Annotated in this window: 51 protein-coding genes (1 of these 51 running past the window's edge); 24 read left to right on the top strand and 27 right to left on the bottom strand. The window is 61.3% G+C overall.

Going from position 1 to position 57,671, the window contains the following annotated elements; translation table 11 throughout:
* A protein-coding gene (gene gyrB, locus HGP16_RS20745; RefSeq protein ID WP_168841897.1) for a DNA topoisomerase (ATP-hydrolyzing) subunit B crosses the window boundary here: on the top strand, positions 1–135 show its end. It extends 2,301 nt beyond the left edge of the window; only the last 135 of its 2,436 coding nucleotides appear in the window; its start codon lies off the left edge, out of view; its stop codon occupies positions 133–135.
* A 65-nt stretch (positions 136–200) separates the two neighbouring features.
* On the opposite strand, the gene HGP16_RS20740 is transcribed toward gyrB, so the two are convergent.
* Positions 201–800, bottom strand: a complete 600-nt coding sequence (locus tag HGP16_RS20740; protein ID WP_168841896.1) for a nitroreductase family protein — start codon at positions 798–800, stop codon at positions 201–203.
* Between the two features lie 82 nt (positions 801–882).
* Complete coding sequence (locus HGP16_RS20735) at positions 883–1,182, bottom strand: DUF2218 domain-containing protein (RefSeq protein ID WP_168841895.1); 300 nt, start codon at positions 1,180–1,182, stop codon at positions 883–885.
* Between the two features lie 176 nt (positions 1,183–1,358).
* Between HGP16_RS20735 and HGP16_RS20730 the strand changes: the two genes are divergently transcribed.
* The 6 genes from HGP16_RS20730 to HGP16_RS20705 all read left to right on the top strand — a co-directional run bounded on the left by HGP16_RS20730 (position 1,359) and on the right by HGP16_RS20705 (position 8,052).
* Entirely contained in the window at positions 1,359–2,312 is a 954-nt protein-coding gene (locus tag HGP16_RS20730) for a glutathione S-transferase family protein (RefSeq protein ID WP_168841894.1), read from the top strand.
* A gap of 63 nt (positions 2,313–2,375) precedes the next feature.
* Positions 2,376–3,794, top strand: a complete 1,419-nt coding sequence (locus HGP16_RS20725) for a pyridoxal-dependent decarboxylase (RefSeq protein ID WP_168841893.1) — start codon at positions 2,376–2,378, stop codon at positions 3,792–3,794.
* A gap of 131 nt (positions 3,795–3,925) precedes the next feature.
* Positions 3,926–4,768, top strand: a complete 843-nt coding sequence (locus HGP16_RS20720; protein ID WP_168841892.1) for a fumarylacetoacetate hydrolase family protein — start codon at positions 3,926–3,928, stop codon at positions 4,766–4,768.
* Between the two features lie 294 nt (positions 4,769–5,062).
* A complete protein-coding gene (locus tag HGP16_RS20715) occupies positions 5,063–6,340 on the top strand; it encodes a polyhydroxyalkanoate depolymerase (RefSeq protein ID WP_168841891.1) in 1,278 nt (425 codons plus the stop codon).
* A 321-nt stretch (positions 6,341–6,661) separates the two neighbouring features.
* Positions 6,662–7,099 carry a DUF2852 domain-containing protein gene (locus HGP16_RS20710; protein ID WP_168841890.1) on the top strand — a complete coding sequence of 146 codons (438 nt, stop codon included), beginning with the start codon at positions 6,662–6,664 and terminating at the stop codon, positions 7,097–7,099.
* Between the two features lie 191 nt (positions 7,100–7,290).
* Positions 7,291–8,052: a M48 family metallopeptidase gene (locus tag HGP16_RS20705; RefSeq protein ID WP_168841889.1), complete on the top strand. Its 762-nt coding sequence runs from the start codon at positions 7,291–7,293 to the stop codon at positions 8,050–8,052.
* A gap of 69 nt (positions 8,053–8,121) precedes the next feature.
* Here the strand turns inward: HGP16_RS20705 and HGP16_RS20700 are convergent, their stop codons facing one another.
* Entirely contained in the window at positions 8,122–8,553 is a 432-nt protein-coding gene (locus HGP16_RS20700) for a helix-turn-helix domain-containing protein (RefSeq protein ID WP_168841888.1), read from the bottom strand.
* Positions 8,554–8,642: 89 nt separating this feature from the next.
* Here HGP16_RS20700 and HGP16_RS20695 point away from each other — a divergent pair, with 89 nt between their 5' ends.
* The 7 genes from HGP16_RS20695 (at position 8,643) to HGP16_RS20665 (ending at position 15,751) form a co-directional block, all read left to right on the top strand.
* Positions 8,643–9,458, top strand: a complete 816-nt coding sequence (locus HGP16_RS20695) for an oxidoreductase (RefSeq protein WP_168841887.1) — start codon at positions 8,643–8,645, stop codon at positions 9,456–9,458.
* Between the two features lie 40 nt (positions 9,459–9,498).
* On the top strand, positions 9,499–10,500 hold the full coding sequence (locus HGP16_RS20690; protein WP_168841886.1) for an NADP-dependent oxidoreductase: 1,002 nt from the start codon (positions 9,499–9,501) through the stop codon (positions 10,498–10,500).
* Positions 10,501–10,610: 110 nt separating this feature from the next.
* Complete coding sequence (locus HGP16_RS20685) at positions 10,611–11,285, top strand: phosphoribosylanthranilate isomerase (RefSeq protein WP_168841885.1); 675 nt, start codon at positions 10,611–10,613, stop codon at positions 11,283–11,285.
* On the top strand, positions 11,282–12,496 hold the full coding sequence (gene trpB / locus HGP16_RS20680; RefSeq protein ID WP_168841884.1) for a tryptophan synthase subunit beta: 1,215 nt from the start codon (positions 11,282–11,284) through the stop codon (positions 12,494–12,496). Before HGP16_RS20685 ends, trpB begins: the two co-directional genes overlap by 4 nt.
* Before the next feature lie 10 nt (positions 12,497–12,506).
* Positions 12,507–13,346 carry a tryptophan synthase subunit alpha gene (trpA, locus tag HGP16_RS20675; RefSeq protein WP_168841883.1) on the top strand — a complete coding sequence of 280 codons (840 nt, stop codon included), beginning with the start codon at positions 12,507–12,509 and terminating at the stop codon, positions 13,344–13,346.
* 108 nt (positions 13,347–13,454) lie between these two features.
* Positions 13,455–14,366: an acetyl-CoA carboxylase, carboxyltransferase subunit beta gene (gene accD, locus HGP16_RS20670; RefSeq protein ID WP_168841882.1), complete on the top strand. Its 912-nt coding sequence runs from the start codon at positions 13,455–13,457 to the stop codon at positions 14,364–14,366.
* A 56-nt stretch (positions 14,367–14,422) separates the two neighbouring features.
* Positions 14,423–15,751 carry a bifunctional folylpolyglutamate synthase/dihydrofolate synthase gene (locus HGP16_RS20665; protein WP_205926648.1) on the top strand — a complete coding sequence of 443 codons (1,329 nt, stop codon included), beginning with the start codon at positions 14,423–14,425 and terminating at the stop codon, positions 15,749–15,751.
* Between the two features lie 260 nt (positions 15,752–16,011).
* Here the strand turns inward: HGP16_RS20665 and trxA are convergent, their stop codons facing one another.
* From trxA to HGP16_RS20605, 12 genes are all read right to left on the bottom strand, one after another.
* On the bottom strand, positions 16,012–16,332 hold the full coding sequence (gene trxA / locus HGP16_RS20660; RefSeq protein ID WP_004127513.1) for a thioredoxin: 321 nt from the start codon (positions 16,330–16,332) through the stop codon (positions 16,012–16,014).
* Positions 16,333–16,407: 75 nt separating this feature from the next.
* On the bottom strand, positions 16,408–19,974 hold the full coding sequence (addA, locus tag HGP16_RS20655) for a double-strand break repair helicase AddA (protein WP_168841881.1): 3,567 nt from the start codon (positions 19,972–19,974) through the stop codon (positions 16,408–16,410).
* Complete coding sequence (gene addB, locus HGP16_RS20650; protein WP_168841880.1) at positions 19,967–23,158, bottom strand: double-strand break repair protein AddB; 3,192 nt, start codon at positions 23,156–23,158, stop codon at positions 19,967–19,969. The genes addA and addB overlap by 8 nt, the downstream gene beginning before the upstream one ends.
* Positions 23,159–23,162: 4 nt before the next feature.
* Positions 23,163–23,894 (bottom strand): nucleotidyltransferase family protein, encoded by a 732-nt coding sequence (locus tag HGP16_RS20645; RefSeq protein WP_168841879.1) that lies wholly within the window; start codon positions 23,892–23,894, stop codon positions 23,163–23,165.
* Between the two features lie 75 nt (positions 23,895–23,969).
* Positions 23,970–25,481 carry a tRNA (adenosine(37)-N6)-threonylcarbamoyltransferase complex ATPase subunit type 1 TsaE gene (gene tsaE, locus HGP16_RS20640; RefSeq protein ID WP_168841878.1) on the bottom strand — a complete coding sequence of 504 codons (1,512 nt, stop codon included), beginning with the start codon at positions 25,479–25,481 and terminating at the stop codon, positions 23,970–23,972.
* Positions 25,478–28,057, bottom strand: coding sequence for a PAS domain-containing sensor histidine kinase (locus HGP16_RS20635; protein WP_168841877.1), 2,580 nt, complete (start codon positions 28,055–28,057; stop codon positions 25,478–25,480). The genes tsaE and HGP16_RS20635 overlap by 4 nt, the downstream gene beginning before the upstream one ends.
* 205 nt (positions 28,058–28,262) lie before the next feature.
* The gene (ahcY, locus tag HGP16_RS20630) at positions 28,263–29,663 is read right to left on the bottom strand and encodes an adenosylhomocysteinase (RefSeq protein WP_168841876.1); all 1,401 of its coding nucleotides are present in this window, start codon (positions 29,661–29,663) and stop codon (positions 28,263–28,265) included.
* A 179-nt stretch (positions 29,664–29,842) separates the two neighbouring features.
* Positions 29,843–30,118, bottom strand: a complete 276-nt coding sequence (locus HGP16_RS20625; protein WP_168841875.1) for an HPr family phosphocarrier protein — start codon at positions 30,116–30,118, stop codon at positions 29,843–29,845.
* 19 nt (positions 30,119–30,137) lie between these two features.
* A complete protein-coding gene (locus HGP16_RS20620; RefSeq protein ID WP_015338202.1) occupies positions 30,138–30,539 on the bottom strand; it encodes a PTS sugar transporter subunit IIA in 402 nt (133 codons plus the stop codon).
* A gap of 152 nt (positions 30,540–30,691) precedes the next feature.
* Complete coding sequence (locus HGP16_RS20615) at positions 30,692–31,144, bottom strand: HPr kinase/phosphorylase (RefSeq protein WP_168841874.1); 453 nt, start codon at positions 31,142–31,144, stop codon at positions 30,692–30,694.
* A gap of 8 nt (positions 31,145–31,152) precedes the next feature.
* Positions 31,153–32,946 (bottom strand): sensor histidine kinase, encoded by a 1,794-nt coding sequence (locus HGP16_RS20610; protein WP_205926649.1) that lies wholly within the window; start codon positions 32,944–32,946, stop codon positions 31,153–31,155.
* Positions 32,947–33,037: 91 nt separating this feature from the next.
* On the bottom strand, positions 33,038–33,769 hold the full coding sequence (locus tag HGP16_RS20605) for a response regulator transcription factor (RefSeq protein ID WP_205926650.1): 732 nt from the start codon (positions 33,767–33,769) through the stop codon (positions 33,038–33,040).
* A gap of 351 nt (positions 33,770–34,120) precedes the next feature.
* Between HGP16_RS20605 and HGP16_RS20600 the strand changes: the two genes are divergently transcribed.
* The 3 genes from HGP16_RS20600 to HGP16_RS20590 all read left to right on the top strand — a co-directional run bounded on the left by HGP16_RS20600 (position 34,121) and on the right by HGP16_RS20590 (position 37,184).
* Positions 34,121–35,731 carry a phosphoenolpyruvate carboxykinase gene (locus HGP16_RS20600; RefSeq protein ID WP_168841871.1) on the top strand — a complete coding sequence of 537 codons (1,611 nt, stop codon included), beginning with the start codon at positions 34,121–34,123 and terminating at the stop codon, positions 35,729–35,731.
* Positions 35,732–35,849: 118 nt separating this feature from the next.
* Complete coding sequence (arfB, locus tag HGP16_RS20595; protein ID WP_168841870.1) at positions 35,850–36,284, top strand: alternative ribosome rescue aminoacyl-tRNA hydrolase ArfB; 435 nt, start codon at positions 35,850–35,852, stop codon at positions 36,282–36,284.
* A gap of 291 nt (positions 36,285–36,575) precedes the next feature.
* Complete coding sequence (locus HGP16_RS20590; protein WP_168841869.1) at positions 36,576–37,184, top strand: alpha-ketoglutarate-dependent dioxygenase AlkB; 609 nt, start codon at positions 36,576–36,578, stop codon at positions 37,182–37,184.
* A gap of 3 nt (positions 37,185–37,187) precedes the next feature.
* Here HGP16_RS20590 and coaA read toward each other — a convergent pair whose 3' ends face one another.
* From coaA to hisB, 7 genes are read right to left on the bottom strand one after another with little or no spacing between them, the layout of a single operon-like run.
* The gene (gene coaA / locus HGP16_RS20585) at positions 37,188–38,183 is read right to left on the bottom strand and encodes a type I pantothenate kinase (RefSeq protein WP_168841868.1); all 996 of its coding nucleotides are present in this window, start codon (positions 38,181–38,183) and stop codon (positions 37,188–37,190) included.
* Positions 38,184–38,189: 6 nt separating this feature from the next.
* On the bottom strand, positions 38,190–38,504 hold the full coding sequence (locus tag HGP16_RS20580) for a phosphoribosyl-ATP diphosphatase (protein WP_168841867.1): 315 nt from the start codon (positions 38,502–38,504) through the stop codon (positions 38,190–38,192).
* A gap of 13 nt (positions 38,505–38,517) precedes the next feature.
* Positions 38,518–39,306: an imidazole glycerol phosphate synthase subunit HisF gene (gene hisF, locus HGP16_RS20575; protein WP_168841866.1), complete on the bottom strand. Its 789-nt coding sequence runs from the start codon at positions 39,304–39,306 to the stop codon at positions 38,518–38,520.
* Positions 39,303–40,046 carry a 1-(5-phosphoribosyl)-5-[(5-phosphoribosylamino)methylideneamino]imidazole-4-carboxamide isomerase gene (hisA, locus tag HGP16_RS20570; RefSeq protein ID WP_168841865.1) on the bottom strand — a complete coding sequence of 248 codons (744 nt, stop codon included), beginning with the start codon at positions 40,044–40,046 and terminating at the stop codon, positions 39,303–39,305. The genes hisF and hisA overlap by 4 nt, the downstream gene beginning before the upstream one ends.
* A 27-nt stretch (positions 40,047–40,073) precedes the next feature.
* Positions 40,074–40,724 (bottom strand): imidazole glycerol phosphate synthase subunit HisH, encoded by a 651-nt coding sequence (gene hisH, locus HGP16_RS20565; protein WP_168841864.1) that lies wholly within the window; start codon positions 40,722–40,724, stop codon positions 40,074–40,076.
* Positions 40,725–40,726: 2 nt separating this feature from the next.
* Positions 40,727–41,224, bottom strand: coding sequence for a DUF2628 domain-containing protein (locus HGP16_RS20560; RefSeq protein ID WP_168841863.1), 498 nt, complete (start codon positions 41,222–41,224; stop codon positions 40,727–40,729).
* Positions 41,225–41,249: 25 nt separating this feature from the next.
* Positions 41,250–41,858 carry an imidazoleglycerol-phosphate dehydratase HisB gene (gene hisB / locus HGP16_RS20555; RefSeq protein ID WP_015338215.1) on the bottom strand — a complete coding sequence of 203 codons (609 nt, stop codon included), beginning with the start codon at positions 41,856–41,858 and terminating at the stop codon, positions 41,250–41,252.
* Positions 41,859–42,072: 214 nt separating this feature from the next.
* On the opposite strand from hisB, the gene hslV reads away from it, so the two are divergent.
* The 6 genes from hslV to HGP16_RS20525 all read left to right on the top strand — a co-directional run bounded on the left by hslV (position 42,073) and on the right by HGP16_RS20525 (position 50,945).
* On the top strand, positions 42,073–42,600 hold the full coding sequence (hslV, locus tag HGP16_RS20550; RefSeq protein ID WP_168841862.1) for an ATP-dependent protease subunit HslV: 528 nt from the start codon (positions 42,073–42,075) through the stop codon (positions 42,598–42,600).
* A 44-nt stretch (positions 42,601–42,644) separates the two neighbouring features.
* Positions 42,645–43,955 (top strand): ATP-dependent protease ATPase subunit HslU, encoded by a 1,311-nt coding sequence (hslU, locus tag HGP16_RS20545; RefSeq protein ID WP_168841861.1) that lies wholly within the window; start codon positions 42,645–42,647, stop codon positions 43,953–43,955.
* A 163-nt stretch (positions 43,956–44,118) separates the two neighbouring features.
* Positions 44,119–45,072 (top strand): DUF1402 family protein, encoded by a 954-nt coding sequence (locus HGP16_RS20540; RefSeq protein ID WP_168841860.1) that lies wholly within the window; start codon positions 44,119–44,121, stop codon positions 45,070–45,072.
* A gap of 118 nt (positions 45,073–45,190) precedes the next feature.
* Positions 45,191–46,585, top strand: coding sequence for a cytochrome P450 (locus HGP16_RS20535; RefSeq protein WP_168841859.1), 1,395 nt, complete (start codon positions 45,191–45,193; stop codon positions 46,583–46,585).
* 69 nt (positions 46,586–46,654) lie between these two features.
* Positions 46,655–48,658, top strand: coding sequence for a hydantoinase/oxoprolinase N-terminal domain-containing protein (locus HGP16_RS20530; RefSeq protein WP_168841858.1), 2,004 nt, complete (start codon positions 46,655–46,657; stop codon positions 48,656–48,658).
* A 118-nt stretch (positions 48,659–48,776) separates the two neighbouring features.
* Positions 48,777–50,945, top strand: coding sequence for a malate synthase G (locus HGP16_RS20525; RefSeq protein ID WP_168841857.1), 2,169 nt, complete (start codon positions 48,777–48,779; stop codon positions 50,943–50,945).
* Positions 50,946–51,311: 366 nt separating this feature from the next.
* On the opposite strand, the gene HGP16_RS20520 is transcribed toward HGP16_RS20525, so the two are convergent.
* Positions 51,312–52,004, bottom strand: a complete 693-nt coding sequence (locus tag HGP16_RS20520; protein ID WP_168841856.1) for a L,D-transpeptidase — start codon at positions 52,002–52,004, stop codon at positions 51,312–51,314.
* 181 nt (positions 52,005–52,185) lie between these two features.
* Between HGP16_RS20520 and HGP16_RS20515 the strand changes: the two genes are divergently transcribed.
* The gene (locus HGP16_RS20515; protein ID WP_113233570.1) at positions 52,186–52,674 is read left to right on the top strand and encodes an MmcB family DNA repair protein; all 489 of its coding nucleotides are present in this window, start codon (positions 52,186–52,188) and stop codon (positions 52,672–52,674) included.
* Position 52,675: 1 nt separating this feature from the next.
* On the opposite strand, the gene HGP16_RS20510 is transcribed toward HGP16_RS20515, so the two are convergent.
* The 4 genes from HGP16_RS20510 to HGP16_RS34435 form a co-directional block, all read right to left on the bottom strand.
* A complete protein-coding gene (locus HGP16_RS20510; protein WP_168841855.1) occupies positions 52,676–53,263 on the bottom strand; it encodes an ActR/PrrA/RegA family redox response regulator transcription factor in 588 nt (195 codons plus the stop codon).
* 75 nt (positions 53,264–53,338) lie between these two features.
* Positions 53,339–54,631 carry an ActS/PrrB/RegB family redox-sensitive histidine kinase gene (locus HGP16_RS20505; protein WP_205926652.1) on the bottom strand — a complete coding sequence of 431 codons (1,293 nt, stop codon included), beginning with the start codon at positions 54,629–54,631 and terminating at the stop codon, positions 53,339–53,341.
* Between the two features lie 47 nt (positions 54,632–54,678).
* Positions 54,679–57,156, bottom strand: coding sequence for an ATP-dependent helicase HrpB (hrpB, locus tag HGP16_RS20500; protein WP_168841853.1), 2,478 nt, complete (start codon positions 57,154–57,156; stop codon positions 54,679–54,681).
* Positions 57,153–57,275 (bottom strand): hypothetical protein, encoded by a 123-nt coding sequence (locus HGP16_RS34435; RefSeq protein ID WP_281408238.1) that lies wholly within the window; start codon positions 57,273–57,275, stop codon positions 57,153–57,155. Before HGP16_RS34435 ends, hrpB begins: the two co-directional genes overlap by 4 nt.
* Positions 57,276–57,671: the final 396 nt, after the last annotated feature.

The following is a 57,671-nucleotide window of genomic DNA, read 5'->3' as shown; positions in this document are numbered from 1 at the left end:
ACGTTGCTGCAGGTGAAGGTCACGGATGCCACCGATGCTGACGGGCTGTTTGCCCGGCTCATGGGCGACGAAGTCGAGCCGCGGCGCGAGTTCATTCAGGATAACGCACTGAACGTCGCCAATCTCGACATCTGATCAGTTGCCGAACATCATGAAAAAGGCCCGCCGGCTGTCTGGTGGGCCTTTTCCATTTTTATCAATTACTTGGCGATAAAGGTGCCGTTGAAGGCGAGCCCCGAAAGCGGATTGCGCTGGCTCGGCACTTCGCGCTCGCGCAGCTTTTCCGGAAGCTGGTTTTTGTCGCCGACCTTACCGATCGCGACGGCGGCTTCGACGCGAAAGCCTTCGGGAATGCCGAGGACCTCATAGGATTTTTCGACATGGAAGCCGGTCATGCCATGGGCTTCATAGCCGGCTAGATGCGCCTGGATTGCCAGGAAGCCCCATGCGGTTCCTGCATCGAAGGAATGGCTGTAGCTGGGCTTCTGCTCGGCCGAACCAAGCTCGCCGTTATGAGTGCGCGAGATGACGAAAAGCAGGGCGGCCGCGGATTTCACCCAGCCCTGATTGAAGTCGATCAGGACGCTCAGGAACCTGTCCCAGTGTTCCGAGCCACGCAGCGCATAAAGAAAGCGCCAGGGCTGCAGGTTCGAGGCGGAGGGTGCCCAGTGCGCCGCTTCCAGAATGGTCAGCAGGTCGGCTTCCGGCATGGTTTCATTGGAATAGGCGCGGGGAGACCAGCGATCGAGAAAGAGCTTGTCGATCGGGTATTGGGATTCGCGGCTGTTGCTGGATGTCATGGGAGCTTCTTTCGTCAGGGAGGGCTAGCCCGCGGGCCGCTGGAAGCGGTCCGTTGGCTGGCTATGAACACGGGATGGGAACCTATACTCTGGCCGCACCGGCAGTCCAGGCCACGTCGAGCTCTTCGCGAAAAGCAAAGCGCTTGAGATGATCGGCGACGACGTTCTGCATGCGCTCGAGATCTTCAGGCTTCTCGACCGTCAGCGTCATGACCAAGAGGCCGGGCTTGGCCGCCAGATCGAGGGAGTTTTCCGGGCTGAAGGGCACCTTGCCGGCCGCCGCATCGAATTCCACGCTGAAGCGATGGCTCCAGTGCTTGCAGAGCTGTTGGAGATAGCGGCTGGCATGATCGGTTTTAACGTTGGAAACGGATGTCGCCATGGGATGATGCTCCAATAAGCCTGATCGCAAAACCTGATCTCAGTCAGCACTTTTCATACATAGAGCCATCCGCATCCTCCAGGTAGACAGTCTGTTTCAAGTTTGCGTTATTCCGGTGAAATTCTGTTCCGCTATGGTGTCCTTATGAAGGAACAGGTGCGAGTGGAGATGCAGCCTTGCTGGTAAATGGAAAATGGACCGAGGATTGGCAGCCGGTCCAGGCCAAGGATGAGAAGGGCGGCTTCGTCCGCCAGACCTCGAGCTTTCGGAATTGGGTAACGCCCGATGGCCGAACGGGGCAGACGGGCGAGAGCGGTTTCAAAGCGGAGGCCGGCCGCTATCACCTCTATGTCGCGCTGATCTGCCCCTGGGCGTCGCGCACCCTGATCGGCCGCAAGCTGAAGGGGCTGGAGGACGTTATTTCCGTTTCGGTCGTCGAACCGGTGCTTTCCAAGCAGGGTTGGCGTTTTGGCGATTATCCCGGTGCCACGAATGACGCCGTCCATGGCGTCACCTACATGCACGAGATCTACACGAAGGCCGATCCTCATTTCACCGGCCGCGCCACCGTCCCGGTGCTGTGGGACAAGCGAACCGGCACGATCGTCAACAATGAGTCGGCTGACATCCTGCGCATGTTGAACGACGGTTTTGGTGATCTGGCTCGCAACGACATCGATCTTTATCCGGCCGGCAAGCGGGAAGAGATCGACCGTCTCAATGCCCGGATCTATCCCGCTCTCAACAATGGCGTCTATCGCGCCGGCTTTGCCACGACGCAGGTCGCCTATGAAGATGCCTTCAACGAAGTATTCGCCTGTCTCGATCGGGTGGAGGCGGAACTGGAGGGCAAGACATTCCTCTTTGCCGACAATCCCACGGAAAGCGATATCAGGCTGTTCGTCACCCTCGTCCGCTTCGATGTCGCCTATTACGGCCTGTTCAAATGCAATCTCCGCCGCCTGTCCGACTATGCCAATCTCCAATCCTTCTGCCGTCGCATGCTTGATTGGCCGGGGATTGCGGAAACGGTCAGCTTCGATCATATCAAGCGCGGCTACTACTCGATAGCGACGCTCAATCCCACAGGCATCGTGCCGCTGGGGCCTGCCCTCGACGAGCTGTTCTGATACTCGACCGGGTACCAAAACCGGTCTAAGGTCCGCCCGTTCGATGGAGCAGGGAGGACCGTCATGGATTGGGAGCAGTTCCGGCAGTGGTCGGAGAAGGCGGCGCATTGGGGCGCGGATTATCGCGCATCGCTTCGCGACAGGCCGGTCCGGGCGAAGATAGCGCCGGGAGAAATCGCCGCCCGCATCGCGGACTCCCCGCCGGTAACAGGCGAAGCCATGGAGGATATCTTCAAGGATTTTGAGGATATCCTCGTCCCCGGCATGACGCATTGGCAGCATCCACGCTTCTTCGCCTATTTTCCCGCCAATGCTGCTCCCGTCTCGGTGATCGCCGAATATCTGGTCAGCGCCATCGCTGCCCAATGCATGCTGTGGCAGACATCGCCCTCGGCGACCGAGCTGGAAACCAAGGTGGTCGACTGGCTGCGCCAGGCCCTTGGCCTCCCCAGCCGCTTCACCGGCGTCATCCAGGATTCCGCCTCGACGGCAACGCTTGCAGCCGTTCTGGTCATGCGGGAAAGGGCGCTCGATTGGCGGGGCAACAGCCAAGGCCTCGCGGCGAACAAGGCGGTGCGAATCTATTCCACCGATCAGGTCCACACCTCGATCGATCGAGCCATCTGGATATCCGGCGTCGGCGCGGAGAACCTTGTCCGCATTCCCTCTGGCGGCCCCAATAGCGCCATGGATACGCAGGCGCTCGCGACCGCGATCGAGCGAGATCGCGCAGCGGGCCTGCTGCCGGCCGGCGTGATCGCCTGTGTCGGCGGCACCAGCATCGGTGCTTGCGACGATATCGCCGCAGTTGTCGAAGTCGCGCACCGTTATGGACTTTATGTGCATGTCGACGCTGCCTGGGCAGGCTCCGCAATGATCTGCCCGGAATTCCGGACGCTATGGCAAGGCGTCGAGAAGGCTGATTCCATCGTCTTCAATCCGCATAAATGGCTTGGCGCTCAGTTCGATTGTTCGGTCCAGTTCATCTGCGAGCCGGAATCCCTGGTGCGCACGCTGGCAATCCATCCGGAATTTCTGCGTACCCACGGCCATGATGGCATTACCAATTATTCCGAATGGTCGGTGCCGCTCGGCCGCCGCTTCCGTGCGCTGAAGCTGTGGTTCCTACTGCGCTATCACGGGCTCGAAGGCTTGCGGACGATGATCCGCAACCATGTCGGCTGGTCCGAGACCCTGGCAAGGCGTCTGGCCGCCGAGCCGGATTTCGAGATCGTCACCCAGCCGTTCCTGTCGCTCTTCTCTTTCGACCACAAAGCGCCCGCCGGCGCTGATCAGGAAAATCATACTCAGCGTCTGATCGCCGCCATCAACAATGATGGGCGCATTTATCTGACGCAGACGCGGGTGGGCGGTCGATTAGTCATTCGCTTTCAGGCCGGACAGTTCGAGACGACGGCGGAAGATGTCGATATGGCCTTCGTCACGATCGTTGAAATCGCACGATCTTTGCCGTCCGCATAGGAAAAGTTGTTGTTCCGCCGCGGGCAGACAAGACGTGTTATGCTCCGAAATCGATTGATGACACTGGTGAATAATTCGTTCATATATGATGTTATCAATTTCGTCTTTGAAAATGCAGGGAAGGAAAATCCATGAAATTGTTGCGTGTTGGCGAAGTCGGCAAGGAAAAGCCGGCGCTTCTGGATAGCGACGGCAAGATCCGCGATCTCTCCGCCCATGTCGCCGATATCGGCGGCGAGGCCATTTCGCCCGCCGGTCTGGCAAAGATTGCAGCCCTCGATCCGAAGAGCCTGCCCGAACTGACGGAAGGCCGCCTTGGCGCCTGCGTTGCCGGCACGGGCAAGTTCATCTGCATCGGCCTAAATTTCTCCGACCATGCTGCCGAAACCGGCGCCACCGTGCCGCCCGAGCCGATCATCTTCATGAAGGCAAGCTCGGCCATTGTCGGCCCGAACGACAACGTGCTGATCCCACGCGGCTCGGAAAAGACCGATTGGGAGGTCGAGCTCGGCGTCGTCATCGGCAAGAAGGCGAAATATGTCAGCGAAGCCGATGCGCTGGAGTATGTCGCCGGTTACTGCGTCTCGCACGACGTATCCGAACGCGCCTTCCAGACCGAGCGCTCGGGGCAATGGACCAAGGGCAAGTCCTGCGACACCTTCGGCCCGATCGGCCCCTGGCTCGTCACCAAGGACGAGATTGCCGATCCGCAGAATCTCGGCATGTGGCTCAAGGTCAACGGCAAGATGATGCAGAACGGTTCGACCAGGACCATGGTCTATGGCGTAGCCTACCTCGTATCCTATCTCAGCCAGTTCATGTCGCTGCACCCGGGCGATGTCATTTCCACCGGCACGCCACCCGGCGTCGGCATGGGCATGAAGCCGCCGCAATATCTCAAGCCGGGCGATGTCGTCGAACTCGGCATGGAAGGCCTGGGCTCCCAGCGGCAGACCTTCCTGGCTGACGCATGACGCGTAAAGCTCGGGAACTTTAACTTTTTGAGATCATTGTTGATGCCGGAGAAGCGATTCTCCGGCGTTTTTTACAGGAAGAATCGGCAGCCGTTATGTTGCTCTGCAGCAAAAGCTGCTAGGTTGGATAGTAAGAGCTTAAAGGATGAGGCGCAGAGGAGCCGCGATCATCCTGCTGCGCAGGGCGACTGGAGAAGCGCCACAGCGAAGATAGCGACACGCAAGGCGCGTGCGTTTTAATGATTTAGGTGATTTGCGTGGTCGCATACCCGCATCACGAAAGGTAAAGCCCCCATGTTTTATCAGTTTTACGAACTCAATCATGCCGCTCTCGCCCCTTTTCGCGCTGCTGCGGACATGATGCGCCTGGCCTATGCCAATCCGCTTAATCCTCTTTCGCACACCGTCTTCGGCCGCACCTTAACGGCCAGCCTCGAGGTTTTCGAGCGCACGACCAGGCGCTACGGCAAGCCGCAATTCGGGCTGCATGAGACGACGATTGAGGACAAGCCGGTCTCGGTGCATGAGAAGATCGTCTGGAAGAAGCCGTTCTGCAATCTCATCCATTTCGAGCGCAGCCTGCCCGCCGGCCATGGGGCGGATCCCCGCATCCTGATCGTCGCGCCGATGTCGGGCCATTATGCCACGCTGCTGCGCGGCACGGTGGAAGCCCTGCTGCCGGGCGCCGATATCTACATCACTGACTGGATCGATGCCCGCATGGTGCCGATGACCGATGGCACTTTCGATCTGGAGGACTATATCGATTACGTCATCGAAATATTGCATCATCTCGGGCCGGATACGCATGTGGTCGCCGTCTGTCAGCCCTCGGTGCCTGTCCTGGCGGCCGCCGCCGTGATGGAAGCGGCGGGCGACCGCCTGGCGCCTTCGTCGATGACGCTGATGGGAGGCCCGATCGACACCCGCATCAACCCGACCGCCGTCAACCAGCTCGCCAAGGAAAAGCCGCTGGAATGGTTTGCCGACAATGTCGTCATGAACGTGCCCTGGCCGCAGCCGGGCTTTATGCGGCCAGTCTATCCCGGCTTCCTGCAGCTTTCCGGCTTCATGTCGATGAACCTCGATCGCCATATGATCGCCCACAAGGACTTTTTCGTCCATCTCGTCAAGAATGACGGCGAGCCGGCTGAGAAGCACCGCGATTTCTATGACGAATATCTGGCCGTCATGGATCTGACGGCGGAATTCTATCTGCAGACCGTCGATCAGGTGTTCATCAAGCATGCGCTGCCCAAGGGCGAACTCATGCATCATGGCGAGCGCGTCGATCCCTCCGCCATCCGCAACATCGCGTTGCTGACCGTCGAAGGCGAGAACGACGATATTTCCGGCGTCGGCCAGACCCATGCGGCGCAGACAATCTGCACCAACATCCCAGAGCACATGCGCATGCACTATCTGCAGCCGGATGTCGGCCATTACGGGGTCTTCAACGGCTCGCGCTTCCGCCGCGAAATCGCGCCGCGCATTCTGGCCTTCACGCGCGAGCATGCCCGCACCGGCAGGCCAATCGTCAAGAGGGTCATCAAGGGCGGAAAATCTGCCTGAGAGCACATAAAATCAAATAGATAGCGCGACCGGACTGCGGATGGGAAGCCAAGCCGCCCCGGCAGCGCAAACTATTAGCTTTTGTTGAATTAATCTGGCGGATTCAAACACTTGTCCGATTCCGCCTGGCGATGCCATTGAAGCCTCACGAAGAGGTTACCATCTCGATTCCAGCGGTACCGCAGAGATGTCGGGCCGTTTACCGCGCCGCGCGTCCTTGGAACGCGCTGAGATGCAGGTAGAGCTTTAAAAACCGCGCAGAAGCCTTTCCATCGATCGCTGTCGGTCGAGGGGCAATGCGCCGTGCGAGGATACCTGACAATGAACCAATCTGCATTGCTTCGCCCGGATTGGACTCCGGCTACTATTGCCCTGATGGTGCTCGGCTTCGTGGTCTTCTGGCCGCTGGGCTTCGCCATGCTCGCCTATATTCTCTTCGGAGAACGTTTGCGGGATTTCAAACGGGACGTGAATGAAAGAACCGACGGCATGTTCGCCGGCTGCGGCCGTCATCGCGGCCGTCACCGCCATTCCTTCTCCACCGGTAACGTCGCCTTCGACGATTGGCGCAAGGCTGAACTCGAGCGCCTCGAAGAGGAGCGCCGCAAGCTCGACGAGATGCGTGCCGAGTTCGACACCTATGCCCGCGAGCTGCGCCGTGCCAAGGACCAGGAAGAGTTCGACCGCTTCATGCGCGAGCGCAACAGCGTCAAGCGCAATGACAATGGCGGCTCGCCGACTGAATTCCAGACGCCGTGACGGAAGTTCCGTCACGAGGTCAAAACCGGCATCGTTCGATGCCGGTTTTTCTTTGGCAGAAACCGCAAAGCAAGTCGCGCAAAAATGCGCAGCGGTTTTGCGATAACGACATGCGTAAATCAAAGACCAAAGCGCACGGAGCGAATCTGAAAGATTGCGACGCGCTTTGGCGAATCATATAAAACTGCCTCATGTTTCCGCTGCTCTCCAGATCCCGCAAACCGCCGGCCAAGCCGCCCGCGCCGGAAACGCGCACCCTCGATGTCGCCGGCCGGCTGATGCCGCTGACGATCCGCCAGCATGAGCGGGCGACGCGCATAACGCTTAGGATCGAGCCCGGCGGGCGATCGCTGAAGATGACCATTCCGCGCGGCCTTGCCGCCCGCGAGGTCAACGCCTTTCTCGACCGGCACCAGGGTTGGCTTCTGACCAAGCTGGCGAGGTTTACTGTCGACAACGGCCTGCGCAGCGGCAGCGAAATCCTCCTGCGTGGCGTGCGTCACCGCATCGAGCATACGGGCAGCCTGCGCGGCCTGACCGAAGCTATCGTCGTCGAGGGCGTTCCGGTGCTGCGCGTCAGCGGAATGCCGGAACATGCCGGCCGCCGCATCGCGACCTTCCTGAAGAAGGAGGCCCGCGCCGATCTGGAAAAACTCGTGGCGGTGCATGCCAAGTCCATCCGCGCCACGGTCACCTCCATCGCCATGAAGGATACCCGCAGCCGCTGGGGTTCCTGTTCCTCTCAGGGAAATCTGAGCTTTTCCTGGCGCATCGTCATGGCGCCGCCGCTGGTCATCGATTACCTCGCCGCCCACGAGGTCGCGCATTTGCGCGAAATGAACCACGGCCCGCGCTTCTGGGCGCTCTGTCGCAAGCTCTGCCCCGACATGGACGAGGCCAAGGCCTGGCTGAAGCGCCATGGCAGCCAGCTGCACGCGATCGATTTCGATTGAGAAGGCTACTTGGGCCGACAGAGACATGTTACCCCGCCTAAGGCCTTTGCCCCTCGCACACGGAACGGTTCATTCAGGTGCGACAATGCGGATGGGACGTGTTCCGATCGGGGCGCCGGTCGCACGATCAATGGTAATGGGGTCGATCTCACTACCAGTTTCAGCGTCAAAGAACCGGGTCACCCCGTCGCTTGAGCGATGCTTTCGCCCCCATGCGCCAATCGCAAACAAGACCGGCAGAAAGTCCTGTCCGGCCGCAGTCAGCACGTATTCATCGCGCGGAGGCCGCTCGGAGTAGCGGCGTTTCTCCAGCAGACCGTCTCCCGTAAGCGCGGCTAGTCGAGCGGTCAGCATCGTCGGCGCGATGCCAAGGCTCTTGCGAAACTCGTCGAAGCGAGTGAGCCCCGCATGGGCGTCTCGCATGATCAGCATGCTCCACGCGTCTCCCACCAGTGCAAGGCTGCGGGCAATCAGGCAAGGCTGGTTTGAAAGATTCTTCATGTCGATATCTTTTTGATAGTGACTTACTACGGATTTGATAGTAACAGAATGTCCATCGATGTTCCATGTCAAAATGAAAGCTGAAACCGATGAGCAAGACAGAACGCGGCGTCGCCCTGGTCACGGGCGCTTCTTCCGGCATTGGGCTGGTGACCGCACTGGCGTTGCAGCGCGATGGATATAGGGTATTTGGAACCAGCCGGAAGCCGATGGTCGCCGCTCCTGCAGGCGTGACAATGCTGGTCTGCGACGTCACTGACGACGAATCCGTGCAGCAAGCAGTTGATGAGATACTGGTCACCGCGGGACGGATCGATCTGCTCGTTAACAATGCCGGGATTGGATTGCTTGGCGGCGCGGAGGAATCCTCCGCGGTGCAGGCGAGGGCTCTTTTCGACGTGAACGTGTTCGGTGTCCTGCGGATGACGAATGCTGCCCTGCCTGTCATGCGACGCCAGCGAAAAGGCAGGATCGTCAATATGAGCTCTATACTTGGGCTGATTCCCGCTCCCTTCAACGCTCTCTATGCATCGACGAAGCATGCGATCGAGGGCTATTCCGAATCCCTCGACCATGAAGTCCGCACGCTGGGCATTCGCGTCGTTCTCGTCGAACCGGGTGTCACCCGAACATCCTTCGAAGAGAACATCACGCGGCCGGATCGGCCGCTCCTTCCGTACGATGCGGCTCGCGCCGACGCTGAGAAGCTGATGCGAGAAATCGTCGAGACAGGGGATGCGCCGGAGGTGGTCGCCGCCATTGTGGTCAAAGCCGCCAACGCCGCTTCACCCAAGAGGCGCTATACTGCAGGCAATGCGGCAAGACAGGTCCGCTTCCTGCGCCGGTTCCTGCCCGAATCATTGGTCGACAAGAGCCTTCGCAAATTTAACAGACTTCCCGCTTGATCTCCGCCACCGTAACCTCAGAAGAAGAAAGCTATGACTCATGAAGGCATTCCTGATCGATCGCTATACAAAAGGCGGCACTCTGCGACTTGGTACAGTACCCGAGCCGGAGTTGCGGGAACATGATGTCCTGGTCCAGATCCATGCCGCCAGCGTGAACATCCTGGATGCCAAGATCAGGAATGGCGAGTTCAAAGTCATCCTGCCCTATAGGCTACCGCTGATCCTCGGCAACGATGTCGCTGGGGTCGTGGTCCGAGTCGGCTCCAGGGTCCGCGGCTTTAAGCCCGGCGACGAAGTGTATGCGCGTCCGGCCCAGGATCGCATCGGCACGTTCGCGGAGTTCATCGCGATGAACGAGGCGGATGTGGCAATGAAGCCGCAGAACCTGACGATGGAAGAGGCAGCGTCTTTGCCTCTCGTTGCATTGACCGCCTGGCAGGTGCTCGTTGAGCGGGCAAATCTGAAGAAAGGGCAAAAGGTACTTATCCACGCGGGCTCCGGCGGCGTGGGGACGGTTGCCATTCAGCTCGCCAAATACCTCGGAGCGCATGTTGCGACGACGACGAGCACTGCCAATGTCGATCTCGTCAAAAGTCTCGGCGCGGATGTGGTCGTCGACTATAAGAAGGACGATTTCGAGAAGGTACTGCAGGGATATGACGTCGTTTTGAACAGCCTTGGCAAGGACACGCTGGAGAAATCGCTTCGCGTCCTGAAGCCCGGTGGAAAGCTCATATCGATTTCCGGTCCGCCGGATGCGGCATTTGCCAGGCAGAATGGTTCCGGATGGTTGCTTCAGCAGCTCATGGGGCTGCTGAGCTCCGGCATTCGTAGAAAATCAAAACGTCACGGCGTCAGCTATTCGTTCCTCTTCATGACCGCGAATGGCGGGCAGCTCGGCAAGATCACCTCGTTGATAGAAGCAGGGGTCATGAGAGCAGTCGTTGATCGGGTCTTCCCGTTCCAGAGCACGAATGAGGCGCTGGCTTATGCTGAGACCGGTCGCGCCAAGGGCAAGGTCGTGATTGCCGTGAAGTGAGCGCGAACTGTTGTTTCAGAAGGCCACCGCGTGGGGCTCAGGCCGAAAAACCGCGCCTGACCGTCGCCTTTAGGCTCGACTCTTTTGAAATTTCATGTCACTCCGCTGCCATGAACCCCGATGTCAAAATTTGTGGTCTGAAGACTCCGGAAGCGGTGGATCGTGCTCTTGAGCGCGGCGCTACCCATATCGGTTTCATCTTCTTTGAAAAAAGCCCGCGCTATATCGAGCCCGATCTGGCCGGCCAGCTGGCGGAGCGCGCGCGCGGCAAGGCGAAGATCGTTGCCGTCACGGTCAATCCCACCAATGACGATCTCGATGAGATCATGGCTCTGGTGAAGCCGGATATGTTGCAGCTTCATGGCAATGAAAGCCCGGAGCGCGTGCTGACCATCAAGGCGGTCCACAATGTTCCGGTCATGAAGGCCATGTCGGTGCGCGAGGCCGATGACCTGAAGCGGGTGGAATCCTATATCGGCATTGCCGACCGTTTCCTGTTCGACGCCAAGCCGCCCGCCGGCTCTGTGCTGCCGGGCGGAAACGGCGTATCCTTCGATTGGAGCCTGATGAGCTGGCTCGACGATCGCGTGGATTACATGCTGTCGGGCGGCGTCAACAAGGACAATGTCGCCGAGGCGCTGGCCTCCACCAAGGCCACCGGCATCGACCTTTCCTCCGCGCTGGAAAGTGCGCCGGGCGTGAAGGATCTCGGCAAGATCGACCAGTTTTTCGACGCTTTTGCAGAAGCATGTCTGCCGGAACCGGCAGCAGGGAGTAGAGAGTGAACCAGACGCCCAAACCCAATTCCTTCCGCTCCGGCCCCGATGAGGACGGTCGTTTCGGCATTTACGGCGGTCGTTTCGTAGCCGAAACGCTCATGCCGCTAATCCTGGATCTGCAGGAGGAATGGAATAGGGCAAAGGACGATCCAGCCTTCCAGGCGGAGTTGAAATCGCTCGGCACGCATTATATCGGCCGTCCGAGCCCGCTCTATTTCGCCGAACGCCTGACGGCCGAGCTTGGCGGCGCCAAGATCTACTTCAAGCGCGAGGAGCTGAACCACACCGGTTCGCACAAGATCAACAATTGCATCGGCCAGATCCTGCTCGCCAAGCGCATGGGCAAGACCCGCATCATCGCTGAAACCGGCGCCGGCCAGCATGGCGTCGCGTCCGCAACCGTTGCCGCCCGCTTCGGCCTGCCCTGCGTCGTCTACATGGGTGCGACCGATGTCGAGCGCCAGGCGCCGAACGTCTTCCGCATGAAGCTGCTGGGCGCCGAGGTCATTCCGGTGACGGCCGGCAGCGGCACGCTGAAGGACGCTATGAACGAAGCCCTTCGCGATTGGGTCACCAATGTCGATGACACCTATTATCTGATCGGCACGGCCGCCGGCCCGCATCCCTATCCGGAAATGGTTCGCGATTTCCAGGCTGTGATCGGCACCGAAGCCCGCGCGCAAATGTTGGAAGCCGAAGGCCGCCTGCCGGATCTCGTTATCGCTGCCGTCGGCGGCGGCTCGAACGCCATCGGCATCTTCCATCCCTTCCTCGATGACGAAAGCGTCAAGATCGTCGGCGTCGAAGCCGGCGGCAAGGGCCTGCAAGGCGATGAGCATTGCGCCTCGATCACCGCCGGTTCGCCCGGCGTGCTGCATGGCAACCGTACCTACCTGCTGCAGGACGGCGACGGCCAGATCAAAGAGGGCCATTCGATTTCGGCCGGTCTCGACTATCCCGGCATCGGTCCGGAACATTCCTGGCTGAACGATATCGGCCGCGCCGAATATGTGCCGATCATGGACCATGAGGCGCTGGAAGCCTTCCAGACGCTGACGCGCCTCGAAGGCATCATTCCGGCGCTCGAGCCGAGCCATGCGCTCGCCGAGGTGATCAAGCGCGCCCCGAAGATGGGCAAGGACGAGATCATCCTGATGAACCTCTCCGGCCGCGGCGACAAGGATATCTTCACCGTCGGCAAGATTCTGGGAATGTGAGTTAGACGCCATGACCGCACGTATGGACAAACGCTTCGCCGCTTTGAAGGCTGAAGGCCGCCCGGCACTCGTCACCTATTTCATGGGTGGCGATCCCGATTACGACACCTCGCTCGGCATCATGAAGGCACTGCCGGAAGCCGGCGCCGACGTCATCGAGCTCGGCATGCCTTTCTCCGATCCGATGGCAGACGGCCCGGCGATCCAGCTCGCCGGCCAGCGTGCCCTGAAGGCCGGCCAGACGCTGAAGAAGACGCTGCAGCTCGCCGCCGATTTCCGTAATGTCGATGCCGATACGCCGATCGTAATGATGGGCTATTACAATCCGATCTATATCTACGGCGTCGAAAACTTCCTCGATGACGCGATTGCCGCCGGCATCGACGGCCTGATCGTCGTCGACCTGCCGCCGGAAATGGATGACGAGCTCTGCATCCCGGCGATCCGCAAGGGCATCAACTTCATCCGCCTCGCGACGCCGACCACCGATGACAAGCGACTGCCGACGGTTTTGAAGAACACGACCGGCTTCGTCTACTACGTCTCGATGAACGGCATCACCGGCTCGGCCCTGCCGGATCCGTCGCTGGTCTCCGGCGCCGTCAAGCGGATCAAGCAGCACACGGACCTGCCGGTTTGCGTCGGCTTCGGCGTCAAGACGGCCGAACATGCCAAGCTGATCGGCGCTTCCGCCGACGGCGTGGTCGTCGGCACCGCGATCGTCAACCAGATCGCCACCAGCCTGACCAAGGACGGCAATGCAACGGCCGATACCATCCAGGCCGTGGCCACCCTGGTGCGCGGCCTGTCGACAGGCACCCGTTCCGCCCGCCTTGTTGCCGCCGAATAGTTTCCCCATATAGGCTTTTCGGCAATCCCCTGCGGATTGATGAAAAGGCCTATGGGCATTTGGTGACGACTGAGCTATCGATTAATTCGGTCGATTAGGAGTTTCGAATTGAACTGGATCACGAACTACGTCCGCCCGCGGATCAATTCCATGCTGGGCCGTCGCGAGGTTCCGGAGAATCTCTGGATCAAGTGCCCGGAAACCGGCGAAATGGTCTTCCACAAGGATCTGGAGGACAACAAGTGGGTCATCCCCGCTTCCGGCTTCCACATGAAAATGCCGGCCAAGGCCCGTCTTGTCGATCTATTCGACAATGGCGAATATGAAGCCCTGCCGCAGCCGAAGGTCGCTCAGGACCCGCTGAAGTTCCGCGACTCGAAAAAATACACCGATCGCCTCAAGGATAGCCGCATCAAGACCGAGCAGGAGGATACGATCCTTTCCGGCCTCGGCAAGGTTCGCGGCTTGAAGCTCGTCGCGATCGTGCATGAATTCAACTTCATCGGCGGTTCGCTCGGCATGGCGGCCGGCGAAGCCATCGTGAAGGCTTTCGAGCGCGCGATCGCCGAAAAATGTCCCGTTGTCATGTTCCCGGCTTCGGGTGGCGCGCGCATGCAGGAGGGCATCCTGTCGCTGATGCAGCTGCCGCGCACGACCGTTGCCGTCGACATGCTGAAGGAATCGGGCCAGCCCTATGTCGTGGTTCTGACCAATCCGACGACCGGCGGCGTCACGGCCTCCTATGCCATGCTCGGCGATATTCATCTCGCCGAACCCGGCGCCGAAATCGGCTTTGCCGGCAAGCGCGTGATCGAGCAGACGCTGCGTGAAAAACTTCCAGAAGGCTTCCAGACATCGGAATACCTGCTGGAGCACGGCATGGTCGACATGGTCGTCAAGCGTCACGACATTCCGGACACCTTGGCAACCCTTTTGAAGATCCTGACCAAGGTGCCCGCCAACGACGTGTCCGCCAAGAGCAAGAACGGTGCTGCGCTGGCGGTGGCGGCGAGCGCCTGACATTATCGATTGCGGACTGGCGGAGGTGCGGGATGACGGCTATGGATCAATCCGCAATGAGCGAGGCAGCACGGGAAATCGAGAAGCTCATGGGATTGCATCCCAAGGGCTTCGACCTCTCTTTGGAGAGAATTACCCGGCTCCTCGACGTCCTCGGCAACCCTCATAAAAAATTGCCGCCGGTGATCCATGTCGCCGGCACCAACGGCAAGGGCTCGGTGACGGCCTTCTGCCGCGCCCTGCTCGAAGCCGGCGGCTATAGCGTGCATGTCCACACCTCGCCGCATCTCGTCAACTGGCACGAGCGTTATCGCATCGGCGTCAAGGGCGGTCGCGGCAAGCTTGTCGACGATGCCGTGTTCGCCGATGTGCTCAGGCGCATCGCCAAGGCCAATGACGGGCAGAAGATCACCGTCTTCGAAATCTTGACGGCCGCGACTTTCCTCCTTTTTGCCGCGCATCCGGCCGATGCCGTCGTCATCGAGGTCGGCCTTGGCGGCCGCTTCGATGCCACCAATGTCATTTCCGATCCCGCCGTCTCGGTCATCATGCCGATTTCGCTCGATCACCAGCCCTATCTCGGCGATCGCGTCGAGCTGATCGCGGCCGAGAAGGCGGGCATTCTCAAGGCCGGCCATCCTGTCGTCATCGGCCATCAGGAATATGACGCCGCGCTCGACGTGCTGATATCGACGGCCGAGCGCCTTCGTTGCCCGACCGCCGTGTTCGGCCAGGATTTTTCCGCCCATGAGGAATATGGCAAGCTGGTCTATCAAGACGAGTTCGGCCTGGCCGACCTGCCGCTGCCGCGCTTGCCGGGCCGCCACCAATATGGCAACGCCGCTGCCGCCATACGGGCGGTAAAGGCCGCCGGTTTCGTCGTCACCGAAGCGATGATGGAAAAGGCGATGACATCGGTGGAGTGGCCGGGACGCCTGCAGCGGCTGACGGAGGGCGAGCTGATGCCGCATGCCCCCGAGCGCGCGGAAATCTGGGTCGATGGCGGCCACAATCCCGGCGCCGGCGAAGTCATCGCGGAGGCCATGGCGAATTTCGAGGAGCGTCGGCCACGGCCTCTGTTCCTGATCATCGGCATGATCAACACCAAGGACCCCGTGGGATACTTCAAGGCCTTCGCCGGCCTTGCGGAGAAGGTCTATTGCGTGCCGATCCGCGGCAGCGATGCGATGATCGACCCGGTTATCCTGGCCAATGCCGCCTATGATGCCGGCCTGATAGCCGAACCGATGTCGAGCGTGGTCGAGGCGCTGGATGCGATCAAGTCTGTGGCTGTGCCGAATGCGCCAGCGCCACGCATTCTGATCGGCGGCTCCCTCTATCTGGTCGGCGATGTCCTTGCCGACAACGGCACGCCGCCGCGTTAATTCCGGGGGGTTACTCACCACCCGCCCTCGTGGTTCGAGACGGCTCTGAGGGCCTCCTCACCATGAGAGCTATACTCTTACCCGGCTCGCAACTCACTCCGTCCTCATCCTGAGCCTGTCGAAGGATCAGGGCGGCCATGGGCAAGCGCAAACACGGCACGATTGCCGAGGTGCGAAGCCTCGAAAAGCGAGGATGGTCACTCTTTGACCAAAAAAAGCCCCGCCGAAGCGGGGCCTTTGTTCTATACGATCGATACCGATCAGGATGCGCTGGAAATCCAGTTCTGCAGGGCCGTCTTGGGAGCGGCGCCGACCTTGATGTCGGCGACTTCGCCGGCCTTGAACATGGCAAGCGTCGGGATCGAGCGAACGCCGAACTGTGCGGCCAGTTCCGGATTTTCGTCGATGTTGAGCTTGGCAACCTTGACCTTGCCTTCGAACTGCACGGCGAGCTCTTCGAGAGCCGGAGCGATCATCTTGCACGGACCACACCACTCGGCCCAGAAATCAACGACGACAGGCTCTGCAGACTGCAGCACTTCGGTGGCGAAGTTGGAGGTATCGACTTTAACGGTAGCCATAGGCTGCTCCTTACCAGAATTTACGAGTTGCTAGATATGTGATGGTGCGGTGCCCGGATGTCAATATTTGGTAGTTCACTTTGTCTCGATCTCTGCAAGCGTCAATGCAAGAGCCCTGTCGGACAGCCTGTAGATTGAGGCGTTTTCGGTGTAGACCAGCATGCAGTCGATGCGCTTTCCCGGATAAAGCGGCGAAAGGATCTCGCGGTAAATCGCAAGCTGTGCCTTATGCGCGAAGGGAATGGTGTTTTCCTCGCCGGGCGGCACGCGATTCGTCTTGTAGTCGAGAATGACGACCCGATCGTCCAGGTCAGCCAGGCGATCGATGCGGCCCGAGACGGCGTAGGACTGATTGGCGAGTTTCAGCGTGCCCATGATCGAGACTTCGGCCTGCGCGTGGGTGCTGAAAGTGCCCTGCAGATCCGGATGCGACAGCAGTGCCATGACGGACTTCACCAGCGCCTCCTGCTCGGCCTGCGGCCAGAAGCGCGCTGCCCGCTGGGCATAGCGCCGGGCAGCATCGGCGCGGTCCTCGGGCGCGATCTCGGGCAATGTCTGTAGCATGCGGTGAATGAAACGGCCCTTTTGCAGGGCGCGGTCGGACCTGGCTTTTTCGCCGAAGAGCGCGGACGTGACGAGCAGATCATCGGCCTCCTCATCGATGACTGTGCCGACGCCGGACGGGCTCAGCGGCCGAGGCAGGCTCTTTTGCGGCGGCAGCGGCCGGCTGAGACTGTCAGGTAGGCCAACGCGTTCCGAGCGCTTTTCATGCTCTCTCGCCGTCTCGAATTCGAGCTGCACCTGGGCAACCCGCCAGCTTAAGCCCTCCCAGTCTCCATCGGGGCCTGAAAAGGTCCTTTGGGTGCAATGCTGCTCATCCTGACGCAAGGCGGCGGAGATCATGGAATGCCAGGTATCGGCATTTTCCCGGATACCGCGGTAGCCGCAGATGATCAGCCGGTCGGCGGCGCGCGTCATGCCGACATAGAGCAGGCGGCGATATTCGTCCTCCGCCAGCGCCTGCAGCCGGGCCGTATCCGCTTGCGTCAGCGAATTGGCAAGCGCCGAGACTGGAACCCACACCGGCAGCGGGATCTCATTCGCACTGGTTTCGATCAGCCGCAGCTTCGGCAGATGCGTATGGGTGAAGGCCTTGCCGCCGCCATCGACGAGGAAGACGATCGGCGCCTCCAGCCCCTTCGAAGCATGCACCGTCATGATCCGCACTTCGTTGCGGCCCTTGTCCTGCTCGCGCTTGACCGTCGGCGCCTCCAGTTCCAGCGTCGAGATGAAGGACTGCAGACCGGGCAGGCCGCTGGTCTCATGATCGAGCGCGAAGGTCAGGAATTCGTCGAGGATATCGCTGACCTCGGTGCCGAGCCGCGCCAGGAACTGCCGTCGGCCGCCAAAGCTGCCAAGCGCGCGGGCATAGAAATCATGCACGGGAAGGCTCTTCGACAAAGCAAGGAAGGTTCGCAGCCGTTCGACCACGTTGACAAAGCGTTCGTGGCCGTCTCCGGCAAATCTTTGCAGGTGGCTCCAGACGCTTTCCTCGTCGTCGCGGTAGGCGGCAACCGCGAAGACATCTTCTTCGCTGAGGTCGAACAACGGGCTCTTTAGCAGCGCGCAGAGCGAGAGATCGTCTTCCGGCAACAGCAGGAAGCGGCCGAGCGCGAGAAGATCCTGGATGGCGATATGGCTGGTCAGGACAAGACGATCGGCGCCGGCGACGGGAATGTTGCCGCGTCGTTTCAGGGCGCGGGTCAGCGCGTTGACGAAGCTGTCACGCTTGCGCACGAGCACGAGAATGTCGCCGGCTTCGATGAAGCGGGCGTTGCCCTTCTCGATGATCTTTTCTCGCCCGACAAGATTGCCGATCGTCTGCGCCATCCGCCGCGCTAGAATGGCGGGAGGTGCACTCTCCGGCGTCGAATCGAAAGGCGCCGTCCAGTCTTCCTCCTTGGTGGCCGGTTCCGGCGCGATCATCTCCCAGAGATCGACGGCGCCGGGATGGCCGATACGGCTGGAGCGATGCACCACTGGTTCGTTGACGGCGCTGAGGCCCTTGGCATTGCCCGGGCTCGTGAAGACGTGGTCGACGGCGCCGAGCACGTCGGCTGTCGAGCGGAAGGAGAGTGGCAGGCGGATCGACGAGAATTGCTGGCCGCTGGCCGCCACACGCCGCCGGGTGCGGTCGCTCTCCTCGGAAAAGCGTTCGGGACGTGCACCCTGGAACGAATAGATCGATTGCTTCTCGTCGCCGACGGCAAAGATCGTGCGCAGCGTCGGTCGGGCGCTGTCGCCGGAGAAGAAATCCTCCGCCAGTGATTGGATGACGCTCCACTGGATCGGGCTGGTATCCTGCGCCTCGTCCACCAGAATGTGGTCGATGCCCTGATCGAGCTTGTAGTGGATCCACGGCCCGACATCCTTCTTGGTCAGAAGATCGGCGGTGCGGGTAATGAGATCCTCGAAATCGAGCTGGCTGCGCCGCTTCTTCAGCTCCTCATAGTCGCGGTTCAGGCGATCGGCGAGAACGAGGGCGGCGTGCGTGGCGCGATACATCCGCATCAGCTTCAGCCGGTCGCGGCAGGCAACGACATGGGCGCGCGCCGCAGCCACGGCATCGGCCAAGGCTGGCGCATCGGCCAGCATCGCCTTGACGAAGAACTGGCTGTCCGATTTCGGTTCGCCCTTGGCAGTCAGGACGGCTTTTTCGAGGATTTCGGCGCGGGCGAGCGGATTTGCCTCGCGCTTGGCAAGGCGCAGCGCATAGGCAACTTCCTGCGCCTTCGCGCCGCCCTTATCGTCCGCGAGCGTGAGATAAAGCTCCAGTGTCGCGCCAGACAGACCGGGAAGCGGCCAATATTGCTCCGCAATGCTCGTTTCCGTCTCGCCGGGGGAAAGGCCGAGCCGGGCAAGCAGCGCGGTTTCAATGCCGCTCTTGCGGCCGGCACTCTCGGTGAAGCGGCGGATCGCATTGCGATTGGCGACAATATCGCCGAGCAGCGTCTCGAGGCCGGATTCGTCGCCGAGGTCGAGTACATAGTCGAAGGCCCGAGCCAATTCGGCATCGCAATGTGGGCTGGTGGATGTTAGCAGCGCGCGTCGCGCGTCGTCGAGCAAGGTCTCCGCCGCACGATCGTCGAGAACGGAGAAGTGACCAGCGACGTTAGCCTCGAGCGGGAACTGATGCAGCAGGGCCTCGCAAAATGCATGGATAGTTTGGATCTTCAGCCCGCCGGGTGTTTCCAGCGCCTTGGCAAACAGCCGGCGTGCCTCGGCAAGCTTGAAGAGATCCGGCTCCCTGCCTTCGATATCGGCAATGCGTGTCTTCAGCTCCTCGTCCGGCATGGTCGCCCAGGCGGCCAACCGGTCGAAGACGCGGTTCGACATTTCGGAGGCCGCAGCCTTGGTATAGGTGAGGCAGAGGATGGCCGAGGGGCGCGCGCCAGCCAGAAGCAGGCGAATGACGCGCTGCGTCAGCACGTGCGTCTTGCCGGAGCCGGCATTGGCCGAGACCCAGGCCGAGCGCTCGGGGTCGGAGGCGATGGATTGCTGGATCGTCGTCCAGCTGATCCAGACGCCGGGATCGTCGCTTTCGGGTAGGGTGGCGATAGCGTCGGCGGGAAAATCACTCATCGCCGCCGCCTTCCTGCTCGGTCTCGGCTGTCGACCATTCCGAGACGCGGGCGAGGTGATCGTAATCCCCGCCATACTCGAACTGCTGCGCCGGAATCAGCCGTGAGGAAAAACCCTTCTCGCCGGATTGCAGGAGCGAGACGAACTTCACCAGCTGGTCCATCGACTCTTGCGCCAGATCCATAGCCGACTTCGTTTCCGTCTTGCCGCCGCGGCTGGAATGCTCGTTGTTGACCTGATCGACCTTGAAGCGGTCACCGGGCCGCAAGCGGACATAGAGCAGGTTTTCAGGGATCAGCGCGCCGATATTGCGGAAGGCACCGGCCTTCAGCGCATAGGCTTCCAGCGCCAGCTGCGGATCGAGCAGCGCGCGGGCCTGTAACGGAGAGGGATTATAGCCGGTCTTGTAGTCGATAAGGTCGGCGCCAGTGTCACTCTTGATGTCGATGCGGTCGGCAACGCCGGTGAGGCGAATGCCGATCGGTTCGATCTCGACGCTGGCCGGCACTTCCGTCGCCGTCTTGCGCAGTTCTGGCCGCCGCTCCGCTTCCCAGGCAAGGAAAGCTCGCGCCACTTCGCGAAAACGCGGCCGCCAGACACTATCAATATGAACGGGCAATCGTTCGGCATCAAAGAGGTCGGCAATAATGCCATCCATCGCCAGCGCCGCCTCCCGCGTGCCGGCCACATGTCCTTCGCGGACGAAACGGTCGATGATCTTGTGGTAGAGTGTGCCACGTTCGGCCGGGCCGGGATCGCGGTTGAACGGGTCGACCGGATCGAGCCGCAGCACGCGCCGGGCATAAATCGAATAGGGATCGCGCCGCAGCCGCCCCACTTCGCTGAAGGAATAGCTCTTTGGCTGCAGTTCCATGGGCGGTTTCGGTGCCGGGCGTAACGCCGGGGCCTGATTTTCGCCCTCATCGATCATCCCAGCCCAATGACGATACTGATCGCCGCGGGCCTTCATGTCCTCTTCCAGCTCCTTGCCGCCGAGCGCGATCAGCCGCTGCAGCCAGCGCGACGCAACCGTCGGCGTCGAGCCCTGACGCAGGGCGCGCGAATAGATCAGGTCGCGGGTGCCGTTCGCCATTTCGAAATCGTGAGCCAGCTGGCCGATGCGGCGCTCTGGCGGCTCCAGGCCGATCTCCGTCTTCATGCCGCGTGAAATGAAGGGGTTGTTCGCGATCTGCCCCGGCCACGAGCCTTCATTCAACCCACCGAGGATCAGCGTATCGACGCTCTGCAGGCGCGCCTCCAGCGTGCCGAAGATGAAGAGGCGCGGGTGGCTGAGCGCACGCGGCTTCACCGCCTGGCCCACGCAGAGTGCCGTCATGATGTCGATCCATTGCACTCCGTTGGCTTCGAGCTGACCATCCGTTTCGATGACATCCCGGAACAGGCTGGCAAGCGTGTCCCCGGCTTCGCCGGACCAGAGGTTCGCCAGGCTGCCGCGTTCGTCGACGGTTGCGGCTTCCAGAGCCCGGCCCGTACGCTCGGCCCAATCCGAAAGGGTCGGCAGACCCTCCGACGTGGGCAGGGAAAGTGCCGATACCAGTGGTTCGCATGCCGCGGTCACCCGCTGTGCCAGCGTACGCGCATGCCCGATGGCCTTAGGCGGCAGCGATTTGCGCCATTGTGGCGCATGGCGGTCATTGGCCTGTCCCGCCACGCGGTCGTCGAGCAGGGCTTCCAGCCTGCCGATATCGACATGGGCGACGCCGCCCCTGAGCGCCAGGATCTCCAGCGCATCGACGCCGGGCTGATGTGTTTGCGCCGGCAGGCCGAACAGGGCGAGGGGATGTTTCAGCAGCGCAACGACGGCAACGGGATCGCCGGGACGAAGGGACGCTTCCAGCAGCAATTGCAGCAACGTGCCTTGCGGCGTAGCGGTAAGCGGCGTGCCGGCCGAATCGTCGGCGGTGATGCCGAAGCGGGCAAGCTCGGCCGTGACTCGCCTTGCAAGATTGCGGTCGGGCGTGATCAAGGCCGCCTGGCTTTCGCCGCCGTTGCGGCCCGGCTTTTCCAGCGCCAGCCGCAGGGCGATGGCGATCGCGGTTGCCTCCTCGCGCTCATTGGCGGCTTCGATCAGCGCAACGTCGGCGAATGCGGCCGGGATCGCATCGGGAGCGAGTGTCTTACGCCAGCTTCCCCAGCCACTTGTAGCCTTGGCCGGCGCCAGCGCGCGCGACAGGATCTGCGCCCGCATCTGCATGGTATCGGCTGCGTCCGCAATGGGTTCGACATCGCGCCGCGTGATGCGCAGCCTCTTCAAGAGCAGCGAAAGACCATATTGCGGATGGCTGCGCGTAGCCGGATCGGCTCTTTCGCCGATGGAGGTTTCCGGCGCCACGAGCTGCCAATCCTCTTCCGGCATCGCAAGATCGAGGCCGGGCAGCACGATCACGCCTTGCGGCAAGGATGCAACTGCCGCGATCAGCTCCGCCGTCGCCGGCACCGAGCCGGTCGAGCCTGCAACGATGACTGGCCCGGGATGCCGCATGGTGGCGATGCGCTGCGCCTCGGCGCGCAGGATGGCATTGCGGTTGCGGGCTGGCGACGATTTGCCGAGTTCCTCGAGACGTGCCGGCCAGAATGCGCTGGCAATCGCCAGGAATTCGGCCGTCAGCTGCCACCAGAGCGCATGATCCTCTGCGCTGAGAGTGGCAAGCTCGCTCCACTCGCGGTCCTCTGTCTCAAGCGAATCGATGAGTTCGGCAAGATTGCGGGCGAGCCATATGGCATCCGCCGGGCTTGCCGGCGCCACCAGCGGCGAGTCGGAGTGGATGTCGCGTACGATCTGCGGCAGCTTGTTGCGCCAGGCAAGGATCAGCCGCGCCAGTTCCAGCAGCCGGGCGGTATTGGCAAGCGGCTGCGCAAGATCGGCCGTTTCCGGCAGGGTTTCCTCGAAATAGCCGCTGTCGTCATCGGTTTCGCCGAGCGGACGGATGACGGGCAGGATCGCGGAGCGGCCGCCGAGCAGATCGACGAATTCCGAGCGCAGCACGCGCGCCGCACGCCGCGTCGGCAGGAAAATGCTGACCTTAGCAAGCGACAGCGGGTCGCCCGGATCATGGCGGAAATGTTCGGTCAGCCGTCCATCGCAAAGAGCTGTCGCAAGGGTTTTCAGGAAGGGCAGGCCCGCCGGAATCGTCAGGATGCGCTGCCGGTGCCCGCCCGTCATAGGCTCACGCAAACGCCCGGAAGGTCCGGATCGCTTCCTCCGCCTCGCCGATCGCCTCCGGTGTGCCGACTGTCAACCAATGACCATCCATCATAGTTCCATAGAGCCGGCCGCGCTCGATGGCCTTGTCGAAGTAGATATTGACATTAAAGGCATCGTCAGGCGCGTCATCGAGGAAGGATGGGTTCATCGCGATTGCGCCGGCATAGACGACACCGTTATATTGGTTGTCGCGATATCGTGTGAGCCGGCCATCGTCAGCCATGTTGAAGTCATGCTTGCCATTATGGCCTGTGGTCCGTTCCAGTTCGACGCAGAGCATTGCCATGTCCATGCGCTGCTCGTTGTAGAATCCGGCTAACTTTTCGAGATTGGTCAGGCGGCCGGGCTTCTCACCGATCCAGAACAGATCAGCATTCATGACGAACACCGGGTCGCGGCTCAAAAGTTTTAAGCCCTTGACGAGACCGCCGCCATTGTTCATCAGCGCGTCCCGCTCGTCGGAAATCAGGATTTCAAGGCCGCGATAGCTGCGCAGATGCGCCTCCATCTGGTCGGCATGGTGATGGACGTTGACGACAGCCCGCTCGACGCCGGCTTCTGCCAGCGCATCCAGCGCGTAATCGATCATTGCCTTGCCGGCGATCTTCACCAGCGGCTTCGGGATGATGTCGGTGATCGGCCGCATGCGGGTTCCGAGCCCCGCGGCCAATACCATGGCTTGCTTGATGGTCATTTCGTCTCGAACCTTCGATTCGCTGTCTGCTTTCCTTTAGCATAAGGCCGGAAAGCCGTCGCCGGTCTCTGGCTGTTATGGTAGGCCGATCCCAGCTTTCTGGCACCATTCGCGCAAGGGGGCGAGCGCTTCATGCTCGAAGGCGATGGCGAGATAGGCGAGTGTGCGCGGCATATGCTTCAGATATCCGGGCTTGCCGTCACGCTGCAGCAGCCGCACCCAGAGGCCGGCAAGCTTGCAATTGCGTTGCGCCGACATGATTGCCCAGCTCCTCAGGAATTTCGCCTCGTCGAAACCGCCTTGAGCGTGCCGGAGCGCGAGATAGTCTGCCATCAGCCGGTCATGCAGATCGCGCTCGATCGTCACCCGTGCATCCTGCACTAGCGAGGCGACATCATAGGAGGTCGGCCCGATCATCGCATCCTGGAAATCGATGAGACCGATGCGTTGGATGCCCTTTTCCGTCCCTCGCCAGATGATATTCGGCGAATGCATGTCGCGCAGCAGCAGGTTCTTTTCTGCGTCTTCGAGCTGGTCGATCAGCTTGTCCCAGATCGCCAGATAGTCGGCGCGTTCCTCGTCGCTTGCCGGCGTGCCACGCTTCCAGGGTAGATGCCAGTCGAGCAGCAGCCGCGCTTCCATCTTCATCGCGGTCCGGTCGAAATCCGGAATGTGATGGATGTGATCCGGCGTGACCGGGATGTCGCGAGGAATGGAAAGGCTGTGCAGATGTGCAAGGCAGGCGACGCTAGCCCGATAACGCTCGGCAATCGGCTTTCCTTCGGCGTCAAGCACGCCGTCGGTGCCGAGATCCTCGATCAGCAGAATGCCCTGGTCGTAATCGGCGGCAAAGATTTCCGGGGCGGCAAAGCCATTCTCCCTGAGGACATTGGCAATCGCTACGAAGGGATAGGCATCCCAGGCAAGATGCGCGACCTTGGGATAGGGTTTGCCGTCGAGCACGGGCGGGCCTTCCGGCAGGCGCGGCCAATCCATCAGGATCACGCGGCTGCCGCCATCGCTCGGATAAATGGATTCGTAAGCCCGCAGCGAGGCATCGCCCGTGAGGAAGCGCCTGCCGGCACCGCGATAGCCATGCGAACCGAGAAAGGCGCGTATGGCTAACACGCGCTCGATGCGCGCCATCTGCTTTGCCGGTGCCGTGATCACGGCGCGCCGTCCTTCGCCCTCATGCGTGAGCCTGAGGTTCACACGCTCCTTCGGCAGCTCGCCCTCGGCCATTTCGGGCCATTCGACCAGACAGATGCCGGTCTGCAGGGCTTCGTCAAAGCCGAGCTCCGTCAATTCGCTGGGGTCGCCGAGGCGATAGAGATCGAAATGCGAGACCGGGATGCGCAGCTCGTAGGATTGCACGAGCGTGAAGGTCGGGCTTGGCACGTCCATTTCGGCATCGTCAGCCATGGCGCGCAGCAACGCGCGTGCGAGCGAGGATTTGCCCGCGCCGAGATCGCCTGATAGTGCCAGGCAGTCACCGACTTTCAACGCCAGCGCCAGATCCTCGCCAAGCTGAGCCGTGGCCGTGTCATCCGCGAGGAAAAGGGAAATGCTGCTGCCGGAGGCGGTCATTCTGCTGCGACGGAATGGGGCAATTCGGCCGAAGGAATCCGGCAGGTCACCATCGTCCCCTTGCCCGGCTGGCTTGCGATGGAAACCTCGCCTTCATGCAGGCTGACGAAGCTTTCGACGATGGAAAGGCCGAGGCCCGCGCCGCTGCGTTTGCCGCCCTTGCCGCCGGAGGCGAAGCGGTTGAAGACCGTGTGGATCAGTTCTTCCGATATGCCGGGACCCTTGTCGGAGACCGAGAAGACGAAATCCGTGCCTTCGCGCCCGCATTTCAGCGAGATCGTCGATCCCTCGGGTGCGAAATTGGCGGCATTGGTCAGAAGCTTCAGCAAAATCTGCTTCAGCCGCTGCTGATCGGCGACGATAGAGCCGAGATGCGCCGGCACGGTGATTTCTAGCGTCACGCCGCTTTCCTGCAGCCGGTCGGCGATCTGCATCGACACTTCGTCGAGCAGGTCAGAGAGTACGATCTCGGAATAGTTCAGCCGCATGATGCCGGCATCGACTGTCGCCAGATCGAGAATGTCGTTGACCAGTGTTAGAAGCACGGAGGAGGAGGTCGAGATATGGTCGATATATTCGGCCTGCCGATCGTTCAGCGAACCGATGCCCGGCGTCTTCAGGAGGTCGGTAAAGCCGATGATGTTGGTAAGCGGCGAGCGCAGCTCGTAGGAGACATGCTGGACGAAATCGTTCTTCAGCTCATCCGCCTTTAGCAGCGCCTCGTTTTTCTCGGTCAACGCCCGTTCGGCGCGCACGCTATCCGTCTTGTTGACGAAGGTCAGCATGGTCTGCGCATTCGGTAGCGGAATGACGGCGTAGTCGAGCACCAGATTGGAAAAGAGCTCCAGCGTCCCCTGTGAGGACGGGCGCTCGTCGTCGAAGCTGGTGATCTGCTCGGCAAAGCGCTTCCAGCCGTCGGGCCGGTCATAGGAGGGAGCGCAGGCTTCGGCCAGAGCCTGGATATGCGTTCCGGGCTTGGCCTGCGCCTCGGTGATGTTCCAGAGAATGCGGAAGGCCGGGTTGGAAAGGCGGATGCGGCCATCAGGCCCGAAAACGGCAACGCCTTCGGACAGATGGTCGATGGTTTCGCCTTGGACCTTGACCAGCGTGTTGTAGCGCGTTTCGAGATCGACCTGCTCGGTCAGGTTCTCGAATACCCAGGTGGCGCCACCCTGCGGATGCGCCGTGGCAAAAACCCGAAGGATCTGGCCATTGGGCAGATGCCAAAGGTCGGCCTGCGTATCGAGTGCGCGATAGACCGAAAGGACATCGTCCTTCCATGTCTTCCAGTTCAGCTGTTCGGGCAGCTTCTTGGCGCTGCGCAGCCTTTCCAGAAGCTCGCTGTTGTCGGGTCGCTTTTCCAGGAACGCGATGTCGAGTTCCCAGAGCTGGACGAAAGCCTGATTGTAGAATTGCAGCCGCCGCTCGCCGTCGAAGATTGCAACCGGCGTTGCCAGATGATCGAGCGTTTCGGCGTGGCTCTTCAGCGTGCGTGCGAGCTCGGCGCGAACCGATTCCGCCTCGGACACGTTGATGGCGATACCGGCCGATCCATTCGGAGCCCTGACGTCGACGACGTCGAAGAAGGTGCGGTTGCCATGCACGACGGTCGAAATCTTGTCATGGAAGGGCGATTCCGGCGTGGCCGCCGCACGAATGCGCTCGCGTGCCACCGTCGTCAGGAATTCGCGTCCCTCACGGAGGGCCTCTTCTGCGGAAACCGCTTCCACCGCCTCGCTATAGGCCTGGTTGACCCAGGTCAGCGTGCCTTCGGTATCACGTTGCCACACGGGCAGGTCGATGGCATCGAGCAGGTGCTGGAAAGTGGAGATCGAGGTCATCAGCCGTTCACGCTCGATCTTCAGCTCGGCGAGTTCCGCGCGCAGATTGTTGAGCGCGATGAAACGGACGAAGGCCCGCCCGCCGGAAATGCGACCCTGTGCCTCCAGGATTTCGTCGCGGTTGGTTTCGACCACCATGTCAAAACTCTGGCCGCTGCTGCGCAGCTTGTCGATCGCCTTGTCGAGTTCGCCGGCCGACCATGATTTCAGCCAGCGTCCGAAGGCGAGGAATTCATTGTCCTGCGGCGCGCCGGTCTCGACCGGAAGCTGGCCGAGCAGCTCGGGCCGTGAATTCTGGCCGTCCCAGATGACGATGCGGCGGTTCTTGTCGGCAATCAGCGCCTGATATTGCGAAATGCGCTGGTTGGCATCGGAAAGAGCCGTGCGGATCTCGCGGCTTTCGCTTTCCATATTGCCGCGCTGCCGCACCATCCACATGGTCGACAGAAGTGCCGCGGAAATCACGCCGATGATGATGGAGAAAACGGCCATTTCCGACGAAGTGAAGAGGCGCATGCTCGCCTGAGCGGCGGTGTTGCCCTGCGCGAGGACCGGGCCTGCCAGACCGGTCAGGAGTCCGGCGAAAACGCTGAGCCGCAGCAGGCGGCTCAAAGAAGCGAGCCGACCCCTGCCGGGCTTTGCCCGTGCTGGGTACCAATATGCGCCGCCCTGCTGCAACCGCGCCGCCGCTTGGCGTAGCACTAGCTGATGCAGGTTGTCTTCCCCTTCAGTCATAAGAGGTCTGTCTCCGTCCTATAATGTGCCGCATCCTGACAAGACATCCCATTTTCATGGCTCCGGGCACGCCCGGTTCGTCACGAATCAAGTGTAAAAACAATACTGCCTAAGGGAATCTGCGGGAAGGGAGCTGGCTAAAAAATAAGCCCCGGCATTTTGTCAATGCCGGGGCCACAAGATGTTGTGGATATTGATTTTGTAATCAGTATCTGTAGTGGTCGGACTTGAACGGACCCTTCGGTGTGACGCCGATATACGATGCCTGCTCTTCGGAAAGCTCCGTCAGTTTGACACCGAGCTTGGCAAGATGCAGGCGGGCGACCTTTTCATCGAGGTGCTTCGGCAGCACGTAGACCTGGTTCTTGTACTGGTCGGGCTTGGTGAAGAGCTCGATCTGCGCCAGTGTCTGGTTGGTAAAGGAAGCCGACATGACGAAGGACGGGTGGCCGGTGGCGTTGCCGAGGTTCAAGAGACGGCCTTCCGACAGCAGGATGATGCGGTTGCCCTTGGCGAACTCGACCATGTCGACCTGCGGCTTGATGTTCGTCCACTTGAGATTACGCAGGGCGGCAACCTGGATCTCGTTGTCGAAGTGGCCGATATTGCCGACGATCGCCATGTCCTTCATCGCACGCATATGGTCGATGCGGATGACGTCCTTGTTGCCGGTCGTGGTGATGAAGATGTCGGCCGAGGAGACGACGTCCTCAAGCTGAACGACTTCATAGCCGTCCATGGCGGCCTGCAGGGCGCAGATCGGATCGACTTCCGTGACCTTGACGCGGGCGCCGGCACCGGAGAGCGAAGCGGCGGAACCCTTGCCGACGTCGCCATAGCCGCAGACGACGGCGACCTTGCCGGCCATCATGACGTCGGTGGCGCGACGGATGCCGTCAACCAGCGATTCCTTGCAGCCATACTTGTTGTCGAACTTCGACTTGGTGACGCTGTCATTGACGTTGATGGCCGGGAAGGGAAGCAGGCCCTTTTGGCTGAGCTGGTAGAGGCGGTTGACGCCGGTGGTGGTCTCTTCGGTCACACCCTTGATGGCGTCGCGCTGCTTGGTGAACCAGCCCGGCGATGCCTGCAGGCGCTTCTTGATCTGTGCGAAGAGGATTTCCTCCTCTTCGGAATGCGGATGGGAGAGCACGTCCTCGCCGGCCTCGGCGCGGGCGCCGAGCAGGATGTACATGGTGGCGTCGCCGCCATCGTCGAGAATCATGTTGGAAACGCCGCCATCGGTCCACTGGAAGATCTTGTCCGTGTAGATCCAGTAGTCTTCGAGGCTTTCGCCCTTGACGGCGAAGACCGGAACGCCGGAAGCGGCGATCGCGGCTGCGGCATGATCCTGCGTGGAGAAGATGTTGCACGATGCCCAGCGCACCTCGGCACCGAGGGCCACCAGCGTCTCGATGAGAACGGCTGTTTGAATCGTCATGTGCAGCGAGCCGGTGATGCGCGCGCCCTTCAGCGGCTGTGCTTCGCCGAATTCGGCGCGGCAGGACATCAGGCCCGGCATCTCGGTTTCGGCGATCGTGATTTCCTTGCGGCCGAAGTCGGCAAGGCCAATATCAGCGACGACGTAGTCCTTTTCAGTGCTCATCAGGGGTCTCCAGCCTGAACGATGCAGTCGCCGCTGGCGGACGCCTCGGCCGAATGCAACAAAAATTGCACGCTGACAGCGTGTGGAATGATGCCGTGTAGCAGGCTTCAGGGTGGAAATCAATGACGACATAAAGAGGTCTTTATGTCTTTATGTCCCGGTGGCGGACGGAGGAAAACTTATATTTCCTCGCCGAACTTGTTTGCCACCAGCTGGTCGAGCGCCTCGAGCGCTTCGGCGGCCTGATTGCCGCTTGCGGTCACCAGCACGCTGCAGCCGGGGCTTGCGGCCAGCATCATCAGGCCCATGATCGAATTGCCGCCGACGGTGGTGCCGTCTCTCGAAACGGTGATGGCGGCGTCGTATGCCTCGACGGTCTGGACGAATTTTGCCGAGGCACGGGCATGCAGGCCCCGTTTGTTGATGATCAGGAGTTCCCGGGAAAGCTCGGTCATGGGGGCTGTGTCTGCCTCGTTATTTGCCACTGAGCACACGGCTGGCCACATTGATATATTTGCGCCCGGCCTCTGAAGCTTCCACCAAGGCCCTTTCCATGTTGTTGTCGCCGCGCACGCCTGCGAGCTTGATCAGCATCGGCAGATTGACGCCGGCGATGACCTCGGTGTGGCCGCTATTCATGACGGAGATTGCGAGATTGGAAGGAGTGCCGCCGAACATGTCGGTGAGGATGATGACACCGTGCCCGTCATCGGCGCCGGCAACGGCCTGCAGAATGTCCTGCCGGCGCTTGTCCATATCGTCTTCGGGACCAATGCATACCGTCTCTATGAACTTCTGCGGACCAACGACATGCTCGACGGCATGCCGAAACTCTTCAGCCAGCTTGCCATGAGTGACAAGCACAAGTCCAATCATGATATTACTGCTCCCATGGCATACGCAAACAGGTGGCCAATATCGCAATGCAGCAATGTCGTCCACCGGTGGGGGGACATCTTGGCGATGAAAAGGCGAAGTGCAAGCTTAAAATATAGGATTTGCATGCCTATGCGGGCCTAAATGGCCGTTTAATCGAAACTCGCGCCGATTTTCGCCATTATGACGGCGAGGGGATTCGTGGAGGTTGCGGCCAGACGGATCAGGGGCAACCTGATGGAGTCGGTGATATCGATCTGCTCGTCCTCCGGCGGCAGCCTTTCGGCCGCTGCCGGGTCCACCGCGCGAACGGCGAAGTGCATTTCGCCCCGCGAAACATAAGGCATCCGAACAATCCCGGTATAACGGATTTCCATTAATCCGGCGATTGAGGGCGGACATTCGGCGATGGTGGAACCGTTGCGCTTGGCTATCAACACGCGATCATCGGCAATCAGGCTCGCCGCAAGTCCGAGCGGTTTGGCCGCCGCCAGGCATGAGAAGGCAAGGGTGGATTTGCCGCTGCCCGAGGGGCCGAGAAACAGGAATCCGGTCCCGCCGATGACGATTGCAGTCGCGTGGATATTGGTCGCGTCGTCGGTCATGCGGGCGCTCACGCCTGTGTCTGCGCGGGCAACGACAGGATGAAGCGGGCGCCGAGCAGCGTCGTGCCATCGCTGTCGACGATGTTCTCGGCGCGTAGCGAGCCGCCATGCGCCTCGGCGATCTGCCGGCTGATCGACAGGCCAAGGCCTGAATTCTGCCCGAAACCTTCCGATTCCGGCCGGTCGGTATAGAAACGCTCGAAGATGCGATCGATGTTTTCGGCCTGGATGCCGGGGCCGTTATCCTCGATATAGATGATACAGCGCGTTCTCGTGCGCGTCAGCCGCACCGTGATCTTGCCGGTGCCGTTCGGAACAAAAGATCGAGCGTTTTCAATAAGATTGGTGATAATCTGGCCGATACGCAGATCGTGACCGACGACGGTGAACTTTGCTTTGTTGGCCGGCTTGGGGTCGGCCACATATTCGATCTCGACCGCCCTCTTGCTGTGGCCGACCTGACGGGAAATGTCGATCATGTCGCGCAGCAGCACTTCCAGATCGAGCGCTTTTTCATCCGAGCGGGCGAGTTCCGCGTCGAGACGCGAGGCGTCGGAAATGTCGCTGATCAGGCGGTCGAGGCGGCGGACGTCATGCTGGATTACGTCCATCAGACGCTTCTTGGAATCGTCGCTCTTGGCGAGCGGCAGGGTTTCAACCGCGCTGCGGAGCGACGTGAGGGGGTTCTTGAGTTCATGGCTGACATCGGCCGCGAAACTTTCGATCGCGTCGATGCGGTCGTAGAGAGCCGACGTCATGTCACGAAGCGCGATCGAGAGGTTGCCGATCTCGTCCTGGCGGGCCGAGAAATCCGGAATTTCCTCACGCTCCTTCGCCCCGCCGCGGCGCACGCGGATGGCCGCGGCCGAGAGCCGGCGCAGCGGATTGGCGATGGTGGAGGATAAAAGCAGTGACAGCACGACATTGACAAGCGTCGCGACGCCAAAGACGCGCATGATCGCCAGACGCTCGGCATGAACGATCTTGTCGATGTCGCCGGCCTGGGTCGAGAGCAGCAAGACACCGAGAACAGCGCGGAAGCGCTGGATCGGCACGGCGACGGAAACGATCAGTTCGCCCTTTTCCGTGGTGCGGACGACCGCGCCGCGCACACCCGTTAGCGCGTTCATGACTTCCGGATAGATCGAGCCGTCGCCGCCGGGTGCCTCCTTATATACAGGCAAGTTGCCCGGCTGCAGCATCTTGTTGAGCAACCCGCTGAACCAGTCGGACCAGCTCTGCTTCTCGTCGTCGACCGGCGGCAGATCGTAACGCAGCACCTGGCCGCGCGAATAAAGATGGCGGCTGTCGAGCAGCAGATTGGCATCAGCGTCGAAGATGCGGGCGCGGGTGCGCGTCGGCGAAATCAGCCGGGTCAGCACCGGCGCCACCTTTTCCGGATCGATCGGGAATTCCAGGTCTTCGTCGTTTGGAACGGGCGTGATGCTCTGGCCGGCCTGCAGCTCCAGGAGCTTCTGCGGATCGATGGTGATGGAGTTGGTGTCGACCGATGCCGAAGCCGAGACGGCGCCTGCGATGATCTCGCCCTGCGTCAGCAGGCTTTCGACGCGGGCGTCGATCAGGCCCTCACGGAACTGGTTGAGGTAGAGAATGCCGCCGACGAGGACGACGAGGGCGGCGAGATTGAAGAACAGGATACGCCGCGTCAGGCTCGAAAAGACGGCATTGCCGAAGATGCGGCGGATCAGGACGAAGGGATGGGTCCAGCGCCGGCGCGCGATTCGAGCGCCGCTCGGGCTTTCCGAGTCGTCTATCTCTCTATCCTGCACTAGCTGTGCCAAGCCAACGGCCCTTTCGAAGGACGGGATCGGCGACCCCGTCCGCATGCTCTTATTCCATCGCCCGCCGTATGGTCTATGGTCCAGTTAACTATCAGGCGGCTTCGCGGAAGCGATAGCCGACGCCATACAGCGTCTCGATCATATCAAAATCGAGGTCGACCATCTTGAATTTCTTGCGCAACCGCTTGATGTGGCTGTCGATCGTGCGGTCGTCGACATAGACCTGCTCGTCGTAGGCGGCGTCCATCAGGGCGTCGCGGCTCTTCACAACGCCGGGGCGTTGCGCAAGGGAATGCAGGATGAGGAATTCCGTGACGGTCAGCGTCACCGGCTCGCCCTTCCAGGTGCAGGTGTGCCGTTCCTGGTCCATGACGAGCTGGCCGCGTTCCAGCGAACGGGCCTGTTGCGGCGCACCCGGCTTGGCGGCCGCATTGCCGCCTGCAGCATTCGCGGCTTCGCGGGCCGAGGCGCGGCGGAGCACCGCCTTGACGCGCTCGACCAGCAGACGCTGCGAGAATGGCTTGGTAATGAAGTCGTCGGCGCCCATTTTCAGGCCGAAAAGCTCGTCGATCTCTTCATCCTTCGAGGTCAGGAAGATCACCGGTATATCGGATTTCTGGCGCAGGCGGCGCAGCAGCTCCATGCCATCCATGCGCGGCATCTTGATATCGAAGATCGCTAGTTGAGGCGGCCGGGCAAGCAGGCCGTCGAGCGCCGAGGCTCCGTCCGTATAGGTTTCTACCTTATATCCCTCTGCTTCCAATGCAATCGATACGGAAGTGAGGATATTGCGGTCGTCGTCAACGAGCGCGATTGTCAACATGGTGTTCGTCTCCGTCATCAGTGCGCGTCTCCCGGATTTGGAATCCAGCCCAGGCGGTCTGCCAGCTCGGTCGGCGGTAACCTGGCGCGCTTATGGGGATAAAGGTGGAACAAATTGTGGCAAAGATAAAGGGGAGGATTGTCGCGGAGAAAAACCCTTGCGCAATGGTTGTGCGACGAAACATCTCGCCATGCCTCATTCAAACGATTTAAAATTATCGATGTTTATTTAAATCGATTAAATAACTGATATCATTAAAGTTTTTTTGTTTTTTGCTCTTGTGCTTTTAAAAAGAGCCCTCTACGCTTTAGATAGTTCTAACGGCCAAGCCCCTTTGTAGAGGAAAATGTGATGGAGCAATTCGGCGTTCGCAATCCCGCAACCGAACTGGGATCGATCGGCTTGGGAGCCGCCGCCAGTGTTCGCTATAACCTCATGGAAGCCCACCTTTACGAGGAAGCGATTCGCCGTCAGGAAGCCGATCTGACCGCCGACGGTGCGCTCAGGGCTCTGACCGGACAGCACACCGGCCGTTCCCCGAAGGACAAGTTCGTCGTGCGCAACGCCACCACCGAAGATCAGATCTGGTGGGATAACAACAAGCCGATGTCGCCGGAACATTTCGAGCTGCTGCATGAAGATATGCTGGCGCATGCACGCGGCAAGGACCTGTTCGTCCAGGATCTGATTGGCGGCGCTGACGTCGAATATGCACTGCCGACGCGCGTCGTCACCGAATTCGCCTGGCACTCGCTGTTCATCCGCAATCTGTTGATCCGGCCGGAGCGCATCGCGCTCGAAAGCTTCGTGCCGCAACTGACGATCATCGATCTGCCGAGCTTCCGCGCCGATCCGGAGCGCCATGGCTGCCGCACCGAGACGGTGATCGCCTGCGACTTCGTCAACGGCATCGTCCTGATCGGCGGTACGTCCTATGCCGGCGAAATGAAGAAATCGGTGTTCACGGCATTGAACTACATGCTGCCGGAGCGCGGCGTCATGCCGATGCACTGCTCGGCCAATGTCGGTCCCGAAGGCGATGCCGCGATCTTCTTCGGCTTGTCTGGCACAGGCAAGACGACGTTGTCGGCCGATCCGACCCGCACGCTCATCGGCGACGACGAGCATGGCTGGGGCGAAAACGGCATCTTCAACTTCGAAGGCGGCTGCTACGCCAAGACCATTCGTCTGTCGGCGGAAGCCGAACCGGAAATCTACGCAACGACCCGCCGTTTCGGCACCGTGCTGGAAAATGTCGTGCTCGATGAGCATGGCCGTCCGGATCTCGACGATGGCTCGCTGACGGAAAACACCCGCAGCGCCTATCCGCTGCATTTCATCCCGAACGCTTCGGAATCCGGCATGACAGGCCATCCCGAGACGATCATCATGCTGACGGCCGATGCCTTCGGCGTCATGCCGCCGATCGCCAAGCTGACGCCGGACCAGGCAATGTACCACTTCCTATCCGGCTACACCGCCAAGGTCGCCGGCACGGAAAAGGGCGTCGTCGAGCCGGAAGCTACCTTCTCGACCTGCTTCGGCGCTCCCTTCATGCCGCGCCATCCGGCCGAATACGGCAACCTACTAAAGGAGCTGATCGCCCGCCACGGCGCTCGTTGCTGGCTAGTCAACACCGGCTGGACTGGTGGCGCCTACGGCAAGGGAGGCCGCATGCCGATCAAGGCGACGCGCGCCCTGCTGGCCGCTGCCCTGAAGGGCGCTCTCGACAATGTTGAGTTCCGCATCGATCCGAACTTCGGCTTCGCGGTCCCCGTTGCCGTCGAGGGCGTCGACAGCGCCATCCTCGACCCGCGCTCCACCTGGGCCGATGGCGATGCCTATGATGCGCAGGCCGAGAAGCTGGTGCAGATGTTCGTCACCAACTTCGCCAAGTTCGAGGATCACGTCGACGGCAACGTTCGCGATGCCGCGCCGGGAATGCCGGTCGCTGCAGAATAATCATCCACAGTGGGAACGACTCACGTGAAACCCGGCGGCCAGGTCGCCGGGTTTCATTTTATTCGGCAGTAGTTTTCAACCGCGCACTGATGTGGGATAGACAGGCGCGGAGAAAATCATGGCCAGCGAAGCGCTTTACATCAACGACCGGATCACGATTGCCGGCTGGGAGCTGACGGAACAGTTCGTTCTGGCGGGTGGTCCCGGCGGTCAGAACGTCAACAAGGTCGCAACGGCTGTCCAGCTTTTCTTCAATGTCCAGAACTCTCCCTCGCTGACGGATCGAGTCAAGGCGAATGCCGTCAAGCTTGCCGGTCGGCGTGTCTCGAAGGATGGCGTGCTGATGATCGAGGCCAGCCGTTTCCGCAGCCAGGATCGCAACCGCGAGGACGCGCGCGAGCGCCTGAAGGAACTGATCCTCGAAGCCGCCGCCCCGCCGCCGCCGCCACGCAAGAAGACCAAGCCGACCAAGGGGTCGATCGAGCGCCGGCTGAAGGAAAAATCCGGTCGTTCCGAGGTCAAGAAGATGCGCGGCAAGCCGGGTGGCGATTAGGCCGGCTTTTCGGGCTGTGGTTTTGGTTCGGTTGGATGAAAATGGTGGTTGTTGGGTGAGAGCGAGTTTGCCGTGACTCCTTGTCTGGCCCCTCATCCTGGCCTTCTCCCCGCATTGCGGGGAGAAGGGACAAGCGCACGAAGCCGCAAAGCCTCTGTTTGTAAAGAGCCCGCTTAAGGCAAGATAGACTCCTCGCCCCCGCTTGCGGGGAGAGGGTCGGGGTGAGGGGCCAGGCACAATAACGCGGCAATGATATCTTCACCTGACCGGCACCATCGCAGGAACCAAAAAATGCTGCTCCCCAACGGAATTCGCCATCTGCCTGATTATCTCGATCGTTCCGCCCAGGAAGCGCTGGTCGAAGCAATCCGCGTCGTCGTGGCCGAGGCGCCGCTCTACACGCCGGTCATGCCCGGCACGGGCAAGGAAATGTCGGTGCGGATGACCAATTGCGGCTCGCTTGGCTGGGTCACGGACAAGCAGCGCGGCTACCGCTACCAGCCGACACATCCGGTCACCGGTCGCCCCTGGCCGGCCATGCCGTCGCAACTGCTCGATTTCTGGAGTGATATAGCAGGCTATGAAAAACCGCCGGAGGCCTGTCTCGTCAATTTCTACTCTGACGATGCCCGCATGGGCCTGCATCAGGATCGCGACGAACAGGATCTCAACGCGCCCGTACTGTCGATCTCGCTCGGCAACACCTGCCTTTTTCGGGTCGGCGGTCTCAGCCGCGATGATCGCACGCTATCCTTCAAGCTTTCCAGCGGCGATATCGTCGTTCTCGGCGGCGAGGGAAGGCTGTGTTTTCACGGCGTCGATCGCATCTACCCGGCCACGTCGACATTGCTGAAGAACGGCGGGCGGATCAACCTGACGCTCAGGCGCGTTCAACCCTGACCCTCAAAGCTTCCTGAGTGCCACCTGCTCGATCAGATGATTCTTGCCCTTCTGCAGGATAAGGTCGGCGCGCGGGCGCGTCGGCAGAATGTTCTGGCGCAGGTTCTTCAGGTTGATGTTCTTCCAGAGTCCCTCGGCAATCGCCAGCGCCTCTTCTTCGCTGATCGAGGCGTAGCGGTGGAAGAAGGAGTTGGGGTCGCGGAACGCCGTTTCGCGCAACCGCATGAAGCGGGCGACATACCAGTTGTGGATCAGCTCCTCGTCGGCGTCGATATAGATCGAGAAGTCGAAGAAATCCGAGACCATCGGCACGATCTTGCCATCAGCTGGCAGATGCCGCGACTGCAGCACGTTGATACCCTCGAAGATCAGGATATCCGGGCGGTCGACGGTCTTGAACTCGTTCGGCAGCACGTCATACACAAGATGCGAATAGGAGGGCGCCTGCACGTTCGGCTGGCCGGCCTTGATAGCCGAAAGGAAGCGCAGCAGCGCTGCTGTGTCGTAGCTTTCCGGAAAACCCTTGCGCTGCATCAGGTTGCGGCGCTGCAATTCGGCGTTCGGATAGAGAAAACCGTCCGTGGTGACGAGATCGACCTTCGGGCTCGACGGCCAGCGGCCCAGCAATTCCTTCAGGATACGGGCCGTGGTGGATTTGCCGACGGCGACCGAGCCGGCGATGCCGATGACGAACGGCGTCTTGGCGATGTCGGAAAGGCTGAGGAACCGATTGCGCTGCTCAAACAGGATTTGTGAGGATTCCACATGCGAGGAGAGCAGTCGTGACAGCGACAGATAGATGCGCCTGACTTCGTCGAGATCGATCGGGTCCCCCATGGAGCGCAGCCGCTTCACTTCGTCGGCGGTCAGCGTCAGCGGCGTGTCGGCCCGGAATTTCGCCCACTCTTCCGAGGAAAAGAAATAATAGGGCGAATAGGCTTTGGCCTGGAAAATATCGAGTGTCTCGTGTGCTGGCTCGGTCTTGGTGGCTATCGTCATTGCGTTTTACCGGCTTGCCTTCTCTTGAAGGCCGGATTGAGTAGTGCGCCTTTCGAGCTCACCCATGACATTCTGCAACGGAATGTCGGCAATCTTCAACACGACCATAAGGTGATATAGCAGATCGGCGGCCTCATAAGTAAGGTTGTCGCGATCGTTGGTGACGGCAGCCATTACGGCTTCGATCGCCTCCTCGCCCAGTTTCTTCGCCGCCTTCGGCTGGCCGCCAGCAATAAGCTTCGCCGTCCAGGATTCCTCGGGCGAAGCCTTGGAGCGCTCCTCGACGATATGTTCGAGGTCGGAAAGGGTAAATCCGCTCATTGGTCGCTGTCTCCTAATCCAGCCGCATGGGAATGCCGCGCTCGGCCATGTAGCGCTTTGCCTCGCCCACCGAATAGGTGCCGAAGTGGAAGATCGAAGCGGCAAGAACCGCCGTCGCATGACCTTCCTTGACGCCGGCAACGAGATCGTCGAGATCACCGACGCCGCCGGACGCAATGACGGGGACACGCACGGCATCGGCAATCGCCCGCGTCAGCTCCAGATCGTAGCCGACCTTGGTACCGTCGCGGTCCATGGAGGTGACAAGCAGCTCGCCGGCGCCGCGCTCGACCATCTTGCGGGCAAAATCGACGGCATCGATGCCGGTCGCGTTGCGGCCGCCATGGGTATAGATCTCCCAGGCGCTCAAATTGTCGCCGCCGAGCGCCTCGGTGCGTCGCCGCTTGGCGTCAATGGAAACGACGATGCACTGGTTGCCGAATTTGTCGGCCGCCTCGGCGACGAAATCCGGATTGTTGACCGCCGCCGAATTGATCGAAACCTTGTCGGCGCCGCAGAGCAGCAGCTTGCGGATGTCGGCGATCGTGCGCACGCCGCCACCGACTGTGACGGGCATGAAGCATTGTTCCGCCGTGCGGGCCACCACGTCGAAGATCGTGTCTCGATTGTCTGAGGAGGCGGTGATGTCGAGGAAGCAGAGCTCGTCGGCCCCGGCGGCGTCATAGGCCTTGGCAGCCTCGACCGGATCGCCGGCATCGACGAGATTGAGAAAGTTGACGCCTTTGACGACGCGGCCGTCCTTGACGTCGAGGCAGGGGATGACACGGGCTTTCAGGGTCATTGCGCTGCCTCCTTGGCCTGCTTGATCAGGGCCAGTGCCTCTTTCGGATCGATCCGACCATCATAGAGCGCGCGGCCGGAAATCGCACCCTCCAGTTTGCGGGCGTCCGGCTGGATCATGCGGCGGATATCGTCGAGCGAGGCGAGGCCGCCAGACGCGATGACGGGGATGGAAACGGCATTGGCCAGTTCGAGCGTCGAGGGCCAGTTGATCCCGGTCAGAATGCCGTCACGGTCGATATCGGTATAGATGATGGCGGCAACGCCGGCGCCCTCGAATTTCTTCGCCAGTTCGATGACGCCGAGTTCGGACGCCTCGGCCCAGCCCTCGACCGCCACTTTACCGCCCTTGGCGTCGATGCCGACGGCGATGTGACCCGGAAACCGTCTGCAGGCCTCGACGACAAGCGCCGGATCGCGCACGGCCACCGTGCCGAGGATGACGCGGGCAAGCCCGCGCGACAGCCAGTTTTCGATATGGTCGAGCGTGCGGATGCCGCCGCCGAGCTGCACCGGATTTTTCGTCGCCTTGAGAATGGCGTCGACGGCAGCGCCGTTCACTGTCTCGCCGGCGAAAGCGCCGTTGAGATCGACGACATGCAGCCATTCGAAGCCCTGGTCTTCAAAGGCTTTCGCCTGGGCGCCTGGATCGGGATTGTAGACGGTCGCCTGCTCCATGTCACCGAGCTTCAGGCGCACGCATTGCCCGTCCTTGAGGTCGATAGCGGGAAAGAGAATCATGTTGTTTCCGTTTCTTTCGCGCGAGCCTTACGGCTTCCAGCGCAGGAAATTGGCAATCAGGGCGAGGCCGAGCTTCTGGCTCTTTTCCGGATGGAATTGCGCGCCGGCGATGTTGTCGCGCCCGACGAAGGCGGTCATCGGCCCGCCATAGTTCGTCGTCGCGATCACATCGTCCCCAAGGTCGGCGGCCAGATGGTAGGAATGGACGAAATAGGCGTGCAGGCCGTCAGGCCCGGTCTCGATCCCATCGAAGAGTGCGTGCGGGTGGCGGATATCCAGCGTGTTCCAGCCGATCTGCGGGATTTTCAGGTTAGGATCGCTCGGCGTCATTTCCTTGACGTCACCCTTGATCCAGCCGAAGCCTTTCGTGATCGTCTTTTCCAGCCCGCGCGACGACAGCAGCTGCATGCCGACGCAGATGCCAAGGAAGGGACGCGCCTTGTGTTCCACGACGTCGACGACGGCTTCCGCCATGCCGGGCACGGCATCGAGGCCCCGACGGCAATCGGCATAGGCGCCGACGCCTGGAAGCACGATGCGGTCGGCGGTGGCGACGCGCTCGGCGTCATCGGTCAGGTCGATCTCTGCGTCGATGCCTGCCTCGCGGGCGGCCCGTTCGAAAGCCTTGGTGGCCGAGCGCAGATTGCCGGAACCATAGTCGATAATCGCGACGCGCATGATCAGCGTCCTCCGTCGTAGCCGGGAAGGCCGAAGCTCGGGCCCGGGCGGCTGCTATTGGTGTTGGTAGCCGGAATATCCCAGTTTTTCGGATGGATATCCTGGCCTGCTTCCTGCTCTAGCTGGGAAAAATGGATTTCCTCTGCGGTTGCCAGATCGTGCGCGGAGACGAGATTGCTTAGCTTCCAGCCGCGGCCGACAAGGCGGTCGCTCAGTGCATGCGGACCTTCGAGGGCAGCGAGAATATGCAAACCGAGCAGAAGTGCCGCGCCGGCGGCAAAGAAGCCCGGCTGGCGCATCAGCTCCAGCGCAATGCCCTGCAGCAGAAACGCGGCAATCGCATGCAGCCAAAGTCGATGGAAGAGCATCCAGAGCGTCGGAAACAGGAACACCGTCCACGAAAAGCCGTCGCGGATGAACCGCGTTTCGTCGCGATACCGATCCGATACTTCAGATCGGCTCGGCGCTCCTGGCGGAGTCAAAATTAAATAGCTTGCCATCTCTTCACTTTCCCCATGACGGGGCTCAGGCGAGCGTGCCTTTCGTCGAGGGCACTCGGCCTGCTTGCCGCGGATCGATCTCGGTTGCGGTGCGCAGTGCGCGCGCAACGGCCTTGAAGCATGTCTCGGCTATATGGTGATTGTTGGCGCCATAATGGTTGAGAATATGCAAGGTGATGCCGGCATTCTGCGCGAGCGCCTGGAAGAATTCGCGCACCAATTCGGTGTCGAAGGTGCCGATCTTCGGCGCGCTGAACGAAACGTTCCACACGAGAAAAGGCCGGCCGGACAGATCGACGGCGGCTTTCGTCATTGTCTCGTCCATGGCAAGGTCGATCGAAGCATAGCGGGTGATGCCGCGCCGGTCGCCCAGCGCCTTGGCAATCGCCTGGCCGATCGCGATGCCGGTATCCTCGACGGCATGATGGTCGTCGACATGCAGGTCGCCCTTGGTGTCGATTTCCATGTCGATCAGCGAATGTCGCGACAGTTGTTCCAGCATATGGTCGAAGAAGCCGACACCCGTTGAAATCGTCGACTTGCCGCTGCCGTCGATGTTGACGGAAACGGAGACCGAGGTCTCGTTGGTCTTGCGGGAAACGCTTGCCGTGCGGCTCGCTGCGGTCTCTGCCATGGGCTGCTCCATCGGAATACGGCCGTTCCATATCAGGCGTATCGGGAAATATCCAGAAGTTACGCGTGGGGCCTGCGTGTTTAGCCGGCTTGCCGCCATCATTCGGTCGCCGCCGCCATTTGCAATCGGAAAAACCCCTCTTACATAGGTGGCTGACGGGGCCGATAAGCGGCCCGGCAGAAAGCCCGCCGGAACGGGGGCAAACAGGTGTTAAATGACGACAATCGTGACTATTCGCAAGGGTGGCAAGGTGGTGATGGCTGGTGATGGCCAGGTGAGCCTTGGCCAGACCGTGATGAAGGGCAATGCGCGCAAGGTTCGCCGCATCGGCAAGGGCGATGTCATCGCCGGTTTCGCCGGCGCAACCGCCGATGCCTTCACTCTGCTCGAGCGCCTGGAAAAGAAGCTCGAACAATATCCCGGCCAGCTTATGCGAGCCGCCGTTGAGCTCGCCAAGGATTGGCGCACGGACAAATATCTGCGCAACCTCGAAGCCATGATGCTGGTTGCCGACAAGAACATAACGCTCGCCATCACCGGCAACGGCGATGTGCTCGAGCCCGAACATGGCGCCATGGCGATCGGCTCCGGCGGAAATTTTGCGCTCGCCGCCGCACGCGCGCTGATGGATAGTGACAAATCAGCGGAAGACGTCGCCCGCCGTGCCCTCGATATTGCTGCCGACATCTGCGTCTACACCAACCACAATGTGGTCGTCGAGACGCTTGATGCCGAAGCCTAATTTCCTCTCTTGATAGTTTCTAGCCCTGACAGGGAACATACGAAATGACCACTTTTTCCCCCCGCGAGATCGTTTCCGAACTCGATCGCTACATTGTCGGCCAGCATGAGGCCAAGCGCGCCGTGGCGATCGCATTGCGCAATCGCTGGCGCCGGCAGCAGCTCGAGCCCGAGCTGCGCGACGAAGTCATGCCCAAGAACATTCTGATGATCGGCCCAACCGGCGTCGGCAAGACGGAAATCTCCCGCCGCCTTGCCAAGCTCGCCGGCGCTCCCTTCATCAAGGTCGAAGCCACCAAGTTCACCGAAGTCGGCTACGTCGGCCGTGATGTCGAACAGATCGTCCGTGATCTCGTCGAGGTCGGCATCGGCCTGGTGCGCGAAAAGAAGCGCGCCGAGGTGCAGGCAAAGGCGCATATGAGCGCCGAAGAACGCGTGCTCGATGCGCTGGTCGGTGCTACCGCATCGCCGGCGACGCGCGATAGCTTCCGCAAGAAGCTGCGTGACGGCCAGCTCGACGACAAGGAAATCGACATCGAAGTTGCCGACACCGGTTCCGGCATGCCTGGCGGTTTCGAGATCCCCGGCATGCCCGGCGCCAATATCGGCGTCCTCAACCTGTCCGAAATGTTCGGCAAGGCCATGGGCGGCCGCACGAAGAAAGTGCGCACGACGGTCAAGGATTCCTATAAGGAACTGGTGCGCGACGAATCCGACAAGCTGATCGATAACGAAGCAATCCAGCGCGAAGCCGTGCAGTCCGCCGAGAATGACGGCATCGTCTTCCTCGACGAGATCGACAAGATCGCCGCTCGCGACGGCGGCATGGGTGCCGGCGTTTCGCGCGAAGGCGTGCAGCGCGACCTCCTGCCGCTGGTCGAAGGCACGACGGTTTCGACCAAGTATGGTCCGGTCAAAACAGACCATATCCTCTTCATCGCCTCTGGCGCGTTCCACGTGTCGAAGCCGTCGGACCTCCTGCCGGAACTGCAGGGTCGCCTGCCGATCCGCGTCGAGCTCCGGCCGCTGACCAAGGAGGATTTCCGCCGCATCCTGACCGAGCCGGAAGCCAGCCTCATCCGCCAGTACAGGGCGCTGATGGAAACGGAGGACCTGAAGCTCGACTTCACCGACGATGCCATCGACGCTCTCGCCGATGTCGCGGTGCATCTGAATTCTACAGTCGAGAATATCGGCGCCCGCCGTCTGCAGACCGTCATGGAACGGGTGCTAGACGATATTTCCTACAACGCTTCAGACCGCGGTGGCGTATCGGTGACCATCGATGCCGCCTATGTTCGCGAGCATGTCGGCGACCTCGCCAGCAACACCGACCTGTCCCGCTTCATTCTGTGAGCGAGCCGGCAAAAGCGATTTAAGACAGTAAACACTCGACAGCGGGCCGTTAACTTTTTAGTTAGGGGCCCGTTTCTTTGTGTCGGATGGCTTTATTCGGCCCAGATTATCCGTCAGGCAGCCGCACGGAAACATTGGTTGAAACTTCGACAGGACAGCCATCTTGCGACGCATACTGATCACCCTTCTTCTGGCGGTCGCCAGTCTCTCCTGGTTGCCCGCCTATGCGGACGCGGCGACCGCGGTGCCTCCGGGCAACCGCAATGCCGAGCAGCCGCCGGTTCCCGGCGCTTCCGTGCGCCGCACGCGCGGCACGAATTCGACCTTTGAACGCAAATACCAGAAGGTCCGCGAACTGCTGGCGACCGACACCAAGCTGATGGCGAAGATCAAGTCGACTGCGCGCGCCTACGGCATCGAGCCGATCCACATCATCGGCGCGCTCGTCGGCGAGCACACCTATAATGTCGATGCCTATGACGGCCTGCAGTCTTACTATGTCAAGGCTGCCTCCTATGCCGGCCAGAGCTTCCGTTTCGCCTACAATGGCGAAAACGTCGACGATTTCGTCGCCCGGCCGCAATTCGACAGCTGCAAGGGCAAACAGGATTCCTACACTCTCTGGACCTGCCGCGAGGATGTCTGGGAAGACGATTTCCGCGGCAAGACGGTGGGCGGTAAGTCCTATCCCGACAATCGCTTCAGCGCGGTTTTCTTTCAGCCTTTCTATGCCGGCCAAACCTTCGGGCTCGGTCAGGTCAATCCACTGACGGCACTCGAGCTTTCCGATCTGGTCAGTCGTACCTCGGGTATTGCGAAGCTCGACGAGAAGGATGCCGGCGGCGTCTACAAGGCGATCATGGATCCGGACTTGTCGCTGGCCTTCGTTGCGGCATCGATCCGCAAGTCGATCGACGACTACCGCTCGATCGCGGGCATGGATATCTCAGGCAATCCGGGCATTACCGCGACGCTCTACAATCTCGGCAATTCCCGCAAGCGCGCTGCCGCCCTTGCCGCCAAGAACCGAAGCTCTTCGCAGCCCGTCTGGCCCGAGGAGAACTACTATGGCTGGCTCATCAATGATAAGCTGAGCGACCTGAAGTCGCTCCTTTAAACGCCCCTGCGCGACGTTTTATCGTCTGGATTTTGCTGGCGGCGTTCACCATATGGGATGAGCGGCCGCTCGGCCGCATGATTAGGCGACGGCCCGGTCTTCGAGGAGAATGGATCCCATGGACATGATTCCGGAAGCCTTTTCCCCGCCGGCGCCGATCCCGCGCACCGTCCCGCCGTCGCGATGGACGATCATCAAAACCATCCTGCGCAATCCGCTCGAACTCTGGGGTGAGCCGTCCTATACGCTACCGTGGATCAAGACGAAGTTCTTCAACGAGCGGACGCTGATCGTCAATGATCCCGGCCTCATCAAGCATGTTCTGGTCGACAATGCCGCCAATTACCGCATGGCCGACATCCGCCAGCTCGTGCTCCGGCCGATCCTGCGCGATGGTCTCCTGACGGCGGAAGGGCCGGTCTGGAAGCGTTCGCGCAAGGCTGTGGCACCGGTATTCACGCCGCGCCATGCGCAGGGCTTCGCCGGCCAGATGCTGAGCCAAAGCCTGGAATATCTGCATAAATACGATGAGATCGGCGACGAAGGTGCGGTGTTCGATATCGCTACCGACATGACCGAACTGACCTTCGCCATTCTGGCGGAGACCTTGTTTTCCGGCGAGATCGTCACCGAAGGCGAGCATTTCGCCGATGAGGTCAATGAGCTGCTGCACCGCATGGGTCGGGTCGATCCCATGGATCTTTTGCGCGCCCCTGCCTGGGTGCCGCGCATCACCCGCATCGGCGGCCAGCGCGTGCTTGACAAGTTCCGCGGCATCGTCCGCACCACCATGGACCAGCGCCTGGAAAAGATGCGCGGGGACAGAGCCAGCGCACCCGACGATTTCCTGACGCTGCTTCTGGAAAAGGCCGGTCCGGACGGGCTGACCATGGAGGAGATCGAGGACAATATCCTCACCTTCATCGGCGCCGGCCATGAGACGACCGCCCGTGCTTTGGCCTGGACGCTTTATTGTGTCGCCAATAGCCCGCATATTCGCGAGGCCATGGAAGAGGAAATCGACCGGGTGCTCGCAACCGATGCGAAGCCGGTCGCCTGGCTCGACCTGATGCCGCATGTCCGCGCCGCCTTCGAGGAAGCGATGCGCCTCTATCCGCCGGCGCCGTCGATCAACCGGGCCGCCATCGCCGATGACGAATGGACGAGCGCCAAGGGCGAGCGTGTGACGATAGAAAAGGGGATCACCGTCCTGATCATGCCCTGGACGCTGCATCGCCACGAACTCTATTGGGAAAAGCCGCGGGCTTTCATGCCGGAACGCTTCCTTCCGGAGAACCGGGCCAAGATCAACCGCTTCCAGTATCTCCCCTTCGGCGCCGGTCCGCGCGTCTGTATCGGCGCGACTTTCGCGCTGCAGGAAGCCGTCATCGCCCTTGCCGTCATGATGCGTCGTTTCCGTTTTGACTTGACGGAAGAAACCGATCCCTGGCCGGTGCAGAAGCTGACGACCCAGCCGCGCGGCGGATTGCCGATGCGGGTGAAAAGGCGATAAGAGTTGCGAATGCGAGATAGGGTTTCGCGTTTGCCGCTTCGATTTCATATCCCAAGGATAAATTGATCCGTGACATCTCACTTCCTGCTCGGCATCGATACGGGTGGAACCTACACCGATGCCGTTCTCTTCCATGAAACCGATGGTGTGGTTGCCAAGGCCAAATCGCTGACCACGCGGCATGATCTGGCCGTCGGCATTGCCGGCGCCGTCGATGCCGTCATCGCCAAGGCCAACATTCCCGTCTCGGCGATCGGCCTCGTCTCGCTGTCGACGACACTCGCCACCAATGCGCTTGTCGAAGGGCAGGGCGGCCGCGCCGGGCTGATCATGATCGGTTTCGGGCCGGACGATCTTAAGCGCGACGGTCTTGCGGAAGCGCTCGGGTCCGATCCCGTGCTCTATCTTCCAGGCGGCCATAATGTGCACGGCAATGAAAGTCCGCTCGATTTGACGGCATTGCGCGACGCGTTGCCGGAACTGGCGAAGTCGGTCTCCTCTTTCGCTGTCGCCGGCTATTTTGCCGTGCGGAATCCGGCTCATGAAATCAGGGCGCGCGATTGCATCCGCGAGCTCTCGCATCTGCCCGTCACCTGCAGCCATGAGCTTTCCTCGAAGCTCGGTGGGCCACGCCGTGCCCTGACAACGCTGCTCAACGCCAGATTGGTGTCAATGATCGATCGCCTCGTCGGCGCCTGCGAAGGGTTCCTGGCGACGCGCGGTATTTCCGCGCCGATGATGGTGGTGCGTGGTGATGGCGCTTTGATTTCGGCTGACGAGGCCAAACTCAGGCCGATCGAAACGATTCTGTCGGGTCCGGCCGCAAGTCTCGTCGGCGCGCGCTATCTCACCGGCCTCGACGATGCCGTCGTTTCCGATATTGGCGGCACCACCACCGACGTCGCCGTCATGGAGAATGGTCGGCCGCGACTGGATGCCGAAGGCGCCGTGGTCGGAGGCTATCGAACCATGGTCGAGGCCGTCGCCATGCGCACCTACGGCCTCGGCGGCGATTCCGAAGTGAAGATCAATGATCGCGGCCTTGTCGCCGCCTTCGAGCTTGGGCCGCGCCGGCTGCTGCCCCTGAGCCTCGCCGCCCACATGCATGGCGAGGCAGTGCTTGATATGCTGGAACAACAGCTACGGGCGCCGCATCTGGCCCGCAACGCCGGCCGCTTTGCGCTCCGCACCGGCGTACCGGATCATCTGGCAAGCGGTCTTACGGCGCCCGAGCAGGCGCTGTTCGACCGGATCGGCGCCATTCCCGTGGCGCTCGACAAGCTTTTGACGATGGCCTCGCAGAAGGCGACGTTGGATCGGCTGGTGGCGCGCGGCCTCGTGCATCTGAGCGGCCTGACGCCTTCGGATGCCATGCATGTGCTCGGCCGGCAGGGCCAGTGGAATACAGAGGCGGCGCGCCTCGGTCTGGCTTTGGCGATGCGGCTTAAGGATGGTTCCGGGCGCGCCATCGCCGCATCCGTCGAGGAACTCGCGCAGAAGATCATCGATCGGCTCACGCGCCAGTCCGCGGATGTCATTCTTGCGGCCTGCCTTGCCGAGGATGGCGTTGCCGATCTCAATCCGGCAAAATCCATCTCCATCGATCGCGCTCTTCGCCGTGCGCCGGGGATCGCCCGTTTCGCCATTTCGCTTGATCGCCCGCTTGTCGGGCTCGGCGCTTCCGCCCCGGTCTACTATCCTGCCATCGCAGAAATGCTGGCGACGGAGAGCGCCATTCCCGGCGATTCGGATGTCGCCAATGCCGTCGGCGCCGTCGTCGGTCAGGTGCGCACCAGCGTTACCGTTTTCGTCACCATGCCGGAGGACGGCATCTATATGCTGAACGGCGCCGGTGAAAGCCTGCGCTTCACCGACGAGGACCGGAGTTTCGCCGGTGCCCGCTCACGTGCCGCCGAGGCGGCGATGGCCCAGGCAAGGCTCAACGGCGCGGTGGATCTCGTGTTGGCGATGGATGAGCGGGTGGATGCGCCTGAGGTCGAGGGCAGTCGAAAACTGATCGAGGCGCGGTTCATCGCGACGGCCAGCGGACGTCCGCGAATCGCAACGGATTGATTATTTCCCTCAACGCATAAATCTTTCGAACTATTGCCAAATTGACGGAAGCGAAACGATCGGCAAAGTGGCAGCATGTGAAAAATGAGCCATCAGATGGCCTTGAGGAGTATTTGGCATGAGCCGCATTGAGAAGAACGGGATGCAGATCGAACCGGTGCTTTATCATTTCCTCGTCAAGGAAGCGCTGCCGGGTTCAGGCATCGACGCCGACGCCTTTTTTGCCGGCTTCTCCAAGATCGTCCACGATCTCGCGCCGAAGAACCGCGAGCTGCTCGCCAAGCGTGACCACATGCAGGCAGCGCTTGACGACTGGTATCGCAAGAACGGCGCGCCCGTCGATCTCGCCGCCTACGAGGCCTTCCTTCGCGACATCGGCTATATCGTGCCCGAAGGCCCGGCCTTTACGATTTCGACCGCCAATGTCGATCCCGAGATATCGGAGATTGCCGGCCCGCAGCTCGTCGTTCCCGTCATGAATGCCCGCTATGCCCTGAACGCGGCCAACGCCCGCTGGGGATCGCTTTACGATGCTCTTTATGGCACCGATGCCATTCCTGAGACTGATGGCGCCGAGAGGGGCAGGACCTATAACCCCAAGCGCGGCGAGAAAGTCATCGCCTGGGTTCGCGATTTCCTCGATTCCGCCGTGCCGCTTGCCGGCGCAGGCTGGAAGGACGTCACCGGTCTTGCTGTGAAGGATGGCGCACTGGCGATCACGACAAAAGGTGGCGTTACGGCGCTGGCGGATCGCAGCCATTTCGCCGGTTATCTCGGCGATGCAGCCAATCCCTCGCATATCCTGCTGAAGCAGAACGGCATCCATATCGAAGTCGTTATCGATGCCGGCACCGATATCGGCAAGGCCGACCCGGCAAACATTTCCGATGTCCGGCTGGAATCGGCGATCACCACGATCATGGATTGCGAGGATTCGATCGCGGCCGTCGATGCCGACGACAAGGCGGAGGTTTACCGCAACTGGCTCGGCCTGATGAAGGGCGACCTGACCGAAGAGGTCGCCAAGGGCGGCAAGACCTTCACGCGCCGCCTCAACCCCGATGTCACCTATACCGCGCCGGATGGCAGCACTTTCGATCTGCATTGCCGCTCGCTGATGCTGGTGCGCAATGTCGGCCACCTGATGACCAATCCGGCCATTCTTGACCGTGATGGAAACGAGGTGCCCGAGGGCATCATGGATGCCGCGATTACCGGCCTGATCGCACTTTATGACATCGGCCCGAACGGCCGCCGCAAGAATTCCCGCACCGGCTCCATGTACGTCGTCAAGCCGAAGATGCATGGTCCGGAAGAAGTCGCTTTCGCGGTTGATATCTTCTCGCGCGTCGAAGACCTGCTTGGGATGCCGCGCAATACTATCAAAATGGGCATCATGGACGAGGAGCGCCGCACGACGGTCAACCTCAAGGAAGCCATCCGCGCCGCCCGCGAGCGCGTCGTTTTCATCAATACCGGTTTCCTCGATCGCACTGGCGACGAAATCCATAGCTCGATGGAAGCAGGCCCGATGATCCGCAAGGGTGATATGAAGCAGGCGGCCTGGATCGCGGCCTATGAGAACTGGAACGTCGATATCGGCCTGGAATGCGGCCTCTCCGGCCATGCCCAGATCGGCAAGGGCATGTGGGCCATGCCGGATCTGATGGCGGCCATGCTCGAGCAGAAGATCGCCCACCCGAAGGCCGGCGCAAACACCGCCTGGGTGCCGTCCCCGACGGCGGCGACGCTGCATGCCACCCATTATCATCGCGTCAATGTCGCCGACGTGCAGAAGAGCCTGAAGAGCCGCGCCCGCGCCAAGCTTTCCGACATTCTCTCCGTGCCGGTCGCCTCGCGGCCGAACTGGACGCCGGAGGAAATCCAGCGCGAGATCGACAACAATAGCCAGGGCATCCTCGGCTATGTCGTGCGCTGGGTCGATCAGGGCGTCGGCTGCTCCAAGGTTCCCGACATCAACAATATCGGCCTCATGGAAGATCGCGCCACCCTGCGCATTTCTGCGCAGCACATGGCCAACTGGCTGCACCACAAGGTCATCACCGAAGCGCAGATCATCGAGACGATGAAGCGCATGGCTGCCGTGGTCGACCAGCAGAACGACGGTGATCCCCTCTATAGGCCGATGGCCGGCAATTTCGACGGTTCGGTCGCCTTCCGGGCAGCCCTCGATCTCGTCCTCAAGGGCCGCGAGCAGCCGAACGGCTATACCGAACCGGTCCTGCACCGCCGCCGCATCGAGCTGAAGGCGAAGCAGGCGGGGTGATCCCTTCCCTCCATCTGGGGCCACCTCGATCCTTCGAGGCCTTGTCGCCTTCGCCGGCAAGGCACCTCAGGATGAGGTGGAGAGGATCTTGCGGTTAGAGCGTGATGCCGAAAAGTGTAGGCGGTTTCCAGGCGACATCACGCTCTACTTCTTTGTTTCTAGAGCGGATTCAGATTTTTGGTCGAACAGACCTAAAATCATCCGGCTCTAGGGGAAAAGATCAGCTCTCATCCTGAGATGCGCAGCCGAAGGCGGAGCCTCGAAGGACGAGGGCGGGTAGGGTGATATAGCATCGACCCCGTTCCCCAAACAAAAAGGCCGCCGGATATCGATCCGGCGGCCTTTTTCAATCCGAATGTCCAGTGATTACTGGATGACGACGACCTTGGTGCTGTGACCAGGCAGAACGCGGCTATAGAGGTCGATGACGTCCTGGTTCATCAGGCGGATGCAGCCCGAGGAAGCGGCCGTGCCGATCGACGCCCATTCCGGCGTGCCGTGCAGGCGGAACAGCGTGTCCTGGCCCTTGTCGTTGTAGAGATACATGGCGCGCGCGCCGAGTGGGTTCGACAGGCCGGGGTTCATGCCGCCATCGACGTATTTGGCGATTTCCGGACGGCGGACTGCCATTTCTTTCGGCGGATGCCAGCTCGGCCATTCCTGCTTCCAGGCAACGTAAGCAGTGCCCGACCAGGCGAAGCCCTGCTTGCCGACGCCGATGCCGTAACGCATCGCTTCGCCGTTCCCGAGGATATAGTAGAGATGGCGCTCGCGCGTGTTGACGATGATCGTGCCTTCAGCCTCGTCGGACTTGTAGGAAACGATCTGGCGGCGGAACTGCGGCTTCACCTTCTGGATCGGGATCGCCGGCAGCTGGAAGCCGTTGTCGCTCGTGACGCCATAATCGCTGTCGAACGTCTTGAGGGCGTCGGTAGCGGGAGCGGCAATGGTGGCGGGATTGGCAATGGCGGAGGGCTTGGCTGCCGCAGGGATGGCATAGCCAGCCGCTGCGAGCGTTGCGACAAGGCCGAGTGCGGTCATAGCATTACGGATGCGCATGGAAGTCTCTTGAAATTTCGTGGCAGGGAACGGATGGTTATCTACCATCTTTGTCTACAGTTTATTTTCCATTAAACTTAGCTTTGCAAGCGGCTGTGGCCCTACAAAAATAGCGCCGGCGCGCAAATTAGAAGGACATGGTTTTTTTGCAACAATGCTTGCCCTGTTCCCGAGACAATTCATGACGATTTTGAACGTTTACAATAACAATCCGTTAATAGATGGCCGACAATCGGAAAGGGCCATGCTTGTACGCAAGGGCGTGCAACTTTTACTGCACGACATGCGTCACGCGGTCTTGCCGGAGTTGCCGCTTGCCAGCGGCCGCCGCGCCGACCTCATCAGCCTCTCGGAAAAGGGTGAGATCTGGATCATCGAGATCAAGACGTCGATCGAGGATTTCCGCGTCGATCGCAAATGGCCCGAATACCGGCAGCATTGCGACCGGATGTTCTTCGCGACGCACAAGGACGTGCCGCTGGATATCTTCCCCGAGGATTGCGGGCTATTTCTGTCGGATGGTTACGGCGCCCATATGCTGCGCGAGGCGCCGGAGCATCGGCTGCCGCCGGCGACGCGCAAGTCCGTGACGCTGAATTTCTCCCGCGCCGCCGCCCAGCGCCTGCTGCTGGCCGAATGGGCGACGGGCAAGTCCTTCGCTTCAGAGTAGCCTATTTCGGCGCGCGCTTGGCGAGGATGCGCTGCAGCGTGCGGCGATGCATGTTGAGGCGGCGGGCCGTCTCGGAAACATTGCGCTCGCACATTTCATAGACGCGCTGGATATGCTCCCAACGCACCCGGTCCGCTGACATCGGGTTCTCAGGCACCTCGGCCTTTTCGCCGGGGCGCTGCGTCAGCGCGGCGTAGACGTCGTCGGCATCGGCGGGTTTGGCGAGATAGTCGAGCGCGCCGAGTTTGACGGCGGTCACCGCCGTCGCGATATTTCCATAGCCGGTCAGGACGACGATATGCGTATCGTCGCGCCGCTGACGGATCGCCTCGATCACATCCAGTCCTGTGCCGTCGCCCAACCGGAGGTCGACCACGGCGTATTTGGGCGGGCTCGCCTTGGATTTGGCCACGCCTTCCGCCACCGATTCCGCCGTCTCGACTGCAAAGCCGCGCGTTTCCATCGCGCGTGCCAGCCGACGCAGAAACGGGCCGTCGTCGTCGACGATCAGCAATGTGGCATCCGGGCCGATATGGGCCGCGGCATCCTTCGCTCCCGCGTGTGGGGCAGCGCTCTCTTTTTCCGTCATTTTATCTTCTATCCCGGCGACCATCCGCCTGCATATTCAACCGATTTTGACGACCGCTGTTTTAAGCCGTGAAAATCATTTTGTCGAATTACTGTCGATCAGTACGCGCGGCCATTCGACGCGGACGCGCGCGCCTGGCGCCTCCGAATCGCGATTGCTGAAGGAAAGTGCGGCGCCTGAGCGTTCGAGCAGCGTCTTGGCGATGAAGAGGCCAAGCCCGAGGCCGCCGGCGGTATCGTCCCGCTGGCGCGATGTGACATAGGGTTCGCCGATCCGTGCCAGTATTTCGGGCGAATAGCCGTTGCCGTCATCTTCGATGACAATAGTCAGAGTGTCGACGGTATACTCCACGGTGATGGTCACCGTCTTGCGGGCATAGTCGACCGCATTTTCGATGAGGTTGCCGAGGCCGTACATGATGCCGGCATTGCGGCTGAGGACGGGTTCCCCGGAGCGCGGGCTCTTCTCGATCAGTTCCAGCGTGATCCCGAACTCGCGATGCGGTGCGATGATCTCCTCCATCATCGAGGAGAGCGTCAGCCGCCGCATATGCGCCTCGTCTTCGGAGGAGAGCGTCGTCAGCCGCCGCAAGATGTCGCGGCAGCGCTCGCTCTGGCTGCGCAGCAGCGCCACGTCCTCGCGGAAGCGGTCGTCCTCGCGCAGTTCGCGCTCCATCTCCTTGGCGACGACGCTGATGGTCGCAAGCGGCGTGCCGAGCTCGTGCGCCGCGGCCGCCGCCAGCCCGTCGAGCTGCGACAGGTGCTTTTCCCGCTGCAGCACCAGCTCCGTCGCCGAGAGCGCATCGGCGAGCTGCGAGGCTTCCATGGAGACGCGATAGGCATAGAAGGCGGCAAAAGCCATGGTGGAGGCAATCGAGCACCAGACACCGAGCTGCATCACATTGTGGACGTTGATCGAGATGCCTTCATACCAGGGAAGCGGAAAGGGCGAGAAGGCAAGGCCGGTAATGCAGATCATCGCCAGCAGGATCAGCGGCATGCTGTAGCGGATCGGCTGCGATGCGAAGGAAATGATGACGGGTACGCAAACCAGTGCCGAGAAGGGGTTGGCAAGCCCACCGGTGATCAACAGCAGCCCGCAGAGCTGCAGAAGATCGAGGCTGAGCAGGGCAAAGGCCGCCGGCGGCTCCAGCCGGTGCGTCGGTGGATAGCGCAGTGTCAGGAAGAAGTTGATCCAGGCAAGGCAGGCGATCAGCACGCAGCAGGGCAGCAGCGGCATGGGGAATTTCAGCCAGAAGGCGACGATCATCACGGTCACCGTCTGGCCGCCGACCGCAAGCCAGCGCAGGCGTACCAGCGTCTGCAGCCGCAGCCGCCGGCTGGTGTGATGGCCCTCCTGCGCTTTCATTTCGGCCTCGGACAGCTTTTCCAGTCCGCGGAAGAAGCGTGCCATTGTCAGGTCCCCCGTGGCTTGGCGCGTGTGGTCGGCAAGGCTTCCGCCGGATCTTCCGGCCAGGGATGCCTTGGGTAGCGCCCGCGCATGTCGGCGCGCACATCCTTCCAGGAGCCCGCCCAGAAGCCCGGCAGGTCGCGCGTCGTCTGGATCGGCCGATGTGCCGGCGATGTCAATTCGAGCAGTAGCGGCAATCTGCCGCCGCCGATGGCCGGATGCTGCTTCAGTCCGAACAGCTCCTGGACGCGAATGGTCAACAGCGGTTCCTCGCCGTCATATTGTATGGGATGGCGCTGCCCGGTCGGCGCTTCGAAATGCGTCGGCGCCATCCGGGCGAGATCGCGCTGCAGCTCATGCGGCACCAGCGACATAAGCCCGCTGGAGAGCCCGCCGGCGGAGATATCGGAAAGGCCGCGCGCATCGGCCTGAAATGGCGTGAACCAGTCATCCAACCGCGCAAGCAGCGCCTCGTCGCTAACGTCAGCCCAGGGCTCGCCGATCGTCCGTTGCAGGAAGCCGATCCTTTCCCGCAGTTGCGCAGCTTCCCTGGAAAAGGGCAGGACGCCGATCCCGAGCTCGCGAATGCCGTCAGCGAGCGCCTTCGTCGCCTGCTCGCCGGTTGGGCGCGGCAGCGGCGTTTCCTCGAAGATGATCGCGCCAAGCCGTGTTACCCGCCGCGCCCGCACCTGGCGGCTTGCTTTGTCAAAAAAGCTCTGATCCTCGGTGCGGATTTCGCCCGGCAAATGCTCTTCCACATCGGCGCGGGAAATCTCCGCCGCGGCAACAATGCGCGCCTGCGGCGCCCGGCCGGTGAGGTCGGCAATGACAAGCATCTGCGAGCCGGCAAGCCGCTCGGTCTCCGGCAGCTCCGCGCCGCGACCATTGGCCATGACGAAGCGCCCCCGTCCGCCGCGCTGCAGCGCAATCCGATCGGGAAAGGCATGCAGGAGCAGCACACCGGCGAGCGGAGGAGTAGAAGAGACGGGGCTGCCGTTGCCGCCCGCCGCCTGGGCGAGGCGCCCGGCCAATCGACGCGAGGCTTCCGCCCGTTCGCCCTTTTCCGTCTTGAAGCGCCGCAGCCGGTCTTCGAGGTCGATGCTTTGCCCGCCGAGCCCCTGTTCCGTCAGCAGCACCGAAAGCAACGCCGCCTCGCGCGCCTGGCCGAATTCGCTGGCCGATATCACCATCGCCGCCAGCCGCGGCGGCAAGGCGAGTTCGCGCATCAGCCGGCCCCGCGCCGTCAACCCGTTTTCCGCGTCAAGCGCTCCCAGCTGCCGCAGCAAGGTCCGCGCCTCGGCAAGCGTTATCGCCGGCGGCTGGTCGACAAAGGCGAGCGTCGCCGGATCCTGCACGCCCCAATGGGCCAGATCGAGCGCGAGGCCCGAGAGGTCGCTCGAAAGGATCTGCGGCGGCGTAAAGGCCGGAAGCGCCGCCGTCTGGCCCGGATGCCACAGGCGAATGGCGATGCCCGGCTCGGTTCGCCCGGCACGGCCGGCCCGCTGATCGGCCGAGGCGCGGGACACGCGCACCGTCTCGAGCCGCGTAATTCCGGTCGAAGCCTCGAAGACCGGCAGCCGCTGCAGGCCGCTGTCGATGATGATGCGCACGCCGTCGATGGTGATGGAGGTCTCGGCGATCGAGGTGGCAAGCACGATCTTGCGCGTGCCCTGCGCTGCTGGCCGGATCGCCGCGTCCTGTTCCTTCTGGCTGAGATTGCCGTAAAGCGGCGCGATCATTGTCTCCGATCCGAACCGACCCTCGAGCCGTTCCGCCGTCCTGGTGATCTCGGCCTGCCCCGGCAGGAAGGCGAGGATCGAGCCCTGTTCGTCCGCATGCGCGTCGAGGATCGTCCGCGTGACCGTATCTTCGATCCGCTCGCCCGCCGGCCGGTCCTGATGGCGAATGTCGATTGGAAAGCTGCGGCCCATGCTCTCGATGACGGGTGGGTTTTCGAGCAAGCTCGCGACGCGTTCCACGTCCAGCGTTGCCGACATCACAAGGATGCGCAAATCCTCGCGCAGCGCCGACTGCACGTCGAGCGCCAGCGCCAGGCCGAAATCGGCATCCAGCGAGCGCTCGTGGAATTCGTCGAAGATGACGGTGGAAATGCCGGAGAGTTCCGGGTCGTCGAGGATCATCCGGGCGAACACGCCCTCCGTCACCACCTCGATGCGGGTCTTGGCGGAGATGCGGTTGTCGAGCCGCATGCGATAGCCCACGGTATCGCCGACCTGTTCGTTCAGCAGCGAGGCCATCCGGGCCGCCGCCGCCCTTGCCGCCAGCCGTCGCGGTTCCAGAAGAATGATCCTGCCGTCGCCGCGCCACGCCTGCCCCAATAGATAAAGCGGTACCAGCGTCGTCTTGCCGGCGCCGGGTGGCGCGGAAAGCACGGCGCGTCGATGGTCGGCGAGTGCGATGCCGATATCGGCAAGCACATGCGAGACCGGAAGTTCCGGTAGTGAAGGCGTCTTATAGGTCACGCCTGCCGGCTCCGCGCATGTTCACAGGTAGCCATCGTGATCGTGAGGACTTCGAGCGCTGCGATCAAGGCCGGCCAGGGCAGCGCCGCGTGCGTCCGCTCTTCGTTGAGAAGCAACATGCTCCGCTCCATGTAATCGTTCGATGTCTATTAGGTCTTGGGCGCGCAGCTGGCAATGAGACGCAATCCCGTCCGCCGGCCCATCTACCGGCAGGGGAGGTGCGGAGGTGGTTCTTAGGCCTCTATTTGGACGATTCCGACGCGCGACGCAAAATGAATCCCGAAAGCGCGTCCTGCCAGGTAAAACCGCCCACTAATTTCGACATCGCATCAAATTCCGTTTTACAATCAATAAGTTACAAAAATGTCAGAATTTTTACAGTGATAGTGTTGACTTGGTTCGGAGGTAGGGTCTATAAGCCCGATCACTGAACGAGGGCGGCGGCGCTGCTGGCGACGACGACTTTCGCTCTAGTGTTTCCTTGATTGGCTGCGATGCTGATTGGTGGTTCTGGG

The sequence above is a fragment of the Rhizobium sp. P40RR-XXII genome (assembly GCF_012641405.1).
In the GTDB taxonomy this organism is placed as follows: domain Bacteria; phylum Pseudomonadota; class Alphaproteobacteria; order Rhizobiales; family Rhizobiaceae; genus Rhizobium.
This window is presented reverse-complemented; position numbering and strand designations above follow the sequence as displayed.

Coding starts and splice junctions, on each gene's coding strand:
- HGP16_RS20740 (WP_168841896.1), bottom strand. CDS start 800: ATGACATCCAGCAACAGCCGCGAATCCCAATACCCGATCGACAAGCTC.
- HGP16_RS20735 (WP_168841895.1), bottom strand. CDS start 1,182: ATGGCGACATCCGTTTCCAACGTTAAAACCGATCATGCCAGCCGCTAT.
- HGP16_RS20725 (WP_168841893.1), top strand. CDS start 2,376: ATGGATTGGGAGCAGTTCCGGCAGTGGTCGGAGAAGGCGGCGCATTGG.
- HGP16_RS20720 (WP_168841892.1), top strand. CDS start 3,926: ATGAAATTGTTGCGTGTTGGCGAAGTCGGCAAGGAAAAGCCGGCGCTT.
- HGP16_RS20715 (WP_168841891.1), top strand. CDS start 5,063: ATGTTTTATCAGTTTTACGAACTCAATCATGCCGCTCTCGCCCCTTTT.
- HGP16_RS20710 (WP_168841890.1), top strand. CDS start 6,662: ATGAACCAATCTGCATTGCTTCGCCCGGATTGGACTCCGGCTACTATT.
- HGP16_RS20705 (WP_168841889.1), top strand. CDS start 7,291: ATGTTTCCGCTGCTCTCCAGATCCCGCAAACCGCCGGCCAAGCCGCCC.
- HGP16_RS20700 (WP_168841888.1), bottom strand. CDS start 8,553: ATGAAGAATCTTTCAAACCAGCCTTGCCTGATTGCCCGCAGCCTTGCA.
- HGP16_RS20695 (WP_168841887.1), top strand. CDS start 8,643: ATGAGCAAGACAGAACGCGGCGTCGCCCTGGTCACGGGCGCTTCTTCC.
- HGP16_RS20690 (WP_168841886.1), top strand. CDS start 9,499: ATGAAGGCATTCCTGATCGATCGCTATACAAAAGGCGGCACTCTGCGA.
- HGP16_RS20685 (WP_168841885.1), top strand. CDS start 10,611: ATGAACCCCGATGTCAAAATTTGTGGTCTGAAGACTCCGGAAGCGGTG.
- trpA (WP_168841883.1), top strand. CDS start 12,507: ATGACCGCACGTATGGACAAACGCTTCGCCGCTTTGAAGGCTGAAGGC.
- HGP16_RS20665 (WP_205926648.1), top strand. CDS start 14,423: ATGAGCGAGGCAGCACGGGAAATCGAGAAGCTCATGGGATTGCATCCC.
- trxA (WP_004127513.1), bottom strand. CDS start 16,332: ATGGCTACCGTTAAAGTCGATACCTCCAACTTCGCCACCGAAGTGCTG.
- addA (WP_168841881.1), bottom strand. CDS start 19,974: ATGAGTGATTTTCCCGCCGACGCTATCGCCACCCTACCCGAAAGCGAC.
- addB (WP_168841880.1), bottom strand. CDS start 23,158: ATGACGGGCGGGCACCGGCAGCGCATCCTGACGATTCCGGCGGGCCTG.
- HGP16_RS20645 (WP_168841879.1), bottom strand. CDS start 23,894: ATGACCATCAAGCAAGCCATGGTATTGGCCGCGGGGCTCGGAACCCGC.
- tsaE (WP_168841878.1), bottom strand. CDS start 25,481: ATGACCGCCTCCGGCAGCAGCATTTCCCTTTTCCTCGCGGATGACACG.
- HGP16_RS20635 (WP_168841877.1), bottom strand. CDS start 28,057: ATGACTGAAGGGGAAGACAACCTGCATCAGCTAGTGCTACGCCAAGCG.
- ahcY (WP_168841876.1), bottom strand. CDS start 29,663: ATGAGCACTGAAAAGGACTACGTCGTCGCTGATATTGGCCTTGCCGAC.
- HGP16_RS20625 (WP_168841875.1), bottom strand. CDS start 30,118: ATGACCGAGCTTTCCCGGGAACTCCTGATCATCAACAAACGGGGCCTG.
- HGP16_RS20620 (WP_015338202.1), bottom strand. CDS start 30,539: ATGATTGGACTTGTGCTTGTCACTCATGGCAAGCTGGCTGAAGAGTTT.
- HGP16_RS20615 (WP_168841874.1), bottom strand. CDS start 31,144: ATGACCGACGACGCGACCAATATCCACGCGACTGCAATCGTCATCGGC.
- HGP16_RS20605 (WP_205926650.1), bottom strand. CDS start 33,769: ATGTTGACAATCGCGCTCGTTGACGACGACCGCAATATCCTCACTTCC.
- HGP16_RS20600 (WP_168841871.1), top strand. CDS start 34,121: ATGGAGCAATTCGGCGTTCGCAATCCCGCAACCGAACTGGGATCGATC.
- arfB (WP_168841870.1), top strand. CDS start 35,850: ATGGCCAGCGAAGCGCTTTACATCAACGACCGGATCACGATTGCCGGC.
- HGP16_RS20590 (WP_168841869.1), top strand. CDS start 36,576: ATGCTGCTCCCCAACGGAATTCGCCATCTGCCTGATTATCTCGATCGT.
- coaA (WP_168841868.1), bottom strand. CDS start 38,183: ATGACGATAGCCACCAAGACCGAGCCAGCACACGAGACACTCGATATT.
- HGP16_RS20580 (WP_168841867.1), bottom strand. CDS start 38,504: ATGAGCGGATTTACCCTTTCCGACCTCGAACATATCGTCGAGGAGCGC.
- hisF (WP_168841866.1), bottom strand. CDS start 39,306: ATGACCCTGAAAGCCCGTGTCATCCCCTGCCTCGACGTCAAGGACGGC.
- hisA (WP_168841865.1), bottom strand. CDS start 40,046: ATGATTCTCTTTCCCGCTATCGACCTCAAGGACGGGCAATGCGTGCGC.
- hisH (WP_168841864.1), bottom strand. CDS start 40,724: ATGCGCGTCGCGATTATCGACTATGGTTCCGGCAATCTGCGCTCGGCC.
- HGP16_RS20560 (WP_168841863.1), bottom strand. CDS start 41,224: ATGGCAAGCTATTTAATTTTGACTCCGCCAGGAGCGCCGAGCCGATCT.
- hisB (WP_015338215.1), bottom strand. CDS start 41,858: ATGGCAGAGACCGCAGCGAGCCGCACGGCAAGCGTTTCCCGCAAGACC.
- hslV (WP_168841862.1), top strand. CDS start 42,073: ATGACGACAATCGTGACTATTCGCAAGGGTGGCAAGGTGGTGATGGCT.
- hslU (WP_168841861.1), top strand. CDS start 42,645: ATGACCACTTTTTCCCCCCGCGAGATCGTTTCCGAACTCGATCGCTAC.
- HGP16_RS20535 (WP_168841859.1), top strand. CDS start 45,191: ATGGACATGATTCCGGAAGCCTTTTCCCCGCCGGCGCCGATCCCGCGC.
- HGP16_RS20525 (WP_168841857.1), top strand. CDS start 48,777: ATGAGCCGCATTGAGAAGAACGGGATGCAGATCGAACCGGTGCTTTAT.
- HGP16_RS20520 (WP_168841856.1), bottom strand. CDS start 52,004: ATGCGCATCCGTAATGCTATGACCGCACTCGGCCTTGTCGCAACGCTC.
- HGP16_RS20515 (WP_113233570.1), top strand. CDS start 52,186: ATGACGATTTTGAACGTTTACAATAACAATCCGTTAATAGATGGCCGA.
- HGP16_RS20510 (WP_168841855.1), bottom strand. CDS start 53,263: ATGACGGAAAAAGAGAGCGCTGCCCCACACGCGGGAGCGAAGGATGCC.
- HGP16_RS20505 (WP_205926652.1), bottom strand. CDS start 54,631: ATGAAAGCGCAGGAGGGCCATCACACCAGCCGGCGGCTGCGGCTGCAG.
- HGP16_RS34435 (WP_281408238.1), bottom strand. CDS start 57,275: ATGTTGCTTCTCAACGAAGAGCGGACGCACGCGGCGCTGCCCTGGCCG.